General features: G+C 64.4%; 38 protein-coding genes and 2 pseudogenes. 17 read left to right on the top strand and 23 right to left on the bottom strand.

Going from position 1 to position 41,751, the window contains the following annotated elements; genetic code table 11:
• The 12 genes and pseudogenes from VFH65_RS26485 to VFH65_RS26430 all read right to left on the bottom strand — a co-directional run.
• Positions 1-181 (bottom strand): annotated as a pseudogene (locus VFH65_RS26485) (mammalian cell entry protein); the annotation flags it as partial.
• On the bottom strand, positions 181-1,383 hold the full coding sequence (locus tag VFH65_RS26480) for an MCE family protein (protein ID WP_353325690.1): 1,203 nt from the start codon (positions 1,381-1,383) through the stop codon (positions 181-183). The gene VFH65_RS26480 and the pseudogene VFH65_RS26485, both read right to left, overlap by 1 nt.
• An 11-nt stretch (positions 1,384-1,394) precedes the next feature.
• Positions 1,395-2,747 (bottom strand): MCE family protein, encoded by a 1,353-nt coding sequence (locus VFH65_RS26475; protein ID WP_353325688.1) that lies wholly within the window; start codon positions 2,745-2,747, stop codon positions 1,395-1,397.
• Positions 2,744-3,826 carry an MCE family protein gene (locus tag VFH65_RS26470; protein ID WP_353325686.1) on the bottom strand — a complete coding sequence of 361 codons (1,083 nt, stop codon included), beginning with the start codon at positions 3,824-3,826 and terminating at the stop codon, positions 2,744-2,746. Before VFH65_RS26470 ends, VFH65_RS26475 begins: the two co-directional genes overlap by 4 nt.
• Positions 3,826-4,851: an MCE family protein gene (locus VFH65_RS26465; RefSeq protein ID WP_353325685.1), complete on the bottom strand. Its 1,026-nt coding sequence runs from the start codon at positions 4,849-4,851 to the stop codon at positions 3,826-3,828. Before VFH65_RS26465 ends, VFH65_RS26470 begins: the two co-directional genes overlap by 1 nt.
• Positions 4,848-6,044 (bottom strand): MCE family protein, encoded by a 1,197-nt coding sequence (locus tag VFH65_RS26460; protein WP_353325683.1) that lies wholly within the window; start codon positions 6,042-6,044, stop codon positions 4,848-4,850. Before VFH65_RS26460 ends, VFH65_RS26465 begins: the two co-directional genes overlap by 4 nt.
• A gap of 97 nt (positions 6,045-6,141) precedes the next feature.
• Positions 6,142-6,924, bottom strand: a complete 783-nt coding sequence (locus VFH65_RS26455) for an SDR family NAD(P)-dependent oxidoreductase (RefSeq protein WP_353325681.1) — start codon at positions 6,922-6,924, stop codon at positions 6,142-6,144.
• The gene (locus VFH65_RS26450; protein ID WP_353325679.1) at positions 6,921-8,252 is read right to left on the bottom strand and encodes a hypothetical protein; all 1,332 of its coding nucleotides are present in this window, start codon (positions 8,250-8,252) and stop codon (positions 6,921-6,923) included. Before VFH65_RS26450 ends, VFH65_RS26455 begins: the two co-directional genes overlap by 4 nt.
• A 17-nt stretch (positions 8,253-8,269) precedes the next feature.
• Positions 8,270-8,956, bottom strand: a complete 687-nt coding sequence (locus tag VFH65_RS26445) for a hypothetical protein (protein ID WP_353325677.1) — start codon at positions 8,954-8,956, stop codon at positions 8,270-8,272.
• 8 nt (positions 8,957-8,964) lie between these two features.
• A complete protein-coding gene (locus VFH65_RS26440) occupies positions 8,965-10,080 on the bottom strand; it encodes a hypothetical protein (protein WP_353325675.1) in 1,116 nt (371 codons plus the stop codon).
• On the bottom strand, positions 10,062-10,760 hold the full coding sequence (locus tag VFH65_RS26435; RefSeq protein WP_353325673.1) for a hypothetical protein: 699 nt from the start codon (positions 10,758-10,760) through the stop codon (positions 10,062-10,064). Before VFH65_RS26435 ends, VFH65_RS26440 begins: the two co-directional genes overlap by 19 nt.
• Positions 10,761-10,792: 32 nt before the next feature.
• Positions 10,793-12,232 (bottom strand): aldehyde dehydrogenase, encoded by a 1,440-nt coding sequence (locus tag VFH65_RS26430; RefSeq protein ID WP_353325671.1) that lies wholly within the window; start codon positions 12,230-12,232, stop codon positions 10,793-10,795.
• Positions 12,233-12,442: 210 nt separating this feature from the next.
• On the opposite strand from VFH65_RS26430, the gene VFH65_RS26425 reads away from it, so the two are divergent.
• From VFH65_RS26425 to VFH65_RS26415, 3 genes are all read left to right on the top strand, one after another.
• Positions 12,443-13,639, top strand: a complete 1,197-nt coding sequence (locus tag VFH65_RS26425) for a cytochrome P450 (RefSeq protein ID WP_353325669.1) — start codon at positions 12,443-12,445, stop codon at positions 13,637-13,639.
• A 107-nt stretch (positions 13,640-13,746) separates the two neighbouring features.
• Positions 13,747-14,808 (top strand): dihydrodipicolinate reductase, encoded by a 1,062-nt coding sequence (locus tag VFH65_RS26420; protein WP_353325667.1) that lies wholly within the window; start codon positions 13,747-13,749, stop codon positions 14,806-14,808.
• Between the two features lie 31 nt (positions 14,809-14,839).
• Positions 14,840-15,823, top strand: a complete 984-nt coding sequence (locus tag VFH65_RS26415; RefSeq protein ID WP_353325665.1) for a hypothetical protein — start codon at positions 14,840-14,842, stop codon at positions 15,821-15,823.
• A 28-nt stretch (positions 15,824-15,851) separates the two neighbouring features.
• Here VFH65_RS26415 and VFH65_RS26410 read toward each other — a convergent pair whose 3' ends face one another.
• A complete protein-coding gene (locus tag VFH65_RS26410; RefSeq protein WP_353325663.1) occupies positions 15,852-16,472 on the bottom strand; it encodes a GntR family transcriptional regulator in 621 nt (206 codons plus the stop codon).
• A 425-nt stretch (positions 16,473-16,897) separates the two neighbouring features.
• On the opposite strand from VFH65_RS26410, the gene VFH65_RS26405 reads away from it, so the two are divergent.
• From VFH65_RS26405 to VFH65_RS26385, 5 genes are read left to right on the top strand one after another with little or no spacing between them, the layout of a single operon-like run.
• Positions 16,898-18,028, top strand: a complete 1,131-nt coding sequence (locus VFH65_RS26405) for a cytochrome P450 (protein WP_353325661.1) — start codon at positions 16,898-16,900, stop codon at positions 18,026-18,028.
• A gap of 16 nt (positions 18,029-18,044) precedes the next feature.
• The gene (locus VFH65_RS26400) at positions 18,045-19,037 is read left to right on the top strand and encodes a cyclase family protein (RefSeq protein WP_353325659.1); all 993 of its coding nucleotides are present in this window, start codon (positions 18,045-18,047) and stop codon (positions 19,035-19,037) included.
• Positions 19,037-20,425 (top strand): phosphotransferase family protein, encoded by a 1,389-nt coding sequence (locus VFH65_RS26395; protein WP_353325658.1) that lies wholly within the window; start codon positions 19,037-19,039, stop codon positions 20,423-20,425. Before VFH65_RS26400 ends, VFH65_RS26395 begins: the two co-directional genes overlap by 1 nt.
• Entirely contained in the window at positions 20,422-21,675 is a 1,254-nt protein-coding gene (locus VFH65_RS26390; protein ID WP_353325656.1) for a cytochrome P450, read from the top strand. The genes VFH65_RS26395 and VFH65_RS26390 overlap by 4 nt, the downstream gene beginning before the upstream one ends.
• Positions 21,672-22,148, top strand: a complete 477-nt coding sequence (locus VFH65_RS26385) for a hypothetical protein (RefSeq protein ID WP_353325654.1) — start codon at positions 21,672-21,674, stop codon at positions 22,146-22,148. The genes VFH65_RS26390 and VFH65_RS26385 overlap by 4 nt, the downstream gene beginning before the upstream one ends.
• On the opposite strand, the gene VFH65_RS26380 is transcribed toward VFH65_RS26385, so the two are convergent.
• Entirely contained in the window at positions 22,133-23,587 is a 1,455-nt protein-coding gene (locus VFH65_RS26380) for an aldehyde dehydrogenase family protein (protein ID WP_353325652.1), read from the bottom strand. The two genes, VFH65_RS26385 and VFH65_RS26380, sit on opposite strands and share 16 nt — an antisense overlap.
• 31 nt (positions 23,588-23,618) lie before the next feature.
• On the bottom strand, positions 23,619-24,998 hold the full coding sequence (locus VFH65_RS26375; protein WP_353325650.1) for an acyl-CoA reductase: 1,380 nt from the start codon (positions 24,996-24,998) through the stop codon (positions 23,619-23,621).
• A 130-nt stretch (positions 24,999-25,128) separates the two neighbouring features.
• Between VFH65_RS26375 and VFH65_RS26370 the strand changes: the two genes are divergently transcribed.
• From VFH65_RS26370 to VFH65_RS26360, 3 genes are all read left to right on the top strand, one after another.
• The gene (locus VFH65_RS26370) at positions 25,129-26,298 is read left to right on the top strand and encodes an NDMA-dependent alcohol dehydrogenase (RefSeq protein ID WP_353325649.1); all 1,170 of its coding nucleotides are present in this window, start codon (positions 25,129-25,131) and stop codon (positions 26,296-26,298) included.
• 74 nt (positions 26,299-26,372) lie between these two features.
• Positions 26,373-26,765, top strand: a complete 393-nt coding sequence (locus tag VFH65_RS26365; RefSeq protein WP_353325647.1) for a hypothetical protein — start codon at positions 26,373-26,375, stop codon at positions 26,763-26,765.
• On the top strand, positions 26,762-27,526 hold the full coding sequence (locus VFH65_RS26360; RefSeq protein WP_353325645.1) for an alpha/beta fold hydrolase: 765 nt from the start codon (positions 26,762-26,764) through the stop codon (positions 27,524-27,526). Before VFH65_RS26365 ends, VFH65_RS26360 begins: the two co-directional genes overlap by 4 nt.
• A gap of 257 nt (positions 27,527-27,783) precedes the next feature.
• Here VFH65_RS26360 and VFH65_RS26355 read toward each other — a convergent pair.
• Positions 27,784-27,930: pseudogene (locus VFH65_RS26355) on the bottom strand (replicative DNA helicase); the annotation flags it as partial.
• A gap of 694 nt (positions 27,931-28,624) precedes the next feature.
• Between VFH65_RS26355 and VFH65_RS26350 the strand changes: the two are divergent.
• Genes VFH65_RS26350 through mmsB form a run of 3 tightly spaced genes read left to right on the top strand, consistent with a single transcriptional unit; the run spans position 28,625 to position 32,193 of the window.
• Complete coding sequence (locus VFH65_RS26350) at positions 28,625-30,142, top strand: CoA-acylating methylmalonate-semialdehyde dehydrogenase (RefSeq protein ID WP_353325643.1); 1,518 nt, start codon at positions 28,625-28,627, stop codon at positions 30,140-30,142.
• A complete protein-coding gene (locus VFH65_RS26345; protein WP_353325641.1) occupies positions 30,143-31,309 on the top strand; it encodes an acyl-CoA dehydrogenase family protein in 1,167 nt (388 codons plus the stop codon). It begins immediately after the preceding gene.
• Positions 31,310-31,317: 8 nt separating this feature from the next.
• Entirely contained in the window at positions 31,318-32,193 is an 876-nt protein-coding gene (mmsB, locus tag VFH65_RS26340; protein ID WP_353325639.1) for a 3-hydroxyisobutyrate dehydrogenase, read from the top strand.
• Here the strand turns inward: mmsB and VFH65_RS26335 are convergent.
• Positions 32,190-33,599 (bottom strand): HNH endonuclease signature motif containing protein, encoded by a 1,410-nt coding sequence (locus VFH65_RS26335; RefSeq protein ID WP_353325638.1) that lies wholly within the window; start codon positions 33,597-33,599, stop codon positions 32,190-32,192. The genes mmsB and VFH65_RS26335 overlap by 4 nt on opposite strands.
• A gap of 168 nt (positions 33,600-33,767) precedes the next feature.
• On the opposite strand from VFH65_RS26335, the gene VFH65_RS26330 reads away from it, so the two are divergent.
• Entirely contained in the window at positions 33,768-34,583 is an 816-nt protein-coding gene (locus VFH65_RS26330; protein WP_353325637.1) for an LLM class F420-dependent oxidoreductase, read from the top strand.
• Positions 34,584-34,586: 3 nt separating this feature from the next.
• Here the strand turns inward: VFH65_RS26330 and VFH65_RS26325 are convergent, their stop codons facing one another.
• Positions 34,587-35,396, bottom strand: a complete 810-nt coding sequence (locus VFH65_RS26325; RefSeq protein WP_353325635.1) for an HAD hydrolase-like protein — start codon at positions 35,394-35,396, stop codon at positions 34,587-34,589.
• Between the two features lie 104 nt (positions 35,397-35,500).
• Between VFH65_RS26325 and VFH65_RS26320 the strand changes: the two genes are divergently transcribed.
• On the top strand, positions 35,501-36,166 hold the full coding sequence (locus VFH65_RS26320; RefSeq protein WP_353325634.1) for a response regulator transcription factor: 666 nt from the start codon (positions 35,501-35,503) through the stop codon (positions 36,164-36,166).
• Positions 36,163-37,380 (top strand): GAF domain-containing sensor histidine kinase, encoded by a 1,218-nt coding sequence (locus VFH65_RS26315; RefSeq protein ID WP_353325633.1) that lies wholly within the window; start codon positions 36,163-36,165, stop codon positions 37,378-37,380. The genes VFH65_RS26320 and VFH65_RS26315 overlap by 4 nt, the downstream gene beginning before the upstream one ends.
• Before the next feature lie 3 nt (positions 37,381-37,383).
• On the opposite strand, the gene VFH65_RS26310 is transcribed toward VFH65_RS26315, so the two are convergent.
• The 5 genes from VFH65_RS26310 to VFH65_RS26290 form a co-directional block, all read right to left on the bottom strand.
• Entirely contained in the window at positions 37,384-37,896 is a 513-nt protein-coding gene (locus tag VFH65_RS26310) for a MarR family winged helix-turn-helix transcriptional regulator (protein ID WP_353325632.1), read from the bottom strand.
• A 39-nt stretch (positions 37,897-37,935) separates the two neighbouring features.
• Positions 37,936-38,973, bottom strand: coding sequence for a pyridoxal phosphate-dependent aminotransferase (locus VFH65_RS26305; RefSeq protein WP_353325631.1), 1,038 nt, complete (start codon positions 38,971-38,973; stop codon positions 37,936-37,938).
• Positions 38,973-39,983, bottom strand: coding sequence for a 3-oxoacyl-ACP synthase III family protein (locus VFH65_RS26300; protein WP_353325630.1), 1,011 nt, complete (start codon positions 39,981-39,983; stop codon positions 38,973-38,975). The genes VFH65_RS26305 and VFH65_RS26300 overlap by 1 nt, the downstream gene beginning before the upstream one ends.
• Positions 39,984-39,990: 7 nt before the next feature.
• Positions 39,991-40,656, bottom strand: coding sequence for an SRPBCC family protein (locus VFH65_RS26295; RefSeq protein ID WP_353325628.1), 666 nt, complete (start codon positions 40,654-40,656; stop codon positions 39,991-39,993).
• Positions 40,637-41,751: thiamine pyrophosphate-dependent enzyme (locus VFH65_RS26290; protein ID WP_353325626.1), on the bottom strand; the 1,115-nt coding region annotated here is incomplete at its 5' end. The genes VFH65_RS26295 and VFH65_RS26290, both read right to left, overlap by 20 nt.

Here is a 41,751-nt window from a genome sequence, read left to right as displayed (position 1 = left end):
GGTAGGTGACGTTGCTGAAGCGGTACAGGCCTCCCGCGGCGGGCAGCTCCAGTGTGACGGTGATCCGCCCGATGCCCAGCAGGGTGGGTACCTGCATGTAGCCGAACACCATCACCGCGATGCCGATTACCGACGCCACGGTGAAGATGATCAGCTGGTTGCGGACGAAACGGGTGAGCATCAGCAGCCGCCCTCGGTGGCTCCGGCAACGGGCGGCGGCGTTCCCGCGGGTAACACCAGGGGCGGGGCCCCGGGTGCGGCTGCGGGGTCCGGGGGTGCCGGCGCCCCGGCGGCCACACCCAGCGGGTTGTTGGTGTAGTAGGCGTCGTAGCCGGGGTCACCGGGGGCGGGGACCAGGGTCATTGCCTCTCGGCCCCACCGGGTCCCGAGGAACATTCCGCTTTTGAGGCGGTTGACTGTCAGGTCGAGGGTGGCGAACAAGTTGATGTAATCGCCTCGCACGGCGCGGTCGATGAAATCCTGGGTGAGCGGGTAGGTCGACAGGAATGCCAGCCCTCTATCCAGATCAGGCCCGACGTTGGCGAGGCTGCAAATAGTGGGTTGCAGGTTGTGCAGATTGGTGACCAGATCGGCTTGGGTGGCGTTGACGACTTTGGTTGCGGTGTCGGAGAACACCCCGAGCTCGCGCAGCGCGGTGGTAATGGTGGGTTGTTCCTTGATCAGGACGTCCAGCGCGGGAGGAATCGTGTGCAGGGCCCGTGTCAACACGTCGCGCTGCGCATTGAATGTGCCGCTTAGCCGGTCGAGTGCTCGCAGCGCCTCGAGGAGGTCGTTGCGCTGGGCATCGAAGGTCCCCACGAATCGGTCCAGTTGTGCGAGGAGATCGCGCAACTGCCCTTCATGGCCGGACAGCGCAGCGTTCATGTTGTGGATGATGTCGCCGATTTGGCCGAGGCCGCCCCCGTTCACCAGGGCCGATACCGAGGCCAGGGTCTGTTCGGTCGATGGGTAGGTGAAGGTTTGGTTCAGCGCCAGCGTCGCGCCGGCCGGCAACTGCCCGACCGGGGCCTGCCCAAGTGGCGGGTCCAGGGCCAGGTGACTGGATCCGAGCAGGCTGGTTTGACCGATGCTGGCTACCGCGTTAGCGGGCACCGACACATCGGGGCGCACCGATACCTCAACGTCAGCGTGGCCGGCTTTGACCTTCATCTTGGCCACGCTGCCCACCACGACGTCGTCGATCATGACCGGGGAGTTCGATTCGAGCGTACCGACATTGGTGATCTCGACGTGATACACCTGCGCGTCTGGCCCGCGCCCGACCGCGCCGGGTAGGGGCAGGGAATTGATGCCTTGGAATGCGCACCCGGCGGTGGGGGTCAACACCAAAAGGCAGCCGAGGGCGATCAGTTTGCGCAGCATTGTTGCCTTGGTCATGGCGGTGGTGTCCCTGTCGGTGGCGGTGGCGTTGCGGGCTGCGGATCGGTGGGTGCAGGCGGTTGTTCGGCGGGCAGCAGCATCTCGGGGAGGCTGGGTGGACCGGCCGGCGCGGGGTCTGCTCCCTGGTACGCCGAGACTGCCGGTGGTATTTCGGCAGGACCCGGCTCGGGCTCGGCGCCGCCGGGCATCAAGCCCGGCTCGGTGTAGATCAGGTCTTGTGGCGGTGGGGTTTTCGCCAGAAATGGGTTTATCGGCATGGGCACCATGTTGAAGTTCACCGAGTTCAGCGCTGGACCGAGATATTGCGCGCACAGCTTGGCGGTTTCGGTTGCGGTGACATTGGCGATGGTGCCGATTGAGGAGCAGATGAACTGCATCGGATTGGACATATTGGTCAAGATGAAGGCCCCTGTGCCCGACCCCAACTGGGGGTCGAACATGTTGACGGTGTTGGCCAGTGCGTGCGGCGCCACGTGGAGCACCTGTTCGAGATCGCGGCGGTGATCGGTCAGCGTTTGGGTGACATTGGCCAGGCGCTGCAGTTGTTCGCTGGTTTTGTCCCGGGTGCCGGCGATGAATCGCTGAACCTCACCGACGACGGAGGACAGGTTGGTCAGCGCGGCGTCAAGCTCTGATCGGCTGTTGTCCAGCACGCTGGTCAGGGTGGCGAAGCGATCCTGGAATTGCACGATCTGAACGTTGCTGTCTTTGAGGGCGCTCACGAAGATCTGCAGGTTCTTGAGGATGTCGACGATGTCGCCGCTGCCGTCGGCGAGGATTCGTCCCACACCGGAGAGCTGGGCCAGTGTCTGGCGTAGTTTGGCGCCGTTGCCGTTCATCGCGTTCGCGGCGCTGTCGATGAACCGGGCTGCCGAGGTGGTCGAGATACCGTTTTGTGGCCCCAAATCGGTGGCCAGGCGCATCAATTGGTCTTTTACTTCATCCCACTCGACGGGGACGGCGGTGCGGTCGAGTGGGATCACCGCGCCGTCGGCAATCACGGCGGTATTGGGTGTGCTGGGCGCGACGAGCTGAATGTAGCGCGCGGCGACCAGATTCGGCGCGACGATCACTGCGTCGGCGTTGTCAGGGACGGGCACTTCGCGATTGATGCGCATGCTCACTTTGGACTGGGTGCCTTGGGGATCGATCGCGACGATGGTGCCGACTTTGACCCCCGCGACGCGTACCTCGTCGCCGGGATAGATCGCGCTGGCGTGGGAGAAAAACGCCGTGATGGTCTTCGGCGCGTAAAAAGTGGCGTGTACGAGCCATGTCGATGCTGCAGCGAGCAGAACGATCAGCATGACCGCCGCGCCGCATCGAATCCGATTGCGTTGTGTCATCGCGGTGCCTCGGGGATAGCGTTGCGGGGGAAGGGGAATTCGGCTCGCGGTCCCGCGTTGTCTGGCGGCTGGCCGGCGCTGGTTCCGCGTCGGAATCCGAATGCGTAGTCCAGGAACGGCTGCAGGAGATTCCCCGGCAAGAAATCGGGGACGTAGGCGTTGTAGTAGTAGCCGTTGGCGACGGTTTCCCCCAGAGTGATTTGGAACTTTGCGAGCGCGGGAAGCATTCTGGCGATGTTGTCGCGGCTGCGTTCCAGCATGGCGGTGACCGAGTTGAGTTTGTCCAGGGTCGGCGCCAACTTCTGCTCGTTGTCGTGTATCAGCCCCGACAGTTGTTGCGCCACTGCCGATGTATTGGCGAGCAGATCGATGATGGCTTGCCGTCGCTGCACGAGGACGTCGACCAGGTCGTTGGCGTTGAGGATGAGCGTGTTGACCTGTTGGCTGCGCTCAGCCAGTATTCCCGTGACATCGGCGGCCGCCGATAGTAGCTGTCCCAGTGTCTGGTTGCGGCTGTTCAGTGATTGCGACAGCCGGGTGAGCCCATCGAAAGTAGGCCCCAGCTGAGGCGCGATCTGGTCGATGGTGGCGGCTAGGGTCTCCAGCGATTGATTCAATGTTGCGGTGTCCGTGCCGGCGGTGTTGCGCGTCAGGTCACCGACGGCGTCGGTCAGCGAGTACGGCGAGGACGTCCGCGTGGGCGGGATGACGTCTAACGGGCGCAGAGTTCCGCTGCCCGTCGACTCCAGGACAAGGACCCTTTCACCCAACAGACTGCCGGTGCTGATATGGGCCTTGGTGTCCGATGCCAGCCGCACTGTTCCGTCGACTTTGAAGGTCACCAGGGGCTGCAGCCCCTGCAGTGAGATATCGGTGACGGTTCCGACGTCGACCCCGGAGACTTTCACGTGGTTTCCGACGGTCAGTCCGCCCGCCTCGGTGAAAAGGGCTTTGTAGGTGACCTGTGTCGCCAACGACGACAGCCGTTCGGGTTGCAGTCCGATGGCGATGACCAGTATCACCAGAACCAGACCGATGAAGCCTGCTCGGATGACGCGCGGATTCCGGTATTTCAGCATCAGGGCTCACCGCACCTTCCGGCTTCCTGCTTGAACCACGGAAATACCGCGGTGCGGCCCTGCAGATCGGTGACCCGGACCGACACGCCGCACAGGTAGTAGTTCACGAAACTGCCGTAGGCGCCGGTGCGGATGAGTTTGTTGTAGTTATCCGGTGCCATCCGCAGCCCGGTTTCCAGGCGATCCTTGTCTTGGTCGAGCAGCGGTGCTAGGCGGCTGAGCTGATCGACCGTGCCTGCTAGTGGGGGTCTGGCTTGGGTCAGCAGATCGGCTAGTGACGCCGTCCCGTTGTCGAGTGACTCGATGGCGGCACCGATCGGATCGCGGTCATTGGATAACCCGTTGACCAGTTGCTGCAGCCGGTCGATGGTCCCGGAGAACTGATCGCCGTCCTTGGCCACGGTGGCCAGCGTGGTTTTCAAGTTGTCGATCACGGCTTGCACGGTTGAGCTGTTGTCGGCCAAGGTGTTGGTGAACGACGCGGTCTTGGACATCAGCGACTCCAAGGTGCCGCCCTGGTCCTGGAAGACCGCGATCAGCGAGGACGTCAGCGCGTTGACATCCTCAGGGTTCAGACCCTGGATGACGGGTTTCAGACCGCCGAGCAGCAGGTCAAGGTCAAGCGCACCGGCGGTGCGCTCCACGGGAATCTGGGAGCCCGGCGCCAGCACACCTGTGGATCCGGGGGCGTCGACGAGTTCGAGATAGCGGTCGCCGACCAGGTTGAGGTAACGCACCTCAGCGCGGGTCCCGGAGGTGAGCACGATGTCGCGGTCGGCGTCAAAGCCCACCTCGACTTTCTTGTCATCGCGCAACGAGACACGGTCGACGGTGCCGATCCGGATGCCGGCCATGCGCACCGAATCACCTTCACGCAGACTCGACACGTCGCTGAACATCGCCGAATACGCTGCCCTGGAACCGGTTTGATACTGACCGAAGGTCAAGAACAACGCACCCGTGAGCAGCGCCATGACGACGGCGAATGCGCCGAACTTGACGATCGTCGGTGCGAGCCGCCTCATCCGGGTTGTCCGATCTGGGCGGTGTTGCGTGGCGGGCCGTCGACAGGCCCGAACAGCCACTGCTTGAGACCGTCGCTGTTGAGCAGGATGTTCTGGTTTCCGTACTTCCACGGGTTGGTGCCGGTGTCGGCGACCACCCAACGGGGGTGCCCGAGGAACGGCACGGGCAGGTCCTCGCAGTGGGGGCCGCCCTTGGCTGCGACCTTGGGCAGGTCTCCGGGATAGCGGTAGCGCTCCTGACCAGCCGTGAGGCCGGCAATCACCTCGGCGCCGGGGATCCGCAGGGGGGGCCACTGCGAGATGTACGCCATTGCGGTGATCTGGCAGTTCAGCGCCGGGTTGTACTCATTGGTCAACGTGGTGGTGGGCACCAGAAGGTGCAACACGTCGGCCAGCGGTTGCCCATTGTCAGCCAGAACGGGGGTACCGGCCTGGGCTAACCCGATGGCACTGAGCAGCAACGCATCCAGGTTGTGTTGCTCGTCGAGCACCGTCTGGCTGATACGGGTGGCGTTGTCAAGCGTGGTGAGCAGGTCCGGCGCCGCGTCGGCGTAGGTGTTGAGCACGGTGGGCGCGGCGGCCAGATCATGACTCAGCGCCGGCAACGCTGGCTCGATTGTAGCCAGGAAGGCGTCGAAATCATCGATGGCCCCGCCGATTTCGTGGCCGCGCCCGCTGAGCGCCGATCCCAACGCTGCCAGCGTTTCGTTGAGTTTGTCGGGCGCAATCTTGTCCAGCAACGAGGTCAGCTGCTCGAACAGCGTATTGATTTCGACCATCACATGGCGTGCATCGATGACTTGGCCAGCTGAGATGCGTTGCGGCTCGGGCGCTTCGGGGTCGACAAGTTCGACCGACTTCGCGCCGAACGCGGTGGGCGAAGCGATCTCGACGAGCACATTGGCTGGGACGAGATGGACCTGTGACTCGTCGATTGCCAGCTCGATCGCGGCTTGCCCACCGGGGCGTGCGTTGATCGCGGTGACCCGGCCGATCTGTACGCCGTGCAACTTGACCTTGGCGTCGGTGTTGAGGACCAGTCCGGCTCGGGGCGAGAGCACCGTCACCGATAGTCCACGACTGAAGTCCCCGCGAAACAGGGTGACTGACAGTGCGATTACTCCGAGGATCGCGCTGACCGTGATGAGGCCTGCCAGCGGGCGCAAGTACTTTGATTGCGGCCAGTCGGTCATGGACAGAACTCCATCGGAGCGCGGAGCACCACGATGGTGGACACGTCACCGGCCCGGTTGGTGTACTCATCACTCATGTCAATGCTCCGTGAGGGTTTCACTTGCTGAGGTACCCCCCATCGATCGGCAGCGCCAGGCCGGTCACGTTTCTGGAGGCATCCGAGGCGAGATACAGAGCGGCCCACGCGCAGTCGTCGGGGGTGACGAGCTGGCCGAGGGGATGAAGTGTCTTCGCCATGTCGTAGTACTCGGCTGGCAAGTCCTGAAATGCCTCGCTTTCCGGGCGCGCGAAGTTGGTCAGCATGGCTCCTGGGCAGATGCAGTTGACGCGGATCCCATGGCTGGCGACCTCGGCGGCGAGTGCCCGGGTCAACTGAATGACCATTCCTTTGATCGAGCCGTACACGACACTGCCCCAGCCGATCAGACCGGCCAGGGAGGCAGTGTTGACGATCACCCCTCCCTCGCCTTGGCGTTTGAACTGCAGCACCGCCGTGCAGCAGCCCAGAAAAACACCCTTGCCGTTGATGGCGACCAGTCGATCGAAATCGTCCTCAGAGTGTTCTTCGAGGGTAATGCCGACGCGGGGCGAGGCGATACCGGCATTGTTGAACATGACGTCGAGTCGGCCATATTCGTTAACCGCAGTGTCCACGGCGCGCCCGACGTCAGGAGCCTGGCTCACATCGCACGTGACGGCGATCGCCGTGCCTCCCCCATCCTTGATCTGGTGAACCGTTTCGTCGGCCCAGCCGCGGCGAAGATCAGCACAAACGACTCGGGCGCCGTTGTCCGCGAACAGTTTTGCCGCAGCTCGCCCGACACCGGAGCCGGCGCCGGTGATCACCACCGACTTGTCCTTGAGGGTGATGCCGGTCATGCGATGACGCCGCGGACGTAGGCGTCGATTGTGCCCGCGCAGGTGAGCTTGTCATCGCCGCCGTGCTGGCTGCTGTACCGGGTGATGCTGTCGTGGACGACGCTGATGTTGGGGGTGGAGAAGTCGACGCTGACCCGGTCGCCGGTGATGACGCCGCCCCATCGCCCCTGCAGCGCGACATCGAAGAACGCGAAGCGGCCTTCGGCCTGACCGTCGCCGCGTTCAATAAGTTCTTGGCCGGTGTCGTCGAGCAGCAACGGAATCACCCACGGCATTGGCCGGTAGCGCTCGTCGATGCCGGCGAGCGGGGCGGACAGTTCCGACATGCCGTAGCCGCTTTGTACGTTGGCCGGGTCGATTCCGAAGAACTCGAGGATCTGTTCCTTGAAGTCTGGTGGCATGTCGCCGCCCTTGTTGCCGCCGCCGCCGGTGATGCGGGTGTCCGGGTGGAATTCGCCCGGGCGCACACCGCGGGCGCGGGCGCGCTCGACGATCATCCAGTACTGCGCCCAGAACCCGCCGATGACCATCGGCTCACGGCGGTACTCGATGAGCTTGTCGACCAATTCGTCGAGTTTGGCCGCCATCTCGGTCTGTCGGTTCGCGGATTCGCGTTCCAAAGCGGCGATCTCGCTGGGCATGGCAGTGCCCGCGGCCAGCTTGCGACGCACCGCCGCCGACCGGCTGACCTCAGAGAGCCGCATCTGGTCCTCGGTTAGAAAGAACGTCGCCTCGGGGCGCCCGAACAACTCGGCGATGCGCCGGAAGTGACTGGCGGCGCGGTGTGGCCCGTACTTGGGCCCCAGCACGAACACGGCCCGGTCCTGGTTGGGCTGCCCGTAGGTCCAGTTCATCTGGTTGTCCAGCAAGCCGAGGGAAAACTCCCGGTCGGCGACGGTGGCCGGCAGATACGAGTTCTTGCCGGTGGTCCCGCTGGTGACATAGACCGGGTGGCCATTCGCGTGTAGCCGCTCGATCCAGTCGTCCTGGTCGGTCACGCCGTCCACGTCGACGCCCTCGACGCGGTTGCTCGACAATGTGTCCAGCCACTGGTTCATCAGATTCCAGCGCCCGTTGTCGATGAACGCCTCGGGATAGGACTTGTAATTGGAGTGCGCGAAGAGCAGCGGGATGAGGTCGCTGAGCGATTCGAACTGTTTGATGCCCAGGTCGTCGGCCAGCCGCGCGAGTACCGGGATCCGTTCGCGTTGCTCGGCGAAGCGCTCATTGGCCGCGGCCAGCCACAAGGGTTGCAGTTCGGCTCGCGGCACCTCGTAGTAGCAAGGGTCGTCGGCGTAGCCAAGTAGTTGTTCAGTGGCGGTCGTCATCGTGTTGTGGCGCTCCTTTAGGGAAGTGGTGACCAGGAGGTGGTGCGCAGCATGCGGCCTGAGCCGTGCGCGCCGGCGGGCACGGTGGGGGTCAGAGAGCCCGGCCAGTCCTGCCAGCCGGTGTCGGCTCCGAAGGCCGTTGTCCACCGGTCGGCGTCGGCGGCGATCCGGTAGAGCACCCGCGCCTGGCGCTGACCACCCCATGCGGACTGGAAAGCCGCTGTGACGGACAGGATGTCGTCGCCGTCGGAGGGCTGCGATGCCGCGGACTCCAGTGACGAGATGACGCCGGGACCAGTGAGAGTGTCCTCGCGGTACAGCGAGACCGGATGGTCACCCGGCTGCTCGGGAACCGTGCCCAGATCGAGTTCGCGTAGCGGCGACCAGTCCGTCGACACCAGCAGTGAGCTCGACAGTGTGTACCGCAGCGCCGCCAGTCGCGTCGACACGCCGCTGAGGTCGCCGTAGCGCTGCCGTTCGACGAAGCGGTCCCAGGTGGCGCCGTCGCGTACCGCGGTGATCGTGACGATGTGATAGGCGTCGCCAGAGCCGTGGGTGGAATGCAGGAACCACAACACGCGGGTGTCGTCGTCGGCGACGGCCGGTACGTACTCTTCGCGCATGGCGTCCTCATAGGCGAATTCGTGCTCACCCCTCACGACGTGGATGTCGTGCACGAACAGCATCGCGCTGTCTCCCTTCATATTTGGTGTCATGGGGCGAAGTAGCCACCTGCGTGCGGCGCCAGCGTGAGATTGTTGATGAGGCCGGGCTGGGCTTCGCATATCGTCGGAACGGCGTTGAGCAATAACGTCGCCACGGCCAGCGACACCGCCCGGCCGGCGTCCTCGTGTGTCGCGAGGGTGATTTCGGAGTCCAGTGTCGGATCGCCGTCGATGTGTAGTACCCACCGGCTGTCGCCTGCCAGCCACTGGGGCGCCACCTGGTCGCTGATGCGCCAGATCAGTTCGAACGCAATCACTGTGCGGCCGTGCAGGATCCCGTCGAAGTGCAGTTTCATCGCCGCGACCGTCCCGGCCTCAATGGTCCCCGCAGCGATCTCGATGTCGTAGTCGGTCACCGCGGCCTCGCGGTGGTAGTGCACTTCGTCGAGCTGCACGCCCAGCGCGTCGGCGAGCATCCGCATCGACAGGTAAAACGGTGACTGGTAGACCTTGCTGAGGTGAGCGTCCACCACCGACGGTGCGTCGGGGGGCTGCCCGAAGCCCAGCGCATCGCGCACCATGTGGATCGACGTGTAGCGGCTCATGTCGACGACCTCGCTGACCCGCATCGAGTCGATCCGGCGGCACAACCGGGTGAGCTGCATCGGCCACAGGTCCATCGCGAAGCCCGGGTTGATGCCGACGTGGAAAAACGAGGTCTTCCCGTCCGCGCAGGCCTGGGTGAGGCGCTGGTAGGCATCGGGACCGGCGCCGGGCAGCGCGAAGTCCGGTGAGAGGTAAGCGAGATCCTCGACGGCGCTGGACACCACGTTCTTTCCGGACGCCAGTAGCCGGCAGATGTCATCGAGGGCGCTGTTGCCGCCTTCCAGCGTGCCGCCCAGGGGTGAGTAGCAGACGCAGTCGGCGTCCAGCACGAGAATGGCCTCGACGTCATCGGTGGCGTAGACGCCCGTTGTTGCCCCGGCCCCAAGAAGATCTCCGGCGTCCATGCCGACCTTGTCGGGGTTGTAGACCCGCACGCCGACGAGGTTGAAGTCGGGGCGCTCGACGATGGTGCGCAGCGCGTGGGTACCGACGTTGCCGGTCCCCCACTGGATGACGTCGTAGGACCTCTGCCGATCGGTCAGTGAATCGGTGACCACGACACCGTCCGAATCAGGCGCGAGGTCCAGGTGTCACGCAACGTGAGGGCTTCTGCCATCCACTGACCGGGTTCGAAGGCACTGCGGGGAGGTTCCAACATCAGCAGGCCCGCACCGGCGGCGGCACTGCCGATGTGGCTGATCATCAGGTTCTCCGGGACCGTGCCCCCGCCGGTCACGGTTTCCAGACCCGCCCAGATCTTGATGGGAATCCCCTCGACGTCAATCATTTTCATGAAGAAGTCACCCATGGCCTTCTCGTAGGTGCGTTGCATGCCCGGCCGTGGCGGGACAGTGTCGTGCATAAACATTTCGGTGCGTCCCGTGTCCACGGGTACGTCGGGGAGTTCGGCCACGTCAACGGCCAGCGGGCTGAAAGCGAGGCTTTTGACCAGGCGGGTCGTCACATGCGTGCCCGCGTCTTCCAGCCCCTGGTACTCATCGTGAAGATCACCCGATCTGACCCGCTGGGTCAGCCGCTCGAAGGCGTCGGGATCGGCTACCGCGGTGAGCGTGATCAGCTCGGGGTAGGAGATCGCCCCCGCCATGGAGCGGGCGCACCAGGCCAGCCGGACGCCGTCTTGGCGCGCCAATGCCGGGGCCCATCGGTCACGCAGCAGGGCTTCGTAGCGTTCACCGTAGCCACCCGCTATGGAGTGGATCTCGTGAATGAAGAGCATGGCGTGGTGTCCTTGTCGCTCCGCGATGCCGGTCAGGTCTTGGCCAGGATGGACTTGAACTCGACGTACTCGTCGAGTCCTTCGGGGCCGCCTTCACGGCCGATGCCGCTGTCTTTGAAGCCGCCCCCGGGTGCGGTGAAGTCCAGTAGGTACTGGTTGATTCCCAGTGAGCCGGTGCGCACTCGTCGCGCGATGTCCATGCCGTGATCGACGTCGCGGGTCCACACCGAACCGGCGAGGCCGTAGCGCGTGTCGTTGGCGATACGGACGGCGTCGTCGATGTCATCGAACGGAATCACCGTCAGCACGGGACCAAAGATCTCCTCCTGCGCGATGCGCATTCGGTTGTCGACGTCGGCGAAGACGGTGGGCTGGACGTACCAGCCCTTCTCGAGACCGTTGGGCATTCCTGTGCCTCCCACGACGAGGCGGCCCCCCTCCTCCAGGCCGGCTGCGATGTACTTCTCGATGCGGTCCTGCTGACGTTTGGCGACCATTGGCCCGATCTCGGTCTGCGGGTCGGTGGGATCGCCGACCCGCAGTGAACCGGTCAGCTCGCCGACGGCGTCGACGACGGCGTCGTAGTTGGTGCGCGAGGCCAGGATTCGGGTCTGGGCGACACAGGTCTGGCCGCTGTTCATGAACGACGCGATCCGCAACGCCTCGGTCATGGCTGCCAGGTCGGCGTCATCGAGCACGATCGCCGCCGACTTGCCGCCGAGTTCCAGGGTGACTCGCTTGAGTTGCTGACCACATATCGTCGCGACTCGGCGCCCCGCCTCGATAGAGCCGGTGAAGGACACCTTGTCGACACCAGGGTGGCCGACAAGGTGCTCGCCGACGTCACGGCCGGCCGGCAGGATGCTCACCACACCCTTGGGCAGGCCGACCGAATCGATGATCTCGGCCAGCAGCAGCGCGTCGATCGGTGTCTCGGGCGCCGGTTTGAGCACCACGGTGCAGCCGGCCAACAGGGCGGGCACCAGCTTCGCCAAGAGGGCCAGCTGCGGAATGTTCCACGGCACGATCCCCGCAACCACGCCAACGGGCTCGCGCCGCACCACCGTATTGCCCAACAGGCCGCTGCGCGTCTCCTCCCAGGGATGGCGCGCTGCAAGGTCGACGCCCGCGTTGATGAGCATCACCGACGGGAATGCCTGACCGTACTGACTGAAGATGGCCGGCGAACCCATCTCCTCGGTGATGAGCTCGGCCATCTCCTGAATGTGTGGTTCATACGCCTGGGCCAGCGCCGTCAGGTACTTCGCCCGGTCCGCCACAGCGAGCCGCGGCCACTCGCCATCATCGAACGCTGCCCGGGCTGCGGTGACCGCACGATCGACGTCGGCAACGCCCGCCTCCGGAGTGCTCCCGACGAACTCTTCCCGATGCGGGGAAATCACCTCGATGGCAGTGCTGCCGCTGGGCTCAACCCACTCGCCACCGATGTAGAGCCGTTCGTATGTCCGCAAACCCTTGCCTCCCTCAACACTGAGCAAGCTAGAGTATTGCAGACATTCTACATTTCAGGGAAGGGAAGACGGCATTCGTTTGGTGGTGACCTACAGGGGTAGCTCCGCTCGCCTGACGCTTCTTCCGCGAGTGCGGCGGCACCACGGCCGCCAGCGGCCCAGCCCGCGGCCACCCCTTTTCATCGGCAATCAAGAACAGGAGTTCCAGAGGTGACATCGACGAGCCTGACCGGCGTCTACTACGACCCCTACGACGCCGCCATCAACGCCGATCCGTATCCGGTCTTCCGCCGGCTGCGGGAAGAGGCCCCGCTCTACTACAACGAGAAGTACGACTTCTACGCCGTCAGCCGCTTCGACGACGTCGAGCGCGGTCTGACCGACAAGGACGCATTCAGCTCGGCACGCAGCAGCGTGCTCGAGATGATCAAGGCCAACTTCCAGATGCCGTCTGGTGTCTTCATCTTCGAGGATCCGCCGCTGCACACGATCCACCGACGGTTGATGAACGGCGTGTTCACGCCGAAGAAGATGCTCGCCATCGAACCGGAGGTGCGCAGCTACTGTGCCCGCACGCTGGACCCGTTGGTCGGTAGCGGCGGTTTCGACTTCGTGCGTGACCTCGGTGCCGAGCTACCGATGCGCGTCATCGGCATGCTTCTGGGCATCCCCGAGGCCGAGCAGGAGCGCGTCCGCGACTACGTCGATGCGAACATGCGCACTGAGGCCGGGGCGCCGAAAGAGGACGCGGGCAGCACCCTGCGGGGCGATTTCTTCGGCGACTATGTCGACTGGCGCGCCAAGAATCTGTCCGATGACCTGATGTCCGATCTGCTCACCGCCGAGTTCACCGACGAAGACGACGTGCGGCGTTGCCTGCGTCGCGACGAGGTCCTGACGTTTCTGAATATCCTTGCCGGCGCGGGCAACGAGACTACGACCAAGCTGATCGGCTGGACTGGCAAGACTCTGGCCGACCACCCGGAACAGCGTCGCGAGCTCGTCGATAACCCCGCGCTGATTCCCAACGCCATTGAAGAGGTCCTGCGTTTCCAGCCGCCGGGGCCCCACGTCGCGCGCTACGTGACGACCGATAGCGAGTTCCAGGGACAGACCGTCCCCGCTGGAAGCGCGCTGCTGTGCTTGGTGGGTTCGGCCAACCGCGACGACCGCCGCCACCCCGACGGTGAGACCTTCGACATCCACCGGACCAACATCAAGCTTTTGACCTTTGGCTTCGGCACTCACTTCTGCTTGGGCGCCGCATTGGCACGCCTTGAGGGCCGGGTTGCGCTCGAAGAGGTGCTCAAGCGGTTCCCGACATGGGATGTCGACGTGTCCCGCGCCAAAATGGGCTTCACCCCAACTGTGCACGGCTGGGAGAGTCTCCCCGTCACAACCGGCTAGTGCGCCCGTCGGCGTCGACGTCGGCGTCGACCCGTTCAAGCGGCCGACAATCGGCGCACCGCAGAGCTGACCCAAATATCTAGTAACACTGCGCTTTAGGAGTAGCAATGAATCGGTTAAGAGTGATCCAGGTGGCCACGGGGGCGGTGGGTACACACAGCTTGCGAACGATTCTTGGCCGCCAGGACATGGAGCTTGTTGGGCTCCTGGTTTTCAGTCCGGATAAGGCTGGCATGGATGCAGGAGAATTCGTCGGCAGCGATCCCGTCGGCGTTCGAGCCACCGCAGACTTCGAAGAAATCCTCGCCCTGGACGCTGATGCCGTGTCCTTCAATGCTCTGGGTGACACGCTGGACCCGGCGGCCGCATTCGAACACATTTGTCGCCTGCTGGAGTCGGGCAAGAACGTCTGCTCGACTGCATTGAGTGCTCTTGTCTATCCGAAGATCGCGGATCGCCATGCGATGAGTGAGCGACTCGAAGCCGCATGCGAAAAGGGTGGCGTCTCATTTCACGCGACGGGCGTGAATCCGGGATTCATGATGGAAGTGTGGCCCATCGTCTTGGGAAGGCTGGTCCGCCACATCGACACCATCTACATGACCGAGATGGTCGACATGTCGCGTTACACGTCGGAACAGGTTCTGCTCACGCTGGGTTACGGCAAGAAGCCTGAGGAGATGAGCTTTGAGTTGCCGCAGGAACATGCGCGTGAATTCGCGTACTTCGGATCCATCCTGATGTTGGCCGACGCGACCGGACTCGAGATCGACGATGTCACCATGTCGTGGGAGGGCTTCCCCACCGATAAGACCATCGTGACCCCCGTTACGACGGTCGAACCCGGCGGCGTCAGCGCCGTGCGCGTCAGGGTGCGAGCCTTCAAGGAAGGCAAACTGCGCGTCGAGAGCCAGATGCTTTGGATGCTCGGCAAAGAGGCGGCGCCGCCCGACTGGCCCTACGGTGACGGGTCTTGGAGCATCAAGATCGAGGGCGACCCGTGCATCGAAACGCGGATCGATACCAGCACCGGTTTGGATGCTCGGCAACCTGACGTGCTGATGACGGGTGCGCATGCCGTGAATGCGATACCGTCGGTCGTCGCAGGCTCCGTCGGTGTTCTGACTCATCTGGACTTGCCGATGTTCAGCGGTACCTTCTCGGCATGACAGGAGCCAGCCGCGCCATTGCCTGGTGTCAATGGCCACTGTGAGCGTGCCCAGCGCCGGCGACTTCGGCGGGCGGTGCCTGCTCGGTGAGTGCAGCATCGACGCCGAGCTACTGCTGCCGTCGAGCAGCTATTTCGGGCTTCAGAAAGCCGGGTCATACCTCTTTGGCAGCTGGCGCGGCGCAGACGGTAACCTGCGTCGCGCCATCCGGGCGGTGTTCAACGATTCTTCGCCGGTGCGGCACATGTTCGCCGCGGCACCCGCAGGCCAGCTGGAGACAGTCGAATTCGCGGACCAGCAGATGTGGAGCGGCCCGATCTCCATCAATCGAGCAGGGACTTCGGTGTCGTTTCGCAGTTCCGGATCAGGTCCCACGCAGTCGTTTGCGTTCGAGCATTGGCCCGACTCGTGCTCGTGGACTGACGGTGATCTTCTTGACGTAGCCGGTCCCGCTGTTGGACCGGGAAACCAGTGGTTCAACACCTGGTCGGGCGGGGCCTGTTTGGCCGTCACGGCCAAGTACCGCACCAGCGGGACTTTTCTGGGCGTCCCCGTCGAGGGATTCGTTGGTCACGAGATTCACTACTTTCCGCCCGGCGGTAACTGGATCGTGAGCCCCTACGGGCGGGGTCGCGAGTTCTGCTGGCAGCACATCGCCAACGAATACGACGATGGGACGCTCGTTCAGGCGAGCTTCGCCTACGGCGCCGACGGCTGGGGGTTCGCGATGGTCCACGACGAGTCCGGCATTTTCCACAGCACAACGGAAGTCAGCGCCACAGCGACGGTGCGACCTAACGGCTACCCTGAGACGGTAAATTACCGGTTCCTCGATCAGTCCTGGACGTGGCGGATTGATGTCCAGGGCGAGCGGCCAATCCTGATGCCTGGCATACCCATTGGCGCCGACGGCATCTGTCAACGCGACGGCGACCCGAGAACCGTTCGTTACAGCCTTGGCAACAGTGACTGGTGGACCGACGGCCGCGCTCAACCGATCATCGCGGGGTGGTAACCCGCGCGGTGACGTCCAGTCCCCATGGTTAGGTCGTTGGCTCTGACGTATTGCGGTTGGAGAACACGGCTTCCAGCAGATGTAGACACTCGGCCTGCATCTCCTCGTGGGCGGCCACGGCGCCTTCAGCGTCGCGGTTGCGAATTGCCTCGATGACGGCAAGGGTCCCGCGCCGGCTCGGTTCCAGCGTCGCCGGAACGACATCGAAAATCGTGTCGATTGCCATTGTGCGAATTCGACGCAGTGTGCGGGCTACCGGCGGGGCGCTGGCTGCCTCGAAGACCACGTCCAGATAGGCGTCACATAAGTTCCAGATCGAAGCCGCGTCTTTGGTGGCGCTCAAATCCGCAGCAATTGCAGCCAATTGGGCGTCTTGTTCCGGTGTCAATCGGTCGGAGGCTCTGCGAGCCATGAGGCTGAAAATCAGATCCCACACCTCGGCGTTGTCGGCTATCGATGACTCAATTGGCAGTACTCGGCCGCCGCGTTGCATTTCCATCGATATCCAGCCCTCTTGTTCGAGGATGACAAGGGCCTCTCGGACCGGCACCCGACTGACCCCCAATCGCGCGCCGATGTCCTCTTGGGTGAGGCGCTCACCGGGCCCCATAAGTCCGGCGATGATCTCGCGCCGAAGGGTATCGGCCACCAATTCTCCGCTGCTTCGTCGCTCTAGGCGCCCATGTACAGGCTGACTCATCTGCGTCGCCCCTTTCTTTGGCCAAACCGTCGGCACCCCGCTTGGATCGCAGACTGTCTGCAACTTTATGCGTGGTCATTGATATCCCGTCCCTGGACGGGCGGTTCATTTCATCGCTGACGGGGCTTCCGCCCTTGCCCATCGTGACCCGGCATGCTTACATTCTGCAGTAGTGCAGACATTCTGCAAAGTCTTACGAGGGAGTTGAGTTCAGTGCACCTCAAGAACAGGGGTCTCCTGGGGCGTGTCCAGCACTGCGAGCCCGGGTCGGCTCAGTGAGCGAACTCGACGATCTCCCCGTTGCTAATCCGCTCGACGAAAATCCGGATCGGCGGAGCGCGGCCTATCGCGCGATGCGCGCTCAAGGATCAGTCGTGCCGTTTCCTGGACTGGAAAACATTCTCGCTGCGGTCACCTACGAGACGGTGTCGGCCGGGCTGAGTTCTGTCGACGACTTCGGCGGAAGTGCAGGCCAGGAGTCGCTCCCCGAAGAAGACAAGATCATCGCGGCTATCGCCGAACCGCGTCACGGCAAGGTCCGCAAGATCATCAACTCGGTCGTTGCCTTCCACAAGAGCCAGAAGATCGAGCCATACCTGCAGGAGCTCATCGCGCGTCTCGTGGACAACCTCGTCGCCGAGGCCGAAGCTGCGGGCCCGGCGGGTGCGGATCTCGTTGCCCATCTTGCGCAGCCGATTCCGCCTGCCGCAATAGCCCGGCTACTCGGATTCCCGGAATCGGACGCACCCGAGTTCATCAGATGGATCCACGAGAGCGGCCGCGCTTTCGAGCAGGCCGCGGCGTCAGGCCAAAGCCTCGCGATCGCCGACAGCAACCCGGAGATGCGTGACCATGTCGACACCCGCATCGCCGAGCGTCTCGCGCTTCCTCCTGAGGAATGGCCGATGGACGCGCTGAGTCGATTCCTGAGCACAGAAGTGGAAGGCGAGCGGCTCGATCCGCGCAGCATCAGGGCCCAGATCATGTTCATCATCGGTGCGGGCACCGACACCACGCGCAACGCGATTGGCAACCTCTTCTACCGGCTGGGCAGCGACCCGCAGGCCTACGCCGCGTTGCGCGCCGACCCCTCGCTGGTCGACTCCGCCGTCGAGGAAGCGCTGCGGATGGATGCCCCCGCCCAATTCATGGTGCGCACCTGTCGACGTGAGACCGAACTGGGTGACCGGCGAGTCGAACCGGGCCAGACCGTGTTCATGTGCATCGCAGCAGCCAACCGCGACGAGTCGGTGCACGACGACCCCGACACCTTCCGCGTCGAACGCGGCTCACGAGAACATCTCGCGTTTGGCTCCGGCCGCCACATCTGCCCAGGCGCGGGTCTAGCCCGCATGGAGATCCGAATTGCGCTGCGCACCTTCATGAGTCAGGTTGTCCGCTTCCATCTCGCCGACCCGGTGTTCCACCCGATGCCGATGGCGATGCTGTTGGGACCGCGCGTACTCAACATAGTCATCGATGAGGCCGCCGCCCGATCCGACTGAGAGAGGACGATATCCGATGGCCGAACTACCGACTTCAGCTGAAGTGATTTCCTATATCGACGAGCTGAAGAACTGGGGGCGATGGGGTCCCGATGATCAGCGGGGCACACTCAACCTGATTCAGCCCGAACATCGGGTCGCGGCTGCGCGACTCGTCACCGAAGGCCGAACCGTGTCGTGCGCCCGCGACCTTGTCACCGCCTACGGCAGCCCCGACAACTGCGCGCAAATGTATTGGGTGAACAGCGGTGAGGGGGTGGCGCATCGCGAGCCAGAGGTGCCGCAGACGGCGCTCGGATTCGGCAATCTCGGCTCGGCGGTGGAGTTCTTCGGCTTAGTGTTCCACGGCATCAACGTGACCCATATCGACGCCCTGGCGCACTTGTTTTGGAAAGGCAAGCTCTACAACGACCGGCCCGCCGGCCTTATGACCGCCGAACACGGAGCACTGTGGGCGTCGGTGATGCAGATGAGCGACGGCATCGTCAGCCGTGGCGTCCTGATGGACGTAGCACGCGCAGAAGGTGACGAAGTGCTCGAGCCTGGGCGGGCCGTCACGCCCGATGACCTCGAGGCCACCGCCGCCAAGCAGGGCATTACGGTGGGGCCCGGCGACATCGTTCTGCTGCGCACCGGCCGGTGGCATACGGGGAGCAGCGCAACGGGATCCACGACCGAATACGCCGACGCGCACGACCACGCCCGGTGGGGACAAGTCGCCGGTTGGCACCAAGCGTGCATACCGTGGCTGCGCGATCGCGATGTCGCGGTCATCGGCAGCGACGGGCCGCAGGAAACAATCCCACCGAAGTACCTCGATGCACTCGACGCGACCGTCCACGTCATGGCCCTGAACTCGATGGGCATGCCCCTGATCGACAACTGTGACCTGGAAGCGCTCGGCGCGGTGTGCGCGGAACTGGGTCGCTGGGAATTTCAGTTCATCATCAGTCCGCTGCGCGTCGTGGGCGGTTCCGGATCGCCGGTCAACCCGCTGGCGGTGTTCTGATGACGCTGCCCGATGACGCAGTCGCGTGGATCGAGCAGCAATGCGGGGGCCGCGTCGTCGACATCGAGCAGCAGGTCCGCTGGCGCACGCAACATTTTCTGACCGTTGAACGACCCGCAGGCACGATGCGGTTGCTGGCACGGTCAGCACGGCAGGGCATGGCTGCTGGCTCAAAATTCCTGCAGCACTTCGACATTGCGCATGAGGCGCGCGTGCTTGAGGCGCTGCAGGGCCAAGGCCTGAAAGTTCCCAAGTTCTTCGGCTTCAACACCGAGCACCGATTCATACTCATGGAGAGGGTCGATGGCACCAACGAACTGAAGGATGCGCCCGACGACGCAACACGCGATCAGGTGATGGCCGAATACATCGAACAGCTCGCCAGCTTGCATCGCCTCGACATCCAGTCGCTGAAGCTGTCAGGTCTGAAGATTCCCGCGACGCCGGAGGAGACCGCTTTCGGTGCCAAATTCGGCTTCGTGGAGGAAGACTTCGGCGTGTGGAAGCAGCATTTGAAACCCGAGCCGTTGCTCGACCTGGGGATCTGGTGGCTACACGCCAATGTCCCCAGGGGCCAGAGACAGGTCACTTTCGTGCAGGGCGACACCGGGCCCGGCCAGTTCATGTTCGCCGAAGGTCACCTCACCGCGCTGATCGACTGGGAACTTTCCCATATCGGCGACCCGATGCTCGACCTCGGCGTGATCCGGATGCGAAACATGCTTTATCCGACCGGATCGCTGAGGGGCCCGATCACGCTCTACGAGAAGATCAGTGGCCGCCCGCTCGACTGGCAAGCACTTTGCTTCTACACGGTGATGTCGATGCTGCTGACCCCGATCGGGGTGTCGATAATCATGCAGCGACCTTCTGCGCACATCGAGCCGGCATTCCCCTCCTTCGGGTGGAACGCGACGCTGCGTCGCGGCTTGACCGACGCCCTCGCAGAGGCGAACGGCATCGAAATCGAGCCACCACAACTACCGGAGCCGGCTGTGCCGGAGTGGCCCGCGCTCGTCGACTATCTCGTCGAATACCTCGACGTGAAGTGCGCCCCCATTGAGACAGACGACGCCGGTCGATTCGAGATCTCCGCGGCAACATCGATCGCCCGCGCTGTTCAACTTGAATCCAACGTCGGCGCTGAGCTTCTCGACGCCGACTTGCGCGACATGGGCAAGGTGCTTGGCAGGCGCCCATCAGACCGCGACGATGGTCTCGCCAAGCTGAGTGAGCTCGTTGCCGACGGACCTGCAGACCGACTCGATGAACTCGTCTGGCTGTTCGCACGCACCGAGAGGCGTCGGGAGTTCCTGCATAAGCCGATGATGATCGCGCAGGATTCCGGCGACTTCGAACCGTTAGCACCCCAGGAGGTACCGCGATGACCACCAACGCGACCGCCGAAGGAAACGCCGACCCGTTTGAACTGCCAGACACGCTGCAGCTTGGACCTCCGTTCGACCCGTACCCCTACGTCGCAGAAGCACTGCGCCGCAACCCAGTTCAGCGGGCCTGGCCATTGCCTATGGATACGGCTCTGGGCCCCGAGGGAATGCTGGGCGATGACGAAAACATCAACGCGTTCAGCGTGCTCGGCTACGAGGAGTTGTCTGAGGTCTTCCGCGACGGCGAAACCTACTCATCAGCCCTCATTGGCGAAGCCATTGGCCCGCTGCTGGCGCACACGATGGTGGCGATGGACGGCTCCGAGCACCGCGCACACCGCGCCCTGGTGGCACCGGCATTCCGGCCGAAGTTCATCTCCCACTGGGAAAGCGAGATCGTCGCTCCGATTGCCCACCAACTCATCGACTCCTTCGTCGGCCTTGGTGCGGTCGACCTTGTCCGGCGCTTCACTTTTGCGCTGCCAGTGCGGGTCATCACGCAGGTCTTTGGCGTACCGCAGAAAGATGTGCAGTCGTTCCAGCGCTGGTCGATCGAGATGATCAGCATCCCGCTGGATTGGGACCGGGGCATGGCAGCGTTCGAGGCCCTACGTGGCTACTTCAGCGAGCAGGTCGAACAAAGGCGCCGCGAGCCAAAAGCAGATCTGATCACCGAGCTCGCCGAAGCCGAGGTCGACGGGCAGCGCCTCACCGATGAGGAGATCTTCGCCTTCCTGCGCCTGCTGTTGCCTGCAGGTGTCGAGACGACCTACCGGTCACTGGGTAACCTGCTGTTCGCGTTGTTGACCCATCCCGACCAACTCGAGGAGGTCCGGGACAACCCCGCACTCGTCCCCGCCGCGATCGAGGAGGGCCTGCGGTGGCAGCCGCCGATCTTCCACACGGGTCGCATCAGCACCAAGCCCAGCCGGCTCGGCGGTGTCGACATCCCGTCGGGCGCCTTCGTGAACCTTTTCGTCGGGGCCGCTAACCGCGACGAACGCGTGTTTTCCAATCCCGACACGTTCGATATACACCGAAACCCGAACCCCCAGATCGCGTTCGCGGTGGGGGCGCACGCATGCCTCGGCGCGCACCTCGCCCGCATGGAGAACCGGATCGCGCTGGAGGCCCTCCTGCAACGACTGCCCGATCTACGACTCGATCCGACGGCGCCGATGCCACAGATTGTCGGTATGCCTCTGCGCTCGCCCGACGCCTTACCCGTGTTGTTTACGCCAGCGACTTGACCAGTCCCCCGGAACCGTTCGAACGCCGGCCCTTTGATGCCACCGGGCTGGCATGGGAGCTTGTCCAAATGGCAAGCGGCCAGTTGTCGCGTGTCGAACGCCGCGACATCTACATCGCGATCGGGGCAGGCGATGCGCAACGGGCCGTCGCCACCCTGCTCACAATCCTCGTGCAGCGCAGACTTGCAGTACCCAGATGGGTGCCGTACCGCCTCGAACGGTGGATTAAAGGGTATTCCGGCTGCGCCGACGAATATCAGCTTCAATCGCTACTCGAACAACTCAATGTTGTACACCGTCAAGAGCCTCAATCACGAAGTGACGCCACCATATTGGATCTTGCTCAGCGATATCGCACTGGTCGCCGGGCCGGCTCCACCTACGCTGAGATCGGGCACGCGGAAGCGCAATCCGCCATTTCGGCTACCCGCCGCCACCGAGTGAGTTCTGTGCGCGATCAGATGTTGAGGTAAACGTTCTTGTACGTCAGGAATTCTTCGAGGCCGAGCCGGCTGCCCTGCCTGCCATAGCCGCTTTGCTTGATGCCACCAAACGGGGACGCCGGCGATACCGGTCCCGGCCCGGTGCTGTTGATGTGCACTGTGCCGGCTTTCAGAGAGTCGATCAGACGGCGGGCACGGTTCATGTTGCTGGTTTGGGCGTAGGCGGCCAGACCATAGCTGGTGCCGTTGGCCAGGGCGATCGCTTCGTCCTCATCGTCGAACGGAATCACACACAGCACCGGGCCGAAGATCTCGGTTTGCGCGATCGCGGTGTCGTTGCGAACGTCGATCAGCATTGTCGGTTCGATGAAGAACCCGTCGGCCAGTTCGCCCCCCATCCGGTGCCCGCCCATCAGGACATGTCCGGCCGCCGAGTTTTCCGCCTCCGCGATCATGCCGAGAATGCGGTTGGCCGCCGCCTCACTCATCACAGGGCCCATCGTCACCCCCGGCTCGAACGGTCTTCCGACCACCACCTTGTTCACTATGTCGGCTACACCGTCAATGACGCGCTCATAGACGGTGCGCTGCACCAACATTCGGGTCGGCATCGAACAACCTTGCCCGGCGTTGAAGGTGAACCGCGCCGACATGGGGATCACCGTGTCGATGTCGGCGTCGTCGAAGATAATGTTGGCAGACTTGCCGCCAAGTTCAAGGACCAGCGGTTTCAACGTCGAGGCCGACGCTTCTTGCAGCTTGCGTGCCGTGGCGGTGCCGCCGGTGAAGCTGATCTTGTCGACATCGGGATGGGTGACCAGCGCGTTGCCGACCTCGGGCCCGCCGTGAATCACATTGACTACGCCAGCAGGTATCCCCGCCTCCTGGCACAGGCGGGCAAACACCACCGACGAAAACGGTGCGTTTTCAGGCGTCTTGATGACCAGGCAGCATCCCGCGGCCAGCGCCGGCGCACCCGCCATACCGCAGAACCCGATCGGCCCATTGGAGGCGACGAACAGCCCGACGACGCCGACCGGTTCGGGCACGGTGAAGTCCAGGCCCGGAAACGGAAAAGGTTTGATGTGCTCACCGGTGATCTTGTCGGCCCAACCGGCGTAATAACGGAACCACAATGCGGGATACCAACCACCGTGCTCGGAGAACGGCTGGCCGCCCTCCAACGAGGAGATCATTCCGAGGTCGCGGCCGTGGTCCTCGAGCAGGGCCGCGACCCGAATCAGGGCGTCGCGGCGGGCATCCGGTGACCACCGCCGCCACTCCTCGAACGCGCGACGCGCCGCCGCGACCGCTTCATCAACTTCCTCGGCCGACGCGACGGGGAAGGTCTTGCTGACCTTGCCGGTTGCCGGATTGATGTGGTCGAGCACACCACCGAGTGACTCGGTGACCCGTCGATCGCCGAGAATCAGCGCGCTGTCCAGAACCTCGGTGCGGTCGTCGCTCACGCATCCTCCTCAGCACGTCGCGTTTTTGCTGTCAGCATTCGTCGACCAGCCACTTCACGAAGCGATGTAAGGCGAAGAACCCGTCGTGCGGGTATCCCGGGGCCACGTTGATGACCTCGCCCAGTGGTACGAGGCGTTGCATTCCGTGGGCCGCCAGCGAATCGCGCAGCTCGGCGCCGCGCGACGCCGGGAAGATCCCGACGGTTTGGGTGGCGACGTTGACGTGCCGGATTGCATCCTGAAGGGAGGCGACCCGGACCACGTTGACGGTCTTGGCTGAGGGGTGAAATCCCACCGGGTCATCGGACAGGATCACCAGCCCGGATCCGTCCGCCGCACCGAAGACTTCATATGCCGGCGACATCGACTGCAGCACTTCGACTTCGGCCCGGTCGTCGACGCTCAGCAGGGTCGGTACGACGGCGTCGGCCAGCTCCCGCTCGACGCCGAGCTCGTCGACCAGCAGCTGACACCAGCGCGTCAGGGCGTCGCGGTCACCCTCGGCATAGACGAACCGGCTCGCCGCGCAGACCTCTTGGTTGAACAGAGTGGCGTCACAAGCCGCTGCGGCAGCCGATCTGCGCATCGTCTCCTCTGAGATCAGCGCCTCCTGCCCGAGCAACGAGATCGAGACTTTCGGATCGAACGAGACGAGGTCGAAGCCCGGCCCGACATATTGCAGCGCCGAACGGATGGCGGCATCCCCACCCCAAGCCACCAGCCGATCGAAGTACTGGGCACGAAACAGCGCACTCTCCACTTCGGGATCGCCGCCGCGCCAGTACACACACGAGAACGATTCCGTGACTGGGTGTCCCGGGCCGACCTCGGCCATCGTGCGCAAGATCGCCGTACCCGTGAACAGATCATTGGATGGGAGCTTGAGCAGATGCACACCCTTGGTCAGCGCGCCGCGCACGATCGAGGCCGCCGTGACACCCGGCGCATTTCCGGCCATGATGTGCACCAGCCTGGGAGGAAAAGCCCGGACCCGACGTGGCTTTCCGGTGAGGTCTGGCACCACCTTCCACCCATCGAGCGCCTCGCGTCCCACTTCTTTGTCGACCTGGAACCACAGTGACTCGGGGTCGAACGCGTGCTGCAGCCCCCGGTAGCCCTGGCCAAGGATGCGGGGCCCCAGCGCGCTGAACGCCGCGCTGGCGTCGAGCGCGTGCTGCAGATGCGGATTCGTGTCGAGGTCCATGCGCTTTCCGACTGCAGCGAGGAAGTCGATGATCTCGGCAAGGGGCACGTCGAACGCGGGGCCAGCCTCCGTGCGCGGCCAGACGAGTTCATCCAAATCCAGCGCTGGGGTGGTAAAGCCGTCGTGTTCGACCGCACTTCCGCCGTTGGGTACGCGCAGTTCACCGCGGATGAAATGCGGAATCGCGGTGGGCGTGGCTGTGGTCACGACATCACTCCAGACTCGTGGGACGAATCGAGGCTCAGGGCACTATGCAGAATGTCTGCATAATTGCTACGTTACTCGGGTCGGTTGTCGGCGGGCAAGTGGCGGGCTCTACCTGGAGGCGGTGTGCACGATGAAGTGCCAAGCGGCGATTCTGCGGGGCGTTGGCAATGACTGGGAAGTCTGCGAGATCGACCTGGATGAGCCTCGCCACGGTGAGGTGCTGGTGCGCATGGTCACCGCAGGTATTTGCCGCACCGACGATCACTTCGCCACCGGCGACGCCGTGCCGTCGACCGAACTCGTCGAGATGATGCGCGCCGCCGGCATGGCCACACCCGACTGGTTTCCCTTAATCGGCGGGCATGAGGGCGCCGGCATCGTCGAAGAAGTCGGTCCCGGGGTGAGCGGCCTTCAACCGGGCGATCACGTCGGAATGTCGTTCATCCCCGCGTGCGGCAAGTGTCGGTGGTGTGTCAGCGGCCAAAGCTACATCTGCGATGTCGGGGCCAACCTGTTCGCCAAGGAAATGATCACCGATGGCACCGTGCGCCGCCATCTCGGCGAGCAAGGTCTGATGGCCACCACCCAGCTGGGAACCTTCTCCGAGTACGTGGTGACTTCCGAGGATTCGTTGATCAAAATCGATGAGTCCATCCCGTTTCACGCTGCATCGCTGGTGTCATGCGGTGTAACAACCGGCTGGGGATCGGCAACCGTATCGGCGGGCACCCAGCCGGGCGACACCGTCATTGTCATTGGGATCGGCGGGGTCGGAATGAACGCGCTCCAAGGCGCTCGCGCCGCGGGGGCGAAGTACGTCATCGGCGTCGATCCCGTCGAATTCAAGAGGGATTCAGCACCACAGTTCGGGGCGACACACACCATCGCCTGGGCACACGAGGCGGTCGAGCTCGTGCGCGAACTGACCGCCGGGGTGATGGCCGACCGCGTGGTGCTCACCGCAGGCGTGGTTCACGCCGACCTCATTCCGGTGGCGATGATGCTGACCCGTAAGGGCGGAACCTGCGTGCTGACCGGTATGACTCCGCTGACCGAGATGTCGGTCCCACTGATCCTGGTCGACATGGCCAACTCGTGCAAGCAGCTCAAAGGCACGCTCTACGGCGGGATGAACCCACGAGCCAGCATGCCCATGCTGCTGTCGATGTACCAGGCGGGCGCACTCAAACTCGACGAACTGGTCACCCGCCGCTACCGGCTGGATCAGATCAACGAGGCGATCGATGACATGCGCGAAGGCCGCAACATCAGAGGACTGATCGAATTCCCGCGCAGCTAAGGACGCCTCACACAATCACGATTCAGTGTGGCCAGCAAGGCAATTCACCCAACTACTAGGAGGGCCTGACCTTCGTGCCCGGCTACCAGCTCAAAGGCGGGGTCACCACAGCTCACGACGACGTCGTCGCCACTCCGACCTTGAATGACGACGGCACGTTGGCTGCACTGGAGGTGTCCATGGGCGCCGACACCTACTTGTTCGCCTTCGACACCGCCGGTAGCTACATCCACTTCTTCGGCCGCCTAACCGACAGCTCGTCGGGTAAGAAGCCGGCCCGAAGCTGGTGCTGGATCGAATGGGCCCCGGGCCTCATGACACCGGAGATCCTCGACCTCACCATGCAACGCTTCCGGCTCGCCCGAGGCGGCCCATGGGAATCCGGCGATCGAGCCGCCGCGCGCACCGGCGTGAAGAAGGGCCCCGCCGCCCGACGCGTCCGCGAATCCCCTGGAACATCGCAGTGACTCCTGATAATTCGGTGCCCAGCCTCGTGCTCATCCACGGCGGTGCGCATGATGCTCGTTGCTGGGACCTAGTCATCGATGAAATCAACGACCGCGCACCCTATCTGCGGGTGCTGGCGGTCGACTTGCCCGGCCGGCCCACCTCCCCGGCCCCGCCCGATGCACTGAACGCCACCAGCTATGCCGATGCGGTGGTCGCTGAGATCGAGCGCGCGGGACTGGGCTGCGTGGTCGTGGCCGCCCATTCCCTCGGTGGGCTCACGGCGCTGCGCGTCGTCACCAAACTCGGCTACCCAAAGGTCCGGGAAGTGATACTCATTGCGGCCGTGACTCCACCGCACGGATCCTCGGTAGTCGACACCCTGCCGTGGCCGTTCGCGCATTTCCTTCGGCGGACCGCCATGAAAGCCGAAGCCTTACTTCGGGTCCCGCCAGCGGCCGGTCGAGCGCTGCTCTGGAACGGTGTCCCCCGCCATCGCAGTCGCTACGCACGGACACGACTCTGTCGTGAACCGGCTCAGATTCTGCTGGAGCCAGCCGACCACGCCGGCCTGCCCAGGGAAACCAAACGCACGTGGATCCTCACCCGCCGGGACCGCGTCGTGTCGCAGCGCCGACAGCTCACCTATATCAGCGGCCTCGGCGGTATCGACACCGTCCTGACACTCGACACCTGCCACGACGTGATGTACAGCGAACCGTCCTGGCTCGCCCAACTATTCATTGAACGCTGCCGCCACCAGACAGCTGACGACAGCTAGCGTCGCGTCGATCCGCTGCCGTGGTAGTACCGATAGCCGTTGTGCTCATCGATATGGCTGGGCGACAACAGTTCCACTTCGTGGTAATAGCGCAACGTCTTCACGCCGCGACGATCCACATAGTTTGAGAGAACTAAAAGCACGCGTGTCTCACTGCCGCTTCAAATTTGAAGTCCGTCGGAAGTCATCCGTGAGATATTGAAGCCAGGCGTGAGAACCTACAGCTGAGTGGTGCGGCGGTAGAGGAAGACGGCCAGTTAGTGGGCCATGTTGGCGAATCGCCCAAGGTGCAACTGGTGTGCAACCGTGGCCGTTCTCGTCGGACCGTTACGGTGCTTAGCAAGAATCAAATCCGCTTCGCCACCCCGGGGATCATCGCGGTCGTAGGCGTCGGGTCGATTGATTCGAGAATCCATGAGAACCGCGGCTTCGTGGTTGGATTCCATTCCACCGATGGTCAGATTGGGTGAGCCGACCAGCGCTTCGGTGTGGCCGTCGCGAAACTGCACGAAGTAGGTTTTGGCGTTCTGGAACTCTTCTGGATGCACCACCACGCGTAGCGTCGCACGTGGATGTGGACGCACCAGTTCGGCGAGCCTGACCAACGCACCTGGATCAGCCTGGTCGGGGGCACCACCGGCCACGATCAATAGGTGCCCACCGCGCTCGAGAAAAGCCGTCATGGATAACGCCGACTGTTCGACTGCGGGTGCACTCAAGAAGCCGGTGCGAATCGCAATCGAGTCGGCCTGATCGAAAGCGCCGAGCAGCCACTCGTTTAGTCGCGGATTGTGCCCTTGCACTGAGTCGATGTACCGCACTAGCGAACTCCTCTCAAGGATGCGCGATCCTGTTCCCCCGAACGTTCACCGCTTAGGCGTCTGTTCTCGGATAGAACCGAGCTATCTAGAGATTCGCATCTGGCGTGCCGGTTCGGATCTGCACCGTGAGCCCCCGGCCTATAACGCTGACACTGCTCACAGATCGCGAACCCGTGAAATCGCGATCTGGCAACAGTCTCGAGAGCCCACTTGCGCTGGGTCGCCGCCGTTTACTAGGATATCCAAGTATTCAGCCATTCAGGCGAGGGGCACAACCATGACCACACAGATTTCTCATTTCATCAACGGCAAGCGCACAGCAGGCAAGTCGACGCGCACCGCCGACGTGATGGATCCCAATACCGGGCAGGTACAGGCCACGGCGCCGATGGCGTCGGCAGCCGATATCGACGCCGCAGTCGCAGGCGCGGTCGAGGCGCAGAAGCAGTGGGCGGCATTCAACCCGCAGCGCCGGGCCCGGGTGATGATGCGGTTCGTCGACCTGGTCAACCAGAACGTCGACGAACTCGCTGAACTGCTGTCGCTCGAACACGGCAAGACCGTCGCCGACTCGAAGGGTGACATCCAGCGCGGCATCGAGGTCATCGAGTTCGCCGTCGGCATCCCCCACCTGCTGAAGGGCGAATACACCGAGGGCGCCGGCACCGGCATCGACGTGTACTCACTGCGCCAGCCGCTGGGCGTGGTCGCCGGCATCACCCCGTTCAACTTCCCCGCCATGATCCCGCTGTGGAAGGCCGGCCCCGCACTCGCGTGCGGCAACGCCTTCATCCTCAAGCCCAGCGAGCGCGACCCGTCGGTGCCCGTCCGGCTGGCCGAACTGTTCCTCGAAGCCGGATTGCCACCGGGCGTGTTCCAGGTGGTGCACGGCGACAAGGAAGCCGTCGACGCCATCCTCGAGCACCCCGAGATCCAGGCCGTCGGCTTCGTCGGCAGCTCCGACATCGCGCAGTACATCTACTCGACCGCCGCGGCCCACGGCAAGCGCGCACAGTGCTTCGGCGGCGCCAAGAACCACATGATCGTCATGCCCGACGCTGACCTCGACAACGCGGTCGACGCGCTGATCGGCGCCGGCTACGGCAGCGCCGGCGAGCGCTGCATGGCGATCAGCGTCGCGGTGCCGGTCGGCGAGCAGACCGCAGATCGGTTGCGCGCCAGGCTCATCGAACGCGTCAACAACCTTCGTGTCGGCCATAGCCTCGACCCGAAGGCCGACTACGGCCCGCTCGTCACCGAGGCCGCCCTGGCCCGCGTGAAGGACTACATCGACCAGGGTGTCGAGGCAGGCGCCGAAGCCGTCGTCGACGGTCGCGAACGCACCAGCGACGACCTGCAGTTCGGTGATTCGAACCTCGAGGGTGGCTACTTCATCGGCCCGACGCTGTTCGACCACGTCACCCCCGACATGTCCATCTACACCGACGAGATCTTCGGCCCGGTGCTGTGCATCGTGCGTGCAAACGACTACGAGGAAGCGCTAAGTCTTCCCTCGGAGCACGAATACGGCAACGGCGTCGCGATCTTCACCCGCGACGGCGACACCGCCCGAGACTTCGTGTCTCGGGTGCAGGTCGGCATGGTCGGCGTGAATGTGCCGATCCCGGTGCCGGTGGCCTACCACACGTTCGGCGGATGGAAGCGGTCTGGCTTCGGCGACCTCAACCAGCACGGCCCCTCGTCGATCATCTTCTACACCAAGGTCAAGACGGTGACGCAGCGTTGGCCCGCGGGAAGCCACGGCGCCGAGTTCGTCATCCCGACAATGAAGTAGATGGACTACTTCGGGCTGGACGACGACGAACGCGTGATCGCCGAGACGGCGGCCGCGTTCGCCGAGAAGCGCCTTGCGCCATACGCATTGGAGTGGGACGCCACCAAGCACTTCCCCACCGATGTGCTGCGCGAGGCGGCTGAACTCGGCATGGCCGCCATCTACTGCCGCGAGGATGTCGGCGGCAGCGATCTGTGTCGGCTCGACGCCGTGCGCATCTTCGAGCAGCTCGCCGCCGCAGACCCGACCATCGCGGCGTTCTTGTCCATCCACAACATGTGTGCGTGGATGGTCGACACCTTCGGCAACGACGAACAGCGCAAATCCTGGGTGCCGAGACTGGCGTCGATGGAGGCCATCGCCTCCTACTGCCTGACCGAACCGGGCGCGGGATCAGACGCAAGCGCGTTGCGCACCAAGGCAGTTCGCCAAGGTGGCGATTATGTCATCGACGGCGTCAAGCAATTCATCTCCGGCGCAGGCACATCGGATGTCTACGTCGTGATGGCCCGCACCGGCGGTGACGGTCCTCGCGGCATTTCGGCGTTCTTGGTCGAAAAAGGCATGCCGGGACTGAGTTTCGGCGCCGACGAACTGAAGATGGGCTGGAACGCACAGCCGACCGCTCAGGTGATCTTCGAAGGTGTGCGGGTGCCAGCCGACGCGATGCTGGGCGGTGCCGACGGCGAAGGCACCGGATTCGGCATCGCGATGAACGGGCTCAACGGCGGGCGCCTCAACATCGCCGCCTGCTCGCTCGGCGGTGCGCAGGCCGCCTACGACAAGGCCACCGGCTACCTGGCCGATCGCCAGGCGTTCGGCGGCTCCCTGCTCGACGAACCCACCATCCGCTTCACGCTGGCCGATATGGCCACCGCGCTGCAGGCATCGCGAATCCTGTTGTGGCGCGCCGCAACCGCGCTGGACGAGAATCATCCCGACAAGGTCGAGTTGTGCGCGATGGCCAAGCGCTATGTGACCGACGCGTGCTACGACGTGGCGGATCAGGCATTGCAGCTGCACGGCGGCTACGGGTATCTGCGCGAGTACGGGCTGGAGAAGATCGTCCGCGATCTGCGGGTACACCGAATCCTCGAGGGCACCAACGAAATCATGCGTGTGGTAATCGGTCGGGCCGCAGCGGCCCGGGCCCGCGCATCCGCATAGGAGAACAGATGACGACGATCGCGTTCCTGGGGTTGGGCCACATGGGCGGCCCGATGGCGGCCAACCTACTCGCCGCGGGTCACACTGTGCGCGGCTTCGACCCGGTGGCCGCCCAGAAGGCCGCCGCGGCCGAGAAGGGCGCTGCGGTGTTCGACAATGGTGCCGAGGCAGTCGCCGACGCCGATGTCGTGATCACGTCGCTTCCCAACGGGAACGTCGTGAAGGCCTGTTACGCCGAGGTGCTGCCCGTTGCCTCAGATGGCGCGCTGTTCATTGACACGTCGACCATCTCCGTCGACGACGCCCGCACCATCAATCAGCAGGCCGCCGAACGCGGTATCGCGCAGCTGGACGCGCCGGTGTCCGGCGGGGTGAAGGGCGCTACCGCCGGAACCTTGGCCTTCATGGTCGGCGGTGACGACGCTGCCGTCGAGCGCGCTCGGCCTGTGTTGGAGCCCATGGCGGGCAAGATCATTCACTGCGGGGTTTCAGGCACCGGCCAGGCCGCGAAGCTGTGCAACAACATGGTGTTGGCCGTGCAGCAGATCGCCGTCGGAGAGGCCTTCGTACTTGCCGAGAAGTTGGGGCTTTCCGCGCAGTCGTTGTTCGACGTGATCACCGGTGCGACCGGAAACTGCTGGGCTGTGCACACGAATTGCCCTGTGCCGGGACCGGTTCCGACGTCGCCGGCCAACAATGACTTCAAGCCGGGGTTCGCGACCGCGCTGATGAACAAGGACATCGGCCTGGCCATGGACGCGGTCAAGTCGACGGGTTCCTCGGCGCCGCTTGGTTCTCACGCCGCCGAGATCTATGCGAAGTTCGCCGCCGACCACGCCGACAAAGATTTCAGCGCCGTCATCGAAATGATCCGCAAAGGTTAGAACGGTGCGGGCGCTTCGTTGCGCGCGCGTTCGGCCTTGATCCACGCGGCGTATTCGGCTGCACGAGTACGTCGTCGTCTGGGCATCATCAGGCCGCGGTCGCCGGTATTCGGCACCACGATCGACGGGGGCGGAAGGTCGGCGGTCGTGGTGTCCCATGTCTCGAAGAACAACCGGCTGCCGGGTTTGGTGATGTATTTCCTGCCGCTGGGTGAGATCCAAATGACCGTGCCATCAGGCAGCTGAATGTCGTGCCATCCGCCAAAGGTCTTCATCAGATGGTTAGTTCGACACAGACACTTGAGATTTGACGCGTGGGTCGGCCCGATCGGATACGGGGTGGTGTGGTCCAAGTCGCAGCGATCGGCAGGCACGTCGCAGCCGGGCGCGCGGCAGTACAGGTCTCGCATCCGCACGAACTCGGCCAGCTCCGCCGACGGTCGATAATGCGGTTCCGGCTCATCGCTGGGCATGGTGATCGGACGGACCTTGGCGCCGCCGCGGATCAACTCCGACAACAACGGTGTCGGCACGATGCCCCCTCCGACGATGAGCGCTGCGGGCGGCGCGACTGCGGGCTGGTCGGCAGAGCCAGTTGCGGCGTCGACCGCTGATTGATCCGCCAGAACCCGGATCACCACGTTGGAGGAACTCGGCGCATCGCCCGCCGGGCAGGTCTTCGAACCGCACCGGCACGCCAGACGGAAACTGCCTGCAGCGATTGCGCCCACCGCATCCGAGCGACGCTCGCCGATGAGGCGAGGATCATTGTCGCAGACTCCCTGCACCATCTGTGCGACGCGACGCTTGAGCACCGCCGCGTCTGTGGCCAACAGTCGACCCCACACCGAGGTGGTTTCGGCCGGATCATCGAGATCTCCGATCGAGAAGTCTCTACTGCGCGTGGAAGATTCAGAGCGGCGCACGGCCGCCGGGTCGTAACGGAAGATCCATGCGTCGATCGCCTGATCGAGTCGGTCCTCCGAGAGCGGACCCCATTTGTTCGCTCCCTCCGCAAGGGCTGCATCGATGAGGGCCAGCGCGTCGGCGTCCTCCACCAGTTGGGTGCGCCACGTGATCGCGGAGACCACCCGCGAGCTGAGCCTGCCCTGCATGTACAGCGCCGCAACGCGGGGAAGACGGTCACGCAGCGCGACCGCGATCCGCATCTGCGCCGAGGCCCGGCGATGTCCCACAGTCATAGCCGCCGCCACCTCGGCGGACGCTGAAGCCCAGCCGTCGAACGCCCAGTTCGCCCGCTCGTCATCGTCAACGACCCGGCGACGGGCGAGCTCAGCAATGGCGGCCAGTCGGCGAGCCCCGGCAGCAGCTTCTGCCCGCGCGCCCTCCTCGATGGCGGCGACGACCGTCGCGTCATCCGCCGTTGAGAACTCCGAGTCGAACACACTTGCGATTATGCCCAATGCGGCAGACCAGCCTAGAAAGTTATCCACAATCACGAATCTGTCCACAGATGGCGTGCCTCAACACATTTGGACTTGACAACGGCAACACGCCAGCACTCCCTCGCGAACGCCCGGAATAAACCGCGATGAGTCTTGCTTGTCGCGTTAATGACCTTTCCCGTACGCGTTGCCGTTCAAATTCAGCCCGCCGACACCCCTGACTACGCCACCTGGCGGCAAGCTGTCCTGCATGCCGAGGAGATCGGGGTGGACGTCATCTTCGGCTATGACCACTTCCATGCGCCGTTCATCGAGTCGATCGCCGACGCGAAGCCGGTGCTGGCCGAGGTGCAGCCGGATGTGAACAACTTCGAGGGCTGGACCGCGCTGGCATCGTGGGGCGAGATCACCACACGCGCCGAACTCGGCCTGCTGGTGGCGGGGATCGGCTACCGCAACCCCGATCTGCTCGCGGACATGGCGCGTACTGTCGACCACATCAGCGGTGGCCGCGCCATCCTCGGCGTCGGCGCTGGTTGGTACGAGAAGGATTACACCACTTACGGTTTCGAATACGGAACGGTGAGATCGCGGGCGGACCTCTTCGATGAGGGACTGCTGCGCATCGAGCGCCGGTTCGAACTATTGCAGCCGGCACCGCTGCGCAAGATCCCGATCCTGATCGGCGGATCCGGTCCCAAGCGCACCTTGCCCGCCGTCGCACGCCATGCCGACATCTGGCATACCTTCCTGCCCATCGACTCCTACCGCGAGGCCAGTGCCCGCGTCGCCGAACTGGCAACCGGATTCGGGCGCGCCGAAAGCGATATCGAGCGCTCGACACTGTGGACCGATCCGCAGTCGGCGGACGCCTACCTGGCCGCTGGAGCCACGTTGTTCCACACCGAGGTCCGTGCGTCAGAAGGCAAGTACGACCTCAGCACGGCAGAGAAGCTCGTCGACTGGCGCGACACGAAGCGCTGAAGGCTACGCGGCCGTCGATGGCTTGCGTGCCGTCCACCAACGACCGTGCAGGCGTTGGCAATCCGCCATCTGCAGCGGCTCGCTGCCGGCGTAGTCCGGACGCACCGCCGCGGCCGCCGGCAGATCCGGGGCGCCACCGCCGGTGATGACGACAGTGGCCAGATCCGCGGCGTTCGCTGCCCGCAGCCCCGCCGCGGACCCCGCGACGGCCAGCGCGTTCTCCGCGGATATGCCGAGTTCCCACAGCGCGAGGTGATAGGGCTCGGGATTCGGCATCGATTTGTTCACGTCGTCGCCGGTCACAACCGTCTCGATCAGCCCTTCGCCGACCAGCTGCCGCACCAACGGCTCCGCCCAACTGCGCGGGCCGTTCGTCACCACAGCCACCGATACGCCCGCAGCGAAGGCATCCATGACGAAGTCATGCAGCCCCGGCCGCGGCGCAAGGTCGGCATCCAGAACCATTTCCTCGAACATCATCGTCTTGGTCGCGACGATCTCGTCTACGAGCAGCTTGTTCAGCACGTCGCATTCCGTGCAAACCCCTCGTGCCCGTAATTCGGCAGCAACCCGTTGGCGTTCGTCGCTCAGCGCCAACAGCTTGCGGTAACGCTCGACCGTCCACACGATGTCCAGCCCGTGGTGGGCGAAGGCGGCGTTGAACACCACCCGGTGGGCATCGGATTCGACATCGGCCAGCGCATCGAGGTCGAAAATCACCGCGCGCAGCGGATAAGCACTTACGTCGCTAGGCCGCGACCAGTCCCACCAGAACCGGCCAGCGCGCCACGTTCGCTCCTGTGTGATCGGCACCCGGAAAGGGTGGCCCACGTCACACCTGCGGCGCGTCCCCCGTAGGGGGGATTGGGCAGGCCAAGTTGGAACCCCCGGCGGGGTGGCGGCTCTAAGGTGTTGCCATGGTGGTCACTGCGGGGCCGGTGCGGATTGTGCTGGTAGACGACCACGAGATGGTCATCGAGGGCCTCAAGGCCATGCTCGCGACGTTCGCCGATCGCGTCCAGGTGGTGGGCCAGGCCGTCGGCGCTGAGCGAGCGCTCAGCGTCATCGACGAGCTCCAGCCCGACATCGTCTTGTGCGACGTCCGTATGCAGGGCGCCAGCGGTCTGGACCTGTGCCAGGAGCTGCGCGAGCGCGACCCGCAACGCAAGGTAGTGATGCTGTCGGTTTACGACGACGAGCAGTACCTCTTCCAGGCGTTGCGCGTCGGCGCGTCCGGCTATCTGCTGAAGAGCATCAGCAGCGACGATCTGGTGCGCCAGTTGGAGTTCGTGCACAGCGGCGAGACCGCGATCGACCCGACCATGGCCGCCCGCGCCGTCGACACCGCCGCGCGGATGCAGCGCGACGAGTTCTGGCCCGGCGCCCGCCAGGGCCTGACACAGCGGGAGAGCGAAATCCTGTCCTTCGTCGTCAACGGCCTCTCCAACCGCGCCATCGCCACCAAGCTCGTGATCGGCGACGAGACCGTCAAGTCTCATCTGCGCTCGATCTACCGCAAGCTCGGCGTCAGCGACCGCGCCGGCGCCGTCGCAACCGCCCTCCGAGAAGGCATCTACCAATGAGGCCCGCAGCGCGCCCGTCGAACGCGGTGCGCGACCTCGTCGACGCCGACCGCGAGCTCGCGCTGCTGCGAGAACTGATCCAGGCCGCATCGAGCGGGCCAGGCGTCGAACCGCTTGCCGCGGCGGCCGCCCGGATGATCACCGCGGCCACCGCCAGCGATGTGTGCTTCGTGCACGTGCTCGACGACACCGAACGATCGCTCACCCTCGCCGGGGCGACGCCGCCGTTCGACGCCGAGGTCGGCAAGATCCGGCTTCCGTTGGGACAGGGCATTTCCGGCTGGGTGGCCAGCCACCGCGAGCCGGTCGTGATCAGACAGGACAAGGAGTCCGATCCCCGCTACATGCCGTTTCAGTCGCTGCGGGGCAAGGACTTCACGTCGATGGTGTCGGTGCCAATGGAGACCGACCCCGGCGGCCTGGTCGGCGTGCTCAACGTGCACACCGTCGAGCGGCGCAATTTCACCGAGCGCGATGTCGAACTGCTGCTGGTGATCGGCAGGCTCATCGCGGGTGCCCTGCATCAGGCCCGGCTGCACCGGCAGCTGGTGGCCCGCGAACGCGCGCACGAGAATTTCGTCGAGCAGGTGATCCAGGCGCAGGAAATCGAACGCCGCCGGCTGGCCGGCGATATCCACGACGGCATTTCGCAGCGGCTGGTGACGCTGTCGTACCGGCTCGACGCGGCGTCTCGCGCGGTCGACGACCCGGCGATGATGGCCGAACAGCTCGACAAGGCCCGCGAATTGGTCGAGTTGACGCTGCAGGAGGCGCGCGCGGCGATCGGCGGACTGCGGCCGCCGGTGCTCGACGATCTCGGCCTCGCAGGCGGGCTCGCCAGCCTGGCCCGGTCGATCCCGCAGATCGGCATCGACGTCGACCTCGACGACACTCGGCTGCCCGACCACATCGAGCTGGCGTTGTACCGCATCGCCCAGGAGTGCCTGCAGAACGTCGTCAAGCACGCCAACGCCAACATCGCGCGGCTGACGTTCAGGGTGGACGAAGATGCCGCCCGCCTCGAAATCGTCGACGACGGAATCGGTTTCGACACCTTCGAGCATCCGCTGGGCAGCGACGAGATGGGCGGCTACGGCCTGCTGTCGATGGCCGAGCGGGCCGAAATCGTCGGCGGCAGGCTCAACATCCGATCGCGGCCAGGCTCGGGAACCGCGGTGACCGCGACGATCCCGCTGCCGACCACGTCCAGTTAGCGCCTAGAAATCGCCCGCGTGGCGGCGCAGCGTCTCGATGGAATCCGCGAGCGCCCGCGACTCTTCGTCGGAGATGCCGATGTCGGCGAAGACCTCGTTGTTGAGCGTCACGGTCGCGTCCTCGACGGTCGAGCGGCCGAGGTCGGTGATCCGCACCAGCGTGGTGCGCCCGTCGGTGGGATGCGGTATTCGCTCCACCAGCCCGTCGGCCTCCAGCCGGCGTATCGCGTGCGTGACGCTGGTGACGTGCACCTGCAGCCGGTCGGACGCCTTCGTGATCGGCAGCGCGCCGGTGCGGCTGAATGCCAGTAACCGCAACAGCTCGTAGCGCGAAAAGCTGAGGTCGTAGGGCCGCAGCGCGGTTTCGACACGGGCCAGCAGGATCTGGTGCGCCCGCATCACCGACGTCACCGCGACCATGCCGTCGGCGACCGCACCCCAGCCCGAACGCTGCCAGTTCGCGCGCGCCAGCGCGATCGGGTCCCGTTTGTCGGGCCACGGCGGTTGCGAAGGCACGACTCTTCATACCCCATGGACCGGCTGTCGCCGGGCAGATCAGCGCGACGCCACCGCCGCCACCGCGGACAACACCGCACGGGTCGACTGTCTGCTGCCGACGGTGATTCGCACGCTGCCGTCGGCGTAGTCGCGGACCTTCAACCCGGTGCCGTCGAAAACTTCGCGCCATGGCCGACCGAGTGGCGGCAGGTACACGAAGTTGGCGTGTCCGTCGGTGCTGTAGACACCCATCGCGCGTAGCCGCATCCGCATGAAGCGGCGCTCGGAGGCGATCATCTGAATACGTTGCTGCAGTTGATCTTCGGCGTCGTAGGACGCCGCGACGGCCACCAGGCTGGTGATGCCGGTCCCGAAGGGCAGCTGCATCGTCCACAACCGGCGGGCGAGTGCGGATGCGCAAAAGCCGTAGCCGATTCGCAGGCCGGCCAGCCCGTAGGCCTTCGAGAAGGTCCGCAGCACCACGACATTGGGATACCGCTCGACGAGGGCAGGCGCATCGATGCGGTAGGCCGGCGCCAGGAACTCCACGTAGGCCTCGTCCAGCAGCACCACGGTGTCCGCAGGCACCCGCTGAAGGAACCGCTCGATGTCGGCCGCCGGCTCGATGGTTCCGGTCGGATTGTGTGGCCGGCACACCACCACGACCCGCGCTTGGCTGGCCGCTTCAGCCATCGCGTCGAGGTCGTGGTGGCCGTGCCGGTCCAGCGGCACAGTGACCGATCGCAGCCGGGCCATCTGCGCGAAGATCGGATACCCGTCGAACGTCGGGGACGTCATCACCATCGTCTCGCCGGGGCTGGTCACTGCGTGCAGCACCTGCAGAACCACACCCGTCGCGCCCTCGCCGATGACCACCTGGTCGTCCCGTACCCCGACTCGGTCGGCAATCAACGAGCGCAGCCGCTCCGGCAGATACTCGGGATAGCGGTTGGCCGCATCGATCGATTCGATCAATGCCGACCGCACTGCGGGCAGCGGTGGGAACGGATTCTCGTTGAGCGACAACGCAAACGGATCATCAGCGCGTGGCAACGCTTCGACCGCATCGGGGAGGGCATGCTTCGCGGCGGCCATCACTCACGCCCGCCCCACTGAACCGCGGCGGCGCCTGCGAAGTCACCCGCATGGGCGAACGCCGACATCAACACCACGTCGCCCCTCTTCAACTTTCCGCTGGAGATCGCCCTGTCGAGGTTGACGGGGATACCCGCGGCGAACAGGTTGCCGCATTCGTCGAACGTGTCGACGTGCCGCTCCTTGGGCAGTTCCAGCGCTTCGCGCCAGTTCCGCAGGAACACCCGGTTCGGCTGATTGGTGACGAGCAAGTCAAGATCCTTGGGCTTGCGGCCAATTCGATCGCACACCGCGTATGACACCTCGGGCACCTGCCGGTTGCCACGGGCCAGCACCTTGGTGATCTTGCTTTCGGTGAAGCCGATGTAGCCCTCCCCGGGGCCCGGCTGCCACCACTTGCGCGGCGGGTTGACGGCGATCGTCATGTCACCGGCGTACTCGCCATAGGTGCGGCACTCGACATCGAGGATCGGCGACGTGTCCGACAGCGTCACCAGACCCACCGCCGCTCCGTCACCGGGCACCGACGCCTGTGCTTTGCGCCGCACGTTGGGCTGGTCGAAGATCTGGCCGGCCGCGTTCTGCGCGATGGCGATCAACGCGGTCTTGCCCTCGCCGGACGCCAGCAGATTACGGGCGACCTTGAGGCCGAGCACGAACGCAGCGCATCCGCCGTTGTGAAGGTCGAGCACCCAATTCGGTTTGATGCCAAGGCGATGCGCGATGCCGCCCCCGCCGCCGTAGAACGGCATGTCCGGCATCTGGGTGTGGGTGATCAACACGTCGACGTCCGCGATGGCATCCTGGCCGTGTCGCTCGATCAGACCGGCGGTAGCCCGTTCCACCATGTCGATGGCGGTCTCGTCCTCACCGACATGGTGCCGGAACTTCGGCGCTCGGAACATCAGGTTGTCCCGCAGATCGTCGGACGTGGCGAACTGGGCATAGTAATCGGCGCCGATCGGCTCCCCCGGCAGGTACGTGGAAACGTCTATCAAGCTGACGGTCATGGTGTCCTCATCTCATCCATACGGGTGTCACGGGAAGGCCGTTGCGGTAGCGGTATTCGGCGATTGCCTTGAGGTTCTTCAGTTCCAGAAGATGACCGGCGCCGAACATGTCCCAGAAGTCGCCGACCCAGACCGGCCGTTCGGGTGGAGCCGTTTCCGGGTAAGGGTTGTGGTCGTAGAACGGGTGGTGGCAGTTGGTCCACAGCACCACCGAACCCGGCTTGTCGAACACCACCTGCGCGTCGACGATGCGTATCAGGTACACCATCCACAGGTGCTTTCCCTGATCCCAGGCGCAGTGATAGTCGACGGTCTTGGCGGCCCTGTTGGCATGAGTACGGGTGTAGATCTCGGTCTCAGAGCCCAGCCGGTCGTAGGCCAGCCAGAGCCCCGGTTCCTCGGTCGGCGTGAACCCGCGCAGGCTGTAGGTCCACTCTTCGAGGCAGCGGGTGTCTGACATGTAGTCGAACAGCTCGTCCGGAGGACAGTCGATATAGCTGTTGACGGTGCAGAATTCGCCGAACACCTCGTCGTGCGGATACACCGACCGCATCATCTCCATGATGATGGGCGTGGCCTTTTCGCGCGGAGCCGTCTCGATGCGGATCAGGTCTTCGATGGGTTCGACGGTGCCTCGGTGGGCGGTAATGTCATCAAGTGCTGGCAACGACATCGGGTCGCTTCTCCTTTGTTGTCGAAGGTTTCGCGGCGGCAGGAACAGCACCGCCGAGAAAGTTTGCGAATGGCGGAATTTCGTCAGCCGAGCATTCGATGCTGATGACCGAAGGGCCGTCGACATCGAGCGCCGCATCCAGCGCGGGGGCCAGATCAGCGATCTCGGAGACGTCGACGGACATCAGGTCAGGGAACATGGCGGCCAGCCCCGCGCCCAAACGGCTCGGCCCAAATCGGTTGTAGCTGTACAGGCCGTCGTAGAACAGCTGCTCGCGGGTCACGCACATCGCGTGCGCATGGTTGTCGAACAACAGGAACGTCACCGGCAGCCGGTACTGCAGAGCGGTGTGAATCTCCATGCCGTGCATGAAGAATGAGCCGTCGCCCGCGATGACCACCGTCCTGTGGCGGCGGCCGAATGCCATACCGACACCCGCGCCGAAGCTGTAGCCCATCCCGCCCATCCCGAGCGCGACGACGAACCTGCCGTCTCGTCGCACCGGCAGATGGTGAATCGCCGACGCGCCGATGTTGCCTGCATCGACGACGATGTCGACTCGATCCGGCAGCGCGGCATCCAGCACCGCCATCGCGTCCCGGTACCGAACCCCTGGCCCACTGAACGCCGGCGGCCGCAGTTCGGTGCGCGTAACGACATCGGGCACCCGCACATGAGTCGGCCGCCCCTGACCCGACAGCGCCGCGGTCAGCAGCGACAGCGATCCGCGTAAGTCCTGGGTGTGCACGTGGGTGCACGGCAGGTACGGCGCCGCCGAGCCGATCGAGAACACGGGCACCGATCCAAGGGCATCGTTCAGCCCGGTTCGCGAGGTCACAGTCATGCGGGTGCCCACCAGTAGGCACAGCGCACTGTCAGCGATCGCGGGCGCGACGCCTGGATGTCCCATCACGCCCGTGACACCAAGAGCCGATGACGATCCCATGCCCGGCGTGCCTGCGACGTCCTTGGCATCGGGCACGGTGGCGATCCGCGCGCGCAACCTCATCCGCAGCTGTTCGAGTTCGGCGCGCGCATCGTCACGAGCGACCTGTTCACCGGCGATGATCGTGATCGGTCCATCCGACTGGCGCA

Source organism: Mycobacterium sp. (genome assembly GCF_035697385.1).
Classification (GTDB): domain Bacteria; phylum Actinomycetota; class Actinomycetes; order Mycobacteriales; family Mycobacteriaceae; genus Mycobacterium.
The sequence above is the reverse complement of the archived record's forward strand: the minus strand, read 5'-3'. Positions and strand labels throughout refer to the sequence as shown.

Coding starts and splice junctions, on each gene's coding strand:
- VFH65_RS26480 (WP_353325690.1), bottom strand. CDS start 1,383: ATGCTGCGCAAACTGATCGCCCTCGGCTGCCTTTTGGTGTTGACCCCC.
- VFH65_RS26475 (WP_353325688.1), bottom strand. CDS start 2,747: ATGACACAACGCAATCGGATTCGATGCGGCGCGGCGGTCATGCTGATC.
- VFH65_RS26470 (WP_353325686.1), bottom strand. CDS start 3,826: ATGCTGAAATACCGGAATCCGCGCGTCATCCGAGCAGGCTTCATCGGT.
- VFH65_RS26465 (WP_353325685.1), bottom strand. CDS start 4,851: ATGAGGCGGCTCGCACCGACGATCGTCAAGTTCGGCGCATTCGCCGTC.
- VFH65_RS26460 (WP_353325683.1), bottom strand. CDS start 6,044: ATGACCGACTGGCCGCAATCAAAGTACTTGCGCCCGCTGGCAGGCCTC.
- VFH65_RS26455 (WP_353325681.1), bottom strand. CDS start 6,924: ATGACCGGCATCACCCTCAAGGACAAGTCGGTGGTGATCACCGGCGCC.
- VFH65_RS26450 (WP_353325679.1), bottom strand. CDS start 8,252: ATGACGACCGCCACTGAACAACTACTTGGCTACGCCGACGACCCTTGC.
- VFH65_RS26445 (WP_353325677.1), bottom strand. CDS start 8,956: ATGAAGGGAGACAGCGCGATGCTGTTCGTGCACGACATCCACGTCGTG.
- VFH65_RS26435 (WP_353325673.1), bottom strand. CDS start 10,760: ATGCTCTTCATTCACGAGATCCACTCCATAGCGGGTGGCTACGGTGAA.
- VFH65_RS26420 (WP_353325667.1), top strand. CDS start 13,747: ATGAATCGGTTAAGAGTGATCCAGGTGGCCACGGGGGCGGTGGGTACA.
- VFH65_RS26415 (WP_353325665.1), top strand. CDS start 14,840: ATGGCCACTGTGAGCGTGCCCAGCGCCGGCGACTTCGGCGGGCGGTGC.
- VFH65_RS26400 (WP_353325659.1), top strand. CDS start 18,045: ATGGCCGAACTACCGACTTCAGCTGAAGTGATTTCCTATATCGACGAG.
- VFH65_RS26395 (WP_353325658.1), top strand. CDS start 19,037: ATGACGCTGCCCGATGACGCAGTCGCGTGGATCGAGCAGCAATGCGGG.
- VFH65_RS26390 (WP_353325656.1), top strand. CDS start 20,422: ATGACCACCAACGCGACCGCCGAAGGAAACGCCGACCCGTTTGAACTG.
- VFH65_RS26370 (WP_353325649.1), top strand. CDS start 25,129: ATGAAGTGCCAAGCGGCGATTCTGCGGGGCGTTGGCAATGACTGGGAA.
- VFH65_RS26350 (WP_353325643.1), top strand. CDS start 28,625: ATGACCACACAGATTTCTCATTTCATCAACGGCAAGCGCACAGCAGGC.
- VFH65_RS26345 (WP_353325641.1), top strand. CDS start 30,143: ATGGACTACTTCGGGCTGGACGACGACGAACGCGTGATCGCCGAGACG.
- mmsB (WP_353325639.1), top strand. CDS start 31,318: ATGACGACGATCGCGTTCCTGGGGTTGGGCCACATGGGCGGCCCGATG.
- VFH65_RS26330 (WP_353325637.1), top strand. CDS start 33,768: ATGACCTTTCCCGTACGCGTTGCCGTTCAAATTCAGCCCGCCGACACC.
- VFH65_RS26320 (WP_353325634.1), top strand. CDS start 35,501: ATGGTGGTCACTGCGGGGCCGGTGCGGATTGTGCTGGTAGACGACCAC.
- VFH65_RS26315 (WP_353325633.1), top strand. CDS start 36,163: ATGAGGCCCGCAGCGCGCCCGTCGAACGCGGTGCGCGACCTCGTCGAC.
- VFH65_RS26305 (WP_353325631.1), bottom strand. CDS start 38,973: ATGGCCGCCGCGAAGCATGCCCTCCCCGATGCGGTCGAAGCGTTGCCA.
- VFH65_RS26300 (WP_353325630.1), bottom strand. CDS start 39,983: ATGACCGTCAGCTTGATAGACGTTTCCACGTACCTGCCGGGGGAGCCG.
- VFH65_RS26295 (WP_353325628.1), bottom strand. CDS start 40,656: ATGTCGTTGCCAGCACTTGATGACATTACCGCCCACCGAGGCACCGTC.